The 57,671-nt window shown below is 41.2% G+C and carries 60 protein-coding genes (2 of these 60 cut by a window edge); 36 read left to right on the forward strand and 24 right to left on the reverse strand.

Features of this window, described 5'->3' with window-relative positions:
* The 3 genes in view from DS2_RS06295 to DS2_RS06305 are tightly spaced (each overlapping or abutting the next) and all read right to left on the reverse strand, a layout consistent with a single transcriptional unit that may run on beyond the window.
* Positions 1-1,309, reverse strand: partial view of a sensor histidine kinase gene (locus tag DS2_RS06295; protein WP_035013827.1) — the 5' portion only. Its footprint begins 179 nt before the window's first position; 1,309 of the gene's 1,488 nt are visible here — the first part of the coding sequence; the start codon lies at positions 1,307-1,309; its stop codon lies off the left edge, out of view.
* The gene (locus DS2_RS06300; protein ID WP_035013828.1) at positions 1,306-1,542 is read right to left on the reverse strand and encodes a hypothetical protein; all 237 of its coding nucleotides are present in this window, start codon (positions 1,540-1,542) and stop codon (positions 1,306-1,308) included. Before DS2_RS06300 ends, DS2_RS06295 begins: the two co-directional genes overlap by 4 nt.
* Positions 1,526-2,863 carry a sigma-54-dependent transcriptional regulator gene (locus DS2_RS06305; protein ID WP_035013829.1) on the reverse strand — a complete coding sequence of 446 codons (1,338 nt, stop codon included), beginning with the start codon at positions 2,861-2,863 and terminating at the stop codon, positions 1,526-1,528. The genes DS2_RS06300 and DS2_RS06305 overlap by 17 nt, the downstream gene beginning before the upstream one ends.
* Before the next feature lie 307 nt (positions 2,864-3,170).
* On the opposite strand from DS2_RS06305, the gene DS2_RS06310 reads away from it, so the two are divergent.
* The 17 genes from DS2_RS06310 to DS2_RS06390 all read left to right on the forward strand — a co-directional run bounded on the left by DS2_RS06310 (position 3,171) and on the right by DS2_RS06390 (position 19,177).
* On the forward strand, positions 3,171-4,112 hold the full coding sequence (locus tag DS2_RS06310; RefSeq protein ID WP_035013830.1) for a porin: 942 nt from the start codon (positions 3,171-3,173) through the stop codon (positions 4,110-4,112).
* A 30-nt stretch (positions 4,113-4,142) separates the two neighbouring features.
* Positions 4,143-5,426, forward strand: coding sequence for an urea ABC transporter substrate-binding protein (gene urtA / locus DS2_RS06315; RefSeq protein ID WP_035013831.1), 1,284 nt, complete (start codon positions 4,143-4,145; stop codon positions 5,424-5,426).
* A gap of 305 nt (positions 5,427-5,731) precedes the next feature.
* Complete coding sequence (urtB, locus tag DS2_RS06320) at positions 5,732-7,351, forward strand: urea ABC transporter permease subunit UrtB (protein ID WP_035013832.1); 1,620 nt, start codon at positions 5,732-5,734, stop codon at positions 7,349-7,351.
* A complete protein-coding gene (gene urtC, locus DS2_RS06325) occupies positions 7,351-8,463 on the forward strand; it encodes an urea ABC transporter permease subunit UrtC (RefSeq protein WP_051479669.1) in 1,113 nt (370 codons plus the stop codon). Before urtB ends, urtC begins: the two co-directional genes overlap by 1 nt.
* Positions 8,460-9,269 carry an urea ABC transporter ATP-binding protein UrtD gene (urtD, locus tag DS2_RS06330; RefSeq protein WP_016956964.1) on the forward strand — a complete coding sequence of 270 codons (810 nt, stop codon included), beginning with the start codon at positions 8,460-8,462 and terminating at the stop codon, positions 9,267-9,269. The genes urtC and urtD overlap by 4 nt, the downstream gene beginning before the upstream one ends.
* On the forward strand, positions 9,266-9,961 hold the full coding sequence (gene urtE, locus DS2_RS06335; protein ID WP_035013834.1) for an urea ABC transporter ATP-binding subunit UrtE: 696 nt from the start codon (positions 9,266-9,268) through the stop codon (positions 9,959-9,961). Before urtD ends, urtE begins: the two co-directional genes overlap by 4 nt.
* Positions 9,962-11,074: 1,113 nt before the next feature.
* Complete coding sequence (locus DS2_RS06345; RefSeq protein ID WP_235188551.1) at positions 11,075-11,968, forward strand: urease accessory protein UreD; 894 nt, start codon at positions 11,075-11,077, stop codon at positions 11,966-11,968.
* Positions 11,969-11,992: 24 nt separating this feature from the next.
* Positions 11,993-12,295, forward strand: a complete 303-nt coding sequence (locus DS2_RS06350; protein WP_016956967.1) for an urease subunit gamma — start codon at positions 11,993-11,995, stop codon at positions 12,293-12,295.
* A 9-nt stretch (positions 12,296-12,304) separates the two neighbouring features.
* On the forward strand, positions 12,305-12,613 hold the full coding sequence (locus DS2_RS06355) for an urease subunit beta (protein WP_035013836.1): 309 nt from the start codon (positions 12,305-12,307) through the stop codon (positions 12,611-12,613).
* A complete protein-coding gene (gene ureC, locus DS2_RS06360) occupies positions 12,613-14,316 on the forward strand; it encodes an urease subunit alpha (protein ID WP_035013837.1) in 1,704 nt (567 codons plus the stop codon). Before DS2_RS06355 ends, ureC begins: the two co-directional genes overlap by 1 nt.
* A 987-nt stretch (positions 14,317-15,303) precedes the next feature.
* Positions 15,304-15,753 (forward strand): urease accessory protein UreE, encoded by a 450-nt coding sequence (locus DS2_RS06365; protein ID WP_035013838.1) that lies wholly within the window; start codon positions 15,304-15,306, stop codon positions 15,751-15,753.
* Positions 15,719-16,453, forward strand: a complete 735-nt coding sequence (locus DS2_RS06370; RefSeq protein ID WP_235188552.1) for an urease accessory protein UreF — start codon at positions 15,719-15,721, stop codon at positions 16,451-16,453. The genes DS2_RS06365 and DS2_RS06370 overlap by 35 nt, the downstream gene beginning before the upstream one ends.
* A 34-nt stretch (positions 16,454-16,487) precedes the next feature.
* Complete coding sequence (ureG, locus tag DS2_RS06375; protein WP_035013839.1) at positions 16,488-17,111, forward strand: urease accessory protein UreG; 624 nt, start codon at positions 16,488-16,490, stop codon at positions 17,109-17,111.
* A 536-nt stretch (positions 17,112-17,647) separates the two neighbouring features.
* Positions 17,648-17,845, forward strand: a complete 198-nt coding sequence (locus DS2_RS06380) for a hypothetical protein (protein WP_035013840.1) — start codon at positions 17,648-17,650, stop codon at positions 17,843-17,845.
* Positions 17,829-17,990, forward strand: coding sequence for a hypothetical protein (locus tag DS2_RS20535; protein WP_160168542.1), 162 nt, complete (start codon positions 17,829-17,831; stop codon positions 17,988-17,990). Before DS2_RS06380 ends, DS2_RS20535 begins: the two co-directional genes overlap by 17 nt.
* 5 nt (positions 17,991-17,995) lie before the next feature.
* A complete protein-coding gene (locus tag DS2_RS06385; RefSeq protein WP_152537553.1) occupies positions 17,996-18,367 on the forward strand; it encodes a Fis family transcriptional regulator in 372 nt (123 codons plus the stop codon).
* 27 nt (positions 18,368-18,394) lie between these two features.
* Complete coding sequence (locus tag DS2_RS06390; protein WP_051479673.1) at positions 18,395-19,177, forward strand: EAL domain-containing protein; 783 nt, start codon at positions 18,395-18,397, stop codon at positions 19,175-19,177.
* Between the two features lie 62 nt (positions 19,178-19,239).
* Here DS2_RS06390 and DS2_RS06395 read toward each other — a convergent pair whose 3' ends face one another.
* Entirely contained in the window at positions 19,240-20,292 is a 1,053-nt protein-coding gene (locus DS2_RS06395) for a DUF4097 family beta strand repeat-containing protein (RefSeq protein WP_035013841.1), read from the reverse strand.
* A gap of 274 nt (positions 20,293-20,566) precedes the next feature.
* Here DS2_RS06395 and DS2_RS06400 point away from each other — a divergent pair, with 274 nt between their 5' ends.
* Genes DS2_RS06400 through DS2_RS06410 form a run of 3 tightly spaced genes read left to right on the forward strand, consistent with a single transcriptional unit; the run spans position 20,567 to position 22,878 of the window.
* Positions 20,567-21,478, forward strand: coding sequence for a class I SAM-dependent methyltransferase (locus DS2_RS06400; protein ID WP_035013842.1), 912 nt, complete (start codon positions 20,567-20,569; stop codon positions 21,476-21,478).
* The gene (locus tag DS2_RS06405) at positions 21,468-22,418 is read left to right on the forward strand and encodes a tRNA-dihydrouridine synthase (RefSeq protein WP_200870121.1); all 951 of its coding nucleotides are present in this window, start codon (positions 21,468-21,470) and stop codon (positions 22,416-22,418) included. The genes DS2_RS06400 and DS2_RS06405 overlap by 11 nt, the downstream gene beginning before the upstream one ends.
* Positions 22,419-22,443: 25 nt before the next feature.
* Positions 22,444-22,878, forward strand: coding sequence for a DUF2214 family protein (locus DS2_RS06410; protein ID WP_035013843.1), 435 nt, complete (start codon positions 22,444-22,446; stop codon positions 22,876-22,878).
* 61 nt (positions 22,879-22,939) lie between these two features.
* On the opposite strand, the gene DS2_RS06415 is transcribed toward DS2_RS06410, so the two are convergent.
* Both DS2_RS06415 and DS2_RS06420 read right to left on the reverse strand, forming a co-directional pair.
* Positions 22,940-23,731, reverse strand: a complete 792-nt coding sequence (locus DS2_RS06415) for an ion transporter (RefSeq protein WP_035013844.1) — start codon at positions 23,729-23,731, stop codon at positions 22,940-22,942.
* A 17-nt stretch (positions 23,732-23,748) separates the two neighbouring features.
* On the reverse strand, positions 23,749-24,345 hold the full coding sequence (locus DS2_RS06420) for a hypothetical protein (protein WP_035013845.1): 597 nt from the start codon (positions 24,343-24,345) through the stop codon (positions 23,749-23,751).
* A 141-nt stretch (positions 24,346-24,486) separates the two neighbouring features.
* On the opposite strand from DS2_RS06420, the gene DS2_RS06425 reads away from it, so the two are divergent.
* The 4 genes from DS2_RS06425 (at position 24,487) to ahpF (ending at position 28,701) form a co-directional block, all read left to right on the forward strand.
* The gene (locus tag DS2_RS06425; protein ID WP_051479674.1) at positions 24,487-25,383 is read left to right on the forward strand and encodes an FAD:protein FMN transferase; all 897 of its coding nucleotides are present in this window, start codon (positions 24,487-24,489) and stop codon (positions 25,381-25,383) included.
* 78 nt (positions 25,384-25,461) lie between these two features.
* Positions 25,462-26,328: a hypothetical protein gene (locus DS2_RS06430; RefSeq protein WP_035013846.1), complete on the forward strand. Its 867-nt coding sequence runs from the start codon at positions 25,462-25,464 to the stop codon at positions 26,326-26,328.
* A gap of 140 nt (positions 26,329-26,468) precedes the next feature.
* Positions 26,469-27,038 carry an alkyl hydroperoxide reductase subunit C gene (gene ahpC / locus DS2_RS06435; RefSeq protein WP_035013847.1) on the forward strand — a complete coding sequence of 190 codons (570 nt, stop codon included), beginning with the start codon at positions 26,469-26,471 and terminating at the stop codon, positions 27,036-27,038.
* Positions 27,039-27,126: 88 nt separating this feature from the next.
* A complete protein-coding gene (gene ahpF, locus DS2_RS06440; protein WP_035013848.1) occupies positions 27,127-28,701 on the forward strand; it encodes an alkyl hydroperoxide reductase subunit F in 1,575 nt (524 codons plus the stop codon).
* Positions 28,702-28,811: 110 nt separating this feature from the next.
* Here ahpF and DS2_RS06445 read toward each other — a convergent pair whose 3' ends face one another.
* Both DS2_RS06445 and DS2_RS06450 read right to left on the reverse strand, forming a co-directional pair.
* Positions 28,812-29,066 (reverse strand): Txe/YoeB family addiction module toxin, encoded by a 255-nt coding sequence (locus DS2_RS06445; protein WP_035013849.1) that lies wholly within the window; start codon positions 29,064-29,066, stop codon positions 28,812-28,814.
* A complete protein-coding gene (locus tag DS2_RS06450; RefSeq protein WP_035013850.1) occupies positions 29,063-29,314 on the reverse strand; it encodes a type II toxin-antitoxin system Phd/YefM family antitoxin in 252 nt (83 codons plus the stop codon). The genes DS2_RS06445 and DS2_RS06450 overlap by 4 nt, the downstream gene beginning before the upstream one ends.
* Positions 29,315-30,085: 771 nt before the next feature.
* Between DS2_RS06450 and DS2_RS06460 the strand changes: the two genes are divergently transcribed.
* Positions 30,086-30,619 carry a DinB family protein gene (locus tag DS2_RS06460; RefSeq protein ID WP_035013852.1) on the forward strand — a complete coding sequence of 178 codons (534 nt, stop codon included), beginning with the start codon at positions 30,086-30,088 and terminating at the stop codon, positions 30,617-30,619.
* Between the two features lie 14 nt (positions 30,620-30,633).
* Here the strand turns inward: DS2_RS06460 and DS2_RS06465 are convergent, their stop codons facing one another.
* The 4 genes from DS2_RS06465 to DS2_RS19705 all read right to left on the reverse strand — a co-directional run bounded on the left by DS2_RS06465 (position 30,634) and on the right by DS2_RS19705 (position 34,095).
* Positions 30,634-30,939, reverse strand: a complete 306-nt coding sequence (locus tag DS2_RS06465) for a type II toxin-antitoxin system RelE/ParE family toxin (protein ID WP_035013853.1) — start codon at positions 30,937-30,939, stop codon at positions 30,634-30,636.
* On the reverse strand, positions 30,936-31,178 hold the full coding sequence (locus DS2_RS06470; protein WP_035013854.1) for a type II toxin-antitoxin system ParD family antitoxin: 243 nt from the start codon (positions 31,176-31,178) through the stop codon (positions 30,936-30,938). Before DS2_RS06470 ends, DS2_RS06465 begins: the two co-directional genes overlap by 4 nt.
* Positions 31,179-31,348: 170 nt before the next feature.
* Positions 31,349-32,950, reverse strand: a complete 1,602-nt coding sequence (locus tag DS2_RS20795; RefSeq protein WP_051479675.1) for a discoidin domain-containing protein — start codon at positions 32,948-32,950, stop codon at positions 31,349-31,351.
* Positions 32,951-33,246: 296 nt separating this feature from the next.
* A complete protein-coding gene (locus DS2_RS19705; RefSeq protein ID WP_051479676.1) occupies positions 33,247-34,095 on the reverse strand; it encodes a substrate-binding periplasmic protein in 849 nt (282 codons plus the stop codon).
* 100 nt (positions 34,096-34,195) lie between these two features.
* Between DS2_RS19705 and DS2_RS06485 the strand changes: the two genes are divergently transcribed.
* A complete protein-coding gene (locus tag DS2_RS06485) occupies positions 34,196-34,618 on the forward strand; it encodes a hypothetical protein (RefSeq protein WP_051479677.1) in 423 nt (140 codons plus the stop codon).
* Between the two features lie 72 nt (positions 34,619-34,690).
* A complete protein-coding gene (gene dsbD, locus DS2_RS06490; protein ID WP_035013855.1) occupies positions 34,691-36,433 on the forward strand; it encodes a protein-disulfide reductase DsbD in 1,743 nt (580 codons plus the stop codon).
* A gap of 15 nt (positions 36,434-36,448) precedes the next feature.
* Here dsbD and DS2_RS06495 read toward each other — a convergent pair whose 3' ends face one another.
* Both DS2_RS06495 and DS2_RS06500 read right to left on the reverse strand, forming a co-directional pair.
* Positions 36,449-36,691, reverse strand: coding sequence for an ASCH domain-containing protein (locus DS2_RS06495; protein ID WP_051479678.1), 243 nt, complete (start codon positions 36,689-36,691; stop codon positions 36,449-36,451).
* A 165-nt stretch (positions 36,692-36,856) separates the two neighbouring features.
* Entirely contained in the window at positions 36,857-37,366 is a 510-nt protein-coding gene (locus DS2_RS06500) for a DUF3087 domain-containing protein (protein ID WP_035013856.1), read from the reverse strand.
* Between the two features lie 282 nt (positions 37,367-37,648).
* Between DS2_RS06500 and ubiE the strand changes: the two genes are divergently transcribed.
* The 4 genes from ubiE (at position 37,649) to DS2_RS06520 (ending at position 41,664) form a co-directional block, all read left to right on the forward strand.
* Complete coding sequence (gene ubiE / locus DS2_RS06505) at positions 37,649-38,413, forward strand: bifunctional demethylmenaquinone methyltransferase/2-methoxy-6-polyprenyl-1,4-benzoquinol methylase UbiE (RefSeq protein WP_035013906.1); 765 nt, start codon at positions 37,649-37,651, stop codon at positions 38,411-38,413.
* Positions 38,413-39,048 carry a ubiquinone biosynthesis accessory factor UbiJ gene (locus DS2_RS06510; protein ID WP_035013857.1) on the forward strand — a complete coding sequence of 212 codons (636 nt, stop codon included), beginning with the start codon at positions 38,413-38,415 and terminating at the stop codon, positions 39,046-39,048. Before ubiE ends, DS2_RS06510 begins: the two co-directional genes overlap by 1 nt.
* Positions 39,045-40,673, forward strand: coding sequence for a ubiquinone biosynthesis regulatory protein kinase UbiB (gene ubiB, locus DS2_RS06515; protein WP_035013858.1), 1,629 nt, complete (start codon positions 39,045-39,047; stop codon positions 40,671-40,673). The genes DS2_RS06510 and ubiB overlap by 4 nt, the downstream gene beginning before the upstream one ends.
* Before the next feature lie 136 nt (positions 40,674-40,809).
* Positions 40,810-41,664, forward strand: coding sequence for a hypothetical protein (locus DS2_RS06520; protein WP_152537554.1), 855 nt, complete (start codon positions 40,810-40,812; stop codon positions 41,662-41,664).
* Here DS2_RS06520 and DS2_RS06525 read toward each other — a convergent pair.
* Positions 41,647-42,234 (reverse strand): DUF416 family protein, encoded by a 588-nt coding sequence (locus DS2_RS06525; RefSeq protein WP_035013859.1) that lies wholly within the window; start codon positions 42,232-42,234, stop codon positions 41,647-41,649. The two genes, DS2_RS06520 and DS2_RS06525, sit on opposite strands and share 18 nt — an antisense overlap.
* A gap of 141 nt (positions 42,235-42,375) precedes the next feature.
* Between DS2_RS06525 and DS2_RS06530 the strand changes: the two genes are divergently transcribed.
* Entirely contained in the window at positions 42,376-42,684 is a 309-nt protein-coding gene (locus DS2_RS06530) for a c-type cytochrome (protein WP_035013860.1), read from the forward strand.
* A 49-nt stretch (positions 42,685-42,733) separates the two neighbouring features.
* Here the strand turns inward: DS2_RS06530 and DS2_RS06535 are convergent, their stop codons facing one another.
* The 4 genes from DS2_RS06535 to DS2_RS06550 all read right to left on the reverse strand — a co-directional run bounded on the left by DS2_RS06535 (position 42,734) and on the right by DS2_RS06550 (position 46,752).
* Complete coding sequence (locus DS2_RS06535) at positions 42,734-44,353, reverse strand: hypothetical protein (RefSeq protein ID WP_035013861.1); 1,620 nt, start codon at positions 44,351-44,353, stop codon at positions 42,734-42,736.
* A 120-nt stretch (positions 44,354-44,473) separates the two neighbouring features.
* A complete protein-coding gene (locus DS2_RS06540) occupies positions 44,474-44,941 on the reverse strand; it encodes a DUF2489 domain-containing protein (RefSeq protein ID WP_035013862.1) in 468 nt (155 codons plus the stop codon).
* A gap of 3 nt (positions 44,942-44,944) precedes the next feature.
* Positions 44,945-45,472, reverse strand: coding sequence for a Der GTPase-activating protein YihI (gene yihI / locus DS2_RS06545; RefSeq protein WP_035013863.1), 528 nt, complete (start codon positions 45,470-45,472; stop codon positions 44,945-44,947).
* Between the two features lie 659 nt (positions 45,473-46,131).
* The gene (locus DS2_RS06550; protein WP_035013908.1) at positions 46,132-46,752 is read right to left on the reverse strand and encodes a c-type cytochrome; all 621 of its coding nucleotides are present in this window, start codon (positions 46,750-46,752) and stop codon (positions 46,132-46,134) included.
* Between the two features lie 233 nt (positions 46,753-46,985).
* Here DS2_RS06550 and DS2_RS19710 point away from each other — a divergent pair, with 233 nt between their 5' ends.
* Positions 46,986-49,775 (forward strand): ATP-binding protein, encoded by a 2,790-nt coding sequence (locus tag DS2_RS19710; protein WP_051479680.1) that lies wholly within the window; start codon positions 46,986-46,988, stop codon positions 49,773-49,775.
* On the opposite strand, the gene DS2_RS06560 is transcribed toward DS2_RS19710, so the two are convergent.
* Positions 49,761-50,171, reverse strand: a complete 411-nt coding sequence (locus DS2_RS06560; protein WP_035013864.1) for a diacylglycerol kinase — start codon at positions 50,169-50,171, stop codon at positions 49,761-49,763. The two genes, DS2_RS19710 and DS2_RS06560, sit on opposite strands and share 15 nt — an antisense overlap.
* 118 nt (positions 50,172-50,289) lie before the next feature.
* Between DS2_RS06560 and DS2_RS06565 the strand changes: the two genes are divergently transcribed.
* Positions 50,290-50,895, forward strand: a complete 606-nt coding sequence (locus DS2_RS06565; RefSeq protein ID WP_035013865.1) for a YigZ family protein — start codon at positions 50,290-50,292, stop codon at positions 50,893-50,895.
* A gap of 13 nt (positions 50,896-50,908) precedes the next feature.
* A complete protein-coding gene (locus tag DS2_RS06570; RefSeq protein ID WP_035013866.1) occupies positions 50,909-52,360 on the forward strand; it encodes a TrkH family potassium uptake protein in 1,452 nt (483 codons plus the stop codon).
* Positions 52,361-52,368: 8 nt separating this feature from the next.
* Here the strand turns inward: DS2_RS06570 and trkA are convergent, their stop codons facing one another.
* The 4 genes from trkA to def are packed head-to-tail and all read right to left on the reverse strand — an operon-like array spanning position 52,369 to position 56,535.
* The gene (trkA, locus tag DS2_RS06575) at positions 52,369-53,754 is read right to left on the reverse strand and encodes a Trk system potassium transporter TrkA (RefSeq protein ID WP_035013867.1); all 1,386 of its coding nucleotides are present in this window, start codon (positions 53,752-53,754) and stop codon (positions 52,369-52,371) included.
* 25 nt (positions 53,755-53,779) lie between these two features.
* Entirely contained in the window at positions 53,780-55,072 is a 1,293-nt protein-coding gene (gene rsmB / locus DS2_RS06580) for a 16S rRNA (cytosine(967)-C(5))-methyltransferase RsmB (protein ID WP_035013868.1), read from the reverse strand.
* Positions 55,066-56,007: a methionyl-tRNA formyltransferase gene (gene fmt, locus DS2_RS06585; protein WP_035013869.1), complete on the reverse strand. Its 942-nt coding sequence runs from the start codon at positions 56,005-56,007 to the stop codon at positions 55,066-55,068. Before fmt ends, rsmB begins: the two co-directional genes overlap by 7 nt.
* Before the next feature lie 9 nt (positions 56,008-56,016).
* The gene (gene def, locus DS2_RS06590) at positions 56,017-56,535 is read right to left on the reverse strand and encodes a peptide deformylase (protein WP_035013870.1); all 519 of its coding nucleotides are present in this window, start codon (positions 56,533-56,535) and stop codon (positions 56,017-56,019) included.
* 126 nt (positions 56,536-56,661) lie between these two features.
* Here def and DS2_RS06595 point away from each other — a divergent pair, with 126 nt between their 5' ends.
* Positions 56,662-57,671: the 5' portion of a LysM peptidoglycan-binding domain-containing protein gene (locus DS2_RS06595; protein WP_035013871.1), read on the forward strand. It continues 100 nt past the right edge of the window; 1,010 of the gene's 1,110 nt are visible here — the first part of the coding sequence; the start codon lies at positions 56,662-56,664; its stop codon lies beyond the right edge, outside the window.

Here is a 57,671-nt window from a genome sequence, read left to right on the forward strand (position 1 = left end):
TTTTGGCGTGTAATCGCTGAAAAGGGGTAAATATTTTATCGGCAAACTCCTGCGCAAAGCCAATGCCGTTATCGGTAATGGTTACAATATGTATTTTGCCATCGCTGGATTGGCTTTCACTATACTGGATGTTTACGACAGGTGGTTTATCTTGTTTTCGAAACTTCAATGCATTAGATATCAGGTTTTGAAATAGCTGACCCATTTGGCTCTCATCAGCTTCGATAACTGGCAGTTGTGCAAAATTGATTGTGGCGTTGGTTTCTTCAATAGGGATTTCTAAATCGTCTAATACTGCTGTGATAACTTGCTCAAGTTCGACCTGTTTGAATGGTTTACCACGTGATGATACGCGAGAGTACTCTAAAAGATCTGTGATTAAATTAGACATTCTGGTGGCGGCTTTTTGCATACGCTGAATAAAGTCGGCACCTCGCTCATCTAACTTATCTGCGTAGTTTGTTGCTAGCCGATCACCAAACGCTCTTATTTTACGCAAGGGTTCTTGTAGATCGTGTGATGCGACAAAAGCAAAACTTTCTAGCTCTCGGTTACTTTGTTCTAACTCATCTGCATAGGCTGCTAGCTCTTTGGTTTTTTCTTCAACATTTAACTTTAACGCTTCATTTTGGCTGCGCAAAATCTCTTGGGTTTTGCGTTCTTGAGATATTAGTGAGTAAGCTAAGCGCATAATGCCAATTAACAATAATAAGCTGGTGGCTGCCGATACAGAAAAAATCATGGTGGCACTTTTTTCAATATTGAGCAGCTGCAAAAATAATTGGTCTCGGTAGGTAACTTCCATCGACAGCAGCGCGTCAAAATGCTCTTTGATTTCGTTGTATAAATTGCGCCCTCTGCCTGACATCACCATCTTTAATGCGGTGCGTTCTTTATTTTTTTTCGCAAGCTCCACTGTGGTAATTAATTCTTCAATTTTGTCGCCAATAAGCGTGAGCAAAGCATCAATTTTCTCAGGTTGCTGAGGTATTTCTGATTCTAATGTTCGTATATTTTCTATTTGCTGCTGCAAATTGGCTAAGGCTTGCTGGTAAGGTGCTAAATATTGTTCATTTTCTGTTAGTAAATAGCCTCTTTGGCCAGTTTCGGCCGATAGCACCAATAGGTGTAGCTTATCCAACTGGCTAATAATTTCCCCTGTGTTGTACAAGGAAACTTGGGTTTTCGACAGCTTATTGGTGATGTTAAATGCTAAGGTAAGGTTGAGCACTATGGTAAACAGCACCACGCTAAAAATCAGCCACCAGTTGGCACTTTTGCTGGCAAAAATTGGCTTGAGGTTTTTCATTTACGCGCCTGCTCAGAAATCTTCGATAATTCCTCACTACACTTTTGGCAATTTTGGATTATCTTTGCTGCAGTTTGCTGAATTTTATCTAGCGGCGCGTTTTGCTCAACCATCATTTTGATCAACTCTGCTTGCATAGATATTTGATTGAGTGGTGCGCGTGCATCGTGGACTAATTTTGTGATGCTTTGTTGCTGTTGCACAATAAGCTCCTTATTAATTTTCGTATGCATTTAAACGGTTATACAAGGTTTTAGTGCTGATACCGAGCATTTCCGCTGCTAGCGTTTTATTACCATCTACTTCTTCGAGCGTGACTTTGATCAATTCTTTTTCAACATCTTCAATTGTTTGCCCTGCGGTTAAGCCATGGCTGAGCGTGGTATTTTTCTGTGTAGAAAAAGGAGAATGCAATCTCTCAGGTAAAACAATCTCCTGACTATCTGTATCCGCCATAATAAAAGCTCGGTGAATAACATGCCTGAGTTCACGCACATTACCTGGCCAATCATAAGATTGTAGTTTGTCTAACTGTTGCTGATTAATCGAGATATTTTGTTGCGATTCTTGGTTCATCTGCATCAAAAAGTAATTGACCAACAAAGGTATATCGTCTTTACGTTGGCGTAGCTGTGGTATTTCAATTGGAAAAACGGCGAGGCGAAAATAGATGTCTTCACGTAAAATATTGTTACTGGCGATATCTTCAATGCTGCGGTTGGTCGCTGAGATCACTCGACAATTTACTTTAACTTGTTTGGTGCTACCCAAAGGTACGACTGTTTTATTTTCAAGTACACGCAGCAAATTAGGCTGCATGTCTATGGGCATTTCGGTAACTTCGTCCAAAAACAGCGTGCTGTCATTTGCTTGCTCAAACACACCTTTTTTACTAGCAACGGCGCCGGTAAATGCGCCTTTTTCATGGCCAAATAATTCGCTGCCAATTAGGTCTTTGCTTAATGCGCCACAGTTGGTTGCAACAAGTGGTTTATCTAAATTACTGGCATTATGAATCGCTTGGGCAACCACTTCTTTACCTACACCACTTTCGCCCATTAACATCACATTGGCGTTGGTTTTTGCAACTTGTTCAATCATTTTATACAAGGACTGCATGGCTGGTGATTCGCCAATTAGGCAGTCGAAATGTTGGCTAAACTCTTGTTGCTTGGTTTTGGTAACAGTGGTTTTTTTGGCTGATTTGTTTTGTGAGAGCACGGCTTCGAAATCAGCCCGTTCAACGGGTTTGGTGATGTAACCAATATCTGGAATTGATAAGTCAGCGATAATTGACTTTATTAGCGGGTGACCTGTTATTAGCGTAATGCGGGGCTTTTTATCAAGTTGATTAGCATGTTCAATAACATGTAAACCACTGCCATCGGGCAACATAAAGTCGAGGAAAATATGGTCAAAAGTTTCCACCGACAACCATTGTTTTGCATCAGCAACACTATTTGCAATATAGGTGTCATGCCCAATAAATTCGAGAATCTGGCTACTGATATCTGCAAATTCGCTGTCATCATCCACTATCAGAACTTTCAACATTTGGTTCCCTCTGAGTTATAGAACTGCGCTTTTAATGTGGGGCCGCAAAAGCATAATTCAAGTTGTAATGAACTTTTTTGGTGCAAATTGCTGGCCAAGATACAGGTAGAGTTATTTTATACGTCATTTGACGTATATCTCTGCGCAGTTTGACGAATACCCCCTCTAGCGCTTTCGCGTAATACTAACCACAGTCGTAAATAAGGCAGCACTCATAAGCCAATTTCCCATTTGTGATGGCTGTTTTGTTTACGACCCCAAACACTGCAAATTACAAGGTTAAGCAAATTACATCAGGGGTAACACAATGCGAAAATTCAAACGTACAGCTTTAAGTATCGCAGCAGCGCTAGCAACAGTAACGGCATCACCAGCGGTTAACGCTAGCGATTTTAGTTTAACAGACAGCTTATCAGTAACTGGTTTTATTGATATGTCTTATGTATACACAGATGCAGATGGCGCAAGCTCAACCTCTACTTCTGGTTTAGACCAATTTGAGATTGATTTGTTATATAGCTTTGATGACAAATTAAATGCGCAAGTTGACTTAGAGTACAAAGATAGCAAAGGGGCAGTTGCACTTGAGCAAGCCTTTTTCACTTACGCGGTTACCGACGAATTCACCTTTAAAGCTGGTCGCTTTTTAAGCTACTCAGGTTGGGAAACTGAAGAACCAACCGGTTTATTCCAATACTCAGGTACTGGCTATGCTAAACACTTTTATGGCTACTACCAACAAGGTATCTCAGGTTTATATAGCACTGATGGTTTTGCTGCTGCACTTTCAATAATCAACAGCCCATACAGCCCAACAGACACTAACTCAGAAAAGCCTGGTTACGAAGCTATGGTGGCTGTAATGCCAACAGACGCTATTACAGTGAAAGCTTTCTACTTAGCAGACGGTGATACAAATACAACCAACGTTTGGGGTTCTTACTCTGCTGGCGACTTAACTTTAGCTGCTGAATATAACCTTGGTGATTACGAAGATGGCAGCGATGGTTCTGGTTATTTATTTATGGCGAACTATGCCATGGGCTCTGCTGGTATCACAGTTCGTTACCACGATTATGAAGTTGAAAATGCTGATGGTTCAACTAAAGACGACGGCAGCGCAATTACTATCTCTCCTAGCTACGCAGTAAGCGATAACTTACTTATGGTATTCGAATACCGTATGGATGAAAGTGATGTGAACGGCGACAGCGATACCATCGCACTTGAAGCTCTAGTCTCTTTCTAAGCACTACACATAACTTGAGGAATTAATATTATGAAACTTAAAAAACTGATAGCAGCCAGTTCTATTATTGCAAGTAGTCTAGTAAGCCAAATGGCTATGGCAGCAGACACAATTAAAGTTGGTGTTTTGCACTCATTATCCGGCACTATGGCAATCTCTGAAACAACGTTAAAAGACACTGTTTTAATGATGATTGAAGAGCAAAATAAAGCCGGTGGTTTATTAGGTAAAAAGTTAGAGCCAGTGGTAGTTGACCCTGCATCTAACTGGCCTTTATTCGCGGAAAAAACTCGTGAATTGTTAGCTAAAGAAAAAGTAGACGTAATCTTTGGTTGTTGGACTTCAGTATCACGTAAATCTGTGTTGCCAGTCATCGAAGAATTAAACGGCTTAATGTTCTACCCGGTACAGTATGAAGGTGAAGAATCATCGAAAAATGTATTCTACACAGGTGCTGCGCCAAATCAGCAAGCGATTCCAGCAGTTGATTATTTAATGAATGATATCGGTGCAGAGCGCTGGGTATTATTAGGTACTGACTATGTTTATCCACGTACCACCAATAAAATCTTAGAAGCTTACTTGAAAGCACAAGGTGTTGCGGATAAAGACATTATGATCAACTACACACCTTTCGGTCACTCTGACTGGCAGAGCATTGTAGCTGAAGTTAAAAAGTTCGGTTCTAAAGGTAAGAAAACCGCGGTTGTTTCAACCATTAATGGTGATGCAAATGTACCTTTCTACAAAGAGTTAGGTAACCAAGGTATCTCAGCAGAAGATATCCCTGTTGTTGCATTCTCTGTAGGTGAAGAAGAGTTATCTGGCTTTGACACTAGCCCATTAGTTGGTCACTTGGCGGCTTGGAACTACTTCCAAAGTGTTGAAAGTGATGAAAACACTCAATTCATCAAAGCATGGAAAAAATACATTGGTGATAGCAAGCGTGTAACCAATGATCCAATGGAAGCTACATACATTGGTTTCAAAATGTGGGCAAAAGCGGTTGAGAAAGCCGGTACGACAGAGGTTGATGCTGTTGAGCAAGCTATGATTGGTATTACTGTGCCTAACTTAACTGGCGGTATTGCAGTTATGAATGCAAACCATCATTTATCTAAGCCTGTGTTAATTGGTGAAATTCAAGAAAATGGTCAATTCGAAGTTGTTTGGGAAACACCAGACACAGTAATTGGTGACGCTTGGTCTGACTTCTTACCTAGCTCGAAAAACTTAATTGCTGATTGGACAGCACCAGTTAAATGCGGCAACTTCGACATTAAATCTGGTAAGTGTTCAGGCCAAAACTTCTAATAATAACAAGACATTAAATGTGCTGTGTGTTTGTTGTGCTAGCAAACACACAAGGGCAAAGCTTAAAGTGAGTTGAGCAACAAACAGAGGGGGAAGGTAAGTTAATCACAAAGTCTCATTCGCATGGATGCGAATGCGAAGCTTACAAGGACGTATTCACAGCGCCTTTGTGAGGAATTTACCTTCACCCCGTAAAAACTCGCGAAACACAAGCTTGCCCAAAAAACTCCCAAGGTGTTGCTGTTAGCTAGTTGCAGCGGCACCAACCCAACTAAGAAGTAACCCAAAACATGAAGGATGCCGCAATGCTGCGAATATTCTGTCTCACATTCTCCATACTGCTGGCGAGTTTTTCGGTGCAAGCCGATGAATTTTCCGGGCTGGTCAACCAACTCCCCAGCAAATCTCTGCGCAACATTACCCCTTTATTGGAAAAAATTGCGGCTCACCCAGATGAGCGAACCAAAACAGTTTTAACTGAAATTTTAAATGGCGATCTTTACTACAAAAAAAATAATAAACAAGTGGTAAGCATTCGCAAACATCCAGATGGCGATTACCAATTAACCGACGTGTTAACAGGCGACAGCTTAGGTGTCGCTAGTAAGTCATCGATGAAAAAAATTAGAACCAGCAATCGCATTCGTAGCACCATTCGTGGGTTAATCGCTCAGCTTGATTTAACCCATAAGGATGCACAGGTGCGCCTAGCTGCGGTTAAACAAATATTGGACGACCCAGATAAACAGTCGATAGCTTTGTTAAAAACATTAGCCTCACAGGAGCAAGACACTGATGTGGCTGAGTTAATGGAAACAGCCATTGGGGTAAACCAACTTAAGCGTGGCAATACCGACGAGCAGTTGGCTGCAGCTAAACAGTTGCGTGAAAGTTTAGAGCCAGCTGTTCGTAATGCCATGGTGAATCAATTGTCGTTATTAGATGAAATTGAGAAAACTGAGCTAACAGCCGCTGAAAAAAAACTTAAAGCTGAACTAACCAGTGCAATTGATAAAATTAAACAAAAACGTTCGATATACGAGTTTATCGAAAACATGTTTTTTGGTTTGAGCTTAGGCTCTGTATTGTTACTTGCCGCAATCGGCTTAGCCATTACTTTTGGGGTAATGGGCGTGATTAATATGGCGCATGGCGAAATGATTATGCTAGGTGCTTATACCACATATGTTATTCAGCTGATGTTCCCACAATGGATTGATTATTCGTTGTTTATTGCTATTCCAGCAGCATTTTTAGTCTCAGGTTTTGTTGGGGTGTTAATTGAACGAGGCGTGATCCGCTTCTTAAAAGGTCGCCCGTTAGAAACCTTGTTAGCCACTTTTGGTATCAGCCTGATTTTACAACAGTTGGTCCGTACTATTTTCTCGCCATTAAATCGCACAGTTGCAGCACCTGAATGGATGAGTGGCTCGTGGCAAATTAATCCAATTTTCTCAATTACCTTTAATCGTTTGTACATCATCATTTTTGCTTTAACGGTATTTTTTGCCTTGCTTGCGTTTATGAAGCGTTCATCTCTTGGTTTGCATGTACGTGCAGTTGCGCAAAACCGTGAAATGGCTCGTGCATTAAGCGTACGCAGCGACAGAGTAGATGCTATTACCTTTGGTTTAGGCTCGGGTATTGCTGGTATTGCCGGGGTTGTGCTTAGTCAATTAACGAACGTTGGGCCAAACTTAGGCCAGTCGTACATTATCGATTCATTCTTAGTGGTTGTATTTGGTGGGGTTGGTAACTTATGGGGTACCTTAGTTGCGGCTATGTCACTTGGTTCAATCAACAAATTCTTAGAACCACTAACAGGTTCAGTACTAGCCAATATCATAGTGCTAGTTGGTTTAGTGTTGTTTATTCAAAAACGACCTAAAGGTTTATTCCCACAAAAAGGGAGGTCTGCTGACTAATGGCTGATTTACTTAAAAAACTAGGCAGCTTGCCTGTAGTTGTAGGTTGTTTATTTATTACAACTTTATATGTGTCGGTATGTAACTTAGCTTTTCCTGAGGGCTCTGCACTGCACGTAAGCACTTATACCGTCACTTTATTTGGTAAATATTTGTGTTACGCATTATTGGCGTTAGCAGTTGATTTAGTTTGGGGTTACTGCGGTATTTTAAGCCTAGGTCACGGCGCGTTTTTTGCACTTGGTGGTTATGCCATGGGTATGTACTTGATGCGCCAAATTGGCGACCGCGGTGTATATGGTAACCCTGAATTACCTGACTTTATGGTGTTTCTAAACTGGGATGCTTTGCCTTGGTATTGGGCGGGATCCGACAGCTTTATCTGGATGATGATAATGGTGGTCGCAGCACCAGGTTTGTTAGCGTATATCTTCGGTTCTATGGCGTTTCGCTCACGTGTAAGCGGTGTGTACTTGTCTATTATGACTCAAGCTGTAACTTACGCGTTTATGCTGGCTTTCTTCCGTAACGAAATGGGTTTTGGTGGCAACAACGGCTTAACCGACTTTAAAGATATTTTAGGTTTTTCATTGCAATCAAATACAACACGTATCGCTCTGTTTGCTGCAACCGCGACCTTTTTAGCCATAGGTTTCGCGATTTGTCACTTTATTGTTAACTCTAAAATGGGTCGAGTTGTGACTGCCATTCGCGATTCTGAAAACCGCGTACGTTTTATTGGTTATAAACCTGAAAACTACAAAGTTTGGATCTTCGTTGTTTCCGCTATGTTGGCGGGTATTGCTGGCGCATTATATGTACCACAAGTGGGTATCATCAATCCTGGTGAATTCTCACCCTTAAATTCAATTGAAATGGTTGTGTGGGTGGCTATTGGTGGTCGTGGTTCGTTATATGGTGCAATTATCGGCGCAATCGTTGTGAGCTACGCCAAAACACGTTTCACCGCAATTATGCCAGAAGCTTGGTTATATGCGTTGGGTGGCTTGTTTGTATTGGTAACCTTGTTATTACCAAAAGGCATCGCCGGATTCTTCCCTACAATTGCAGCGCGTTTTAATCAGAAAAAATTAGCCGAGGTGAAGTCATGAGCCGCGAAGCAGGTAGCCCGTTATTAGAAGAAGAAAACATCAAACCAGACACGCGCCACGGGGTTATTTTATATGTCGAGGATGTCAGTGTTAGTTTTGATGGTTTTAAAGCGTTAAACGACTTAAGCCTATACATTAATGATGGTGAATTACGTTGTTTAATTGGCGCAAATGGTGCCGGTAAAACTACTTTGATGGATGTAATTACCGGTAAAACTCGCCCTGATGTTGGTAAAGTGAGTTTTGGTCAGCAAGTTAATTTGTTGGAAATGGATGAAGCACAAATAGCTCGTGCTGGTATTGGCCGAAAATTCCAAAAGCCAACTGTGTTTGAAAATTTAACTGTGTTTGAAAACCTCGAACTCAGTTTGCACGGTGATAAAGGTATTTGGGCGAATTTGTTCCATAAATTATCTGGTGAGCAGAGCGATGAAATTGCGCAGATTCTTCACACTATAGGTTTAGTCGGTGAATGTAATATGCAAGCGGGTGCGTTATCTCATGGGCAAAAGCAGTGGTTAGAAATTGGTATGTTATTAGCGGCTAAACCAAGATTATTGCTGGTGGATGAACCTGTTGCTGGTATGACTGCACAAGAAACCGAGCGTACCGCTGAGTTGTTAACCTCGCTTGCGGGTGATCATTCTGTAGTGGTGGTTGAACATGACATGGCGTTTGTTCGTTCAATTGCGCGTAAAGTAACTGTATTGCATCAAGGTAGTGTTTTGGCTGAAGGCAGTATGTCGGAGATTCAATCTAACCCAGAAGTTGTGCGTGTGTATTTAGGTGAGGAGACTGGCGAATGATTGAGCTTAAAGATGTAAATCAAAAATACGGCGGCACACAAATTTTGTGGAACCTAAATATGAAAATAGAAAAAGGTTCGCGCACTTGTATTATGGGTCGTAACGGTGTGGGTAAAACCACTTTGTTAAAGTGTATTATGGGCATGTTGCCAGTTAGCACTGGCTCTGTAACCATTAACGATTTGGATATGACTAAGAAGTCGGTTGAGCAGCGTCCTGAAATAGGTGTGGGTTATGTTCCACAAGGCCGACATATTTTTGGTCAGTTAACGGTTGAAGAAAACTTGAAGGTGAGTTTAAGTTGTAAACGACAGCCGAGCAAAACGATTCCTGAGTCTGTTTTTGAGTTATTTCCGGTTCTTAAAGAGATGTTGCATCGTCGTGGTGGTGATTTATCCGGCGGTCAACAGCAGCAGTTAGCAATTGCGCGTGCATTGGTGTTGAATCCTGATATTCTAATTTTAGATGAGCCAAACGAAGGCATTCAGCCAAATATTGTTCAGTTGATTCGTGATGTGTTGTTGAAGCTGAATAAAGAGCAGGGCATGACTATTGTTTTGGTTGAGCAGAAGTTGCCGTTTGCTCGTGCTGTTGGTGAGCAGTTTCATTTGATGGAGAAAGGTGAGGTTGTTGCATCAGGGCCAATGGCTGACTTGGATGATGAGTTAGTTGGTAAGTATTTAGCTGTATAAGCATTGGTGTTGCGGTTGGTGGTAAGTTGCTGCTAGCTCGCTGGCAGGGAAGGTAAAGTTGCATGGGGTATTATTTGCAAAAACGCTGCAAGGCCATCCATGGCCCGCTCACAAACGGTATCCCTACCGATTGAAGTTTTGCAAACAACACTCCCATCCACCTTTTGGGCACTGGTATTACGATTGGGGATTAGCCGCTGCTAATTGGGTGGCAGGGAAGGTAAAGTTGCATGGGGTATTATTTGCAAAAACGCTGCAAGGCCATCCATGGCCCGCTCACAAACGGTATCCCTACCGATTGAAGTTTTGCAAACAACACTCCCATCCACCTTTTGGGCACTGGTATTACGATTGGGGATTAGCCGCTGCTAATTGGGTGGCAGGGAAGGTAAAGTTGCATGGGGTATTATTTGCAAAAACGCTGCAAGGCCATCCATGGCCCGCTCACAAACGGCATCCATGCCGATTGAAGTTTTGCAAATAACACGCCCATCCACCTTTTGGACTCTGGCATTGCGATGAGTTTATTAGCAGCAATAAAAGAGTTGTAAAAAGCGGGTTTGAATGCTGATTTTTTAAAACTTCTTTATCAGGGATGATAAAGCAGAGCCTATAGGGATATATTCACGGCGATTTTAAAAAATTATGCTTCAAACTTGCTTCGTAGCAGGGAGTTAAAAGCGCTGCTAGCTATGGGGTCTGGGAACGTGAAGGCGAATGGGGAGTTGTTCGAAAAAAACGCGGTGAATACATCCATGTACGCTTCGCTTTTTCATCCCTGAAAAAGAGATTTTTCGATCAACACGCCCATTCACCTTTTGTGCATCCGTGTTGCGGTGAGTTTATTGGCAGCGATAAAAGAGTTGAGGAAAGCGGGTTTGAATGCTGATTTCTAAAACCTCCCTGTCATGGATGACAGGGCGGAGCCTATAGGGACATATTCACGGCGTTTTTAGAAATTATGCTTCAAACTTGCGTCATGGTACTGGTGACCAGCGAATCTGCGTATTAACCGCGATTCCAGACTGATTGGGGATCCTCGATGTTGCCGCGAGTGTACTGGCAGCGATAAAAATGTTTAGAAAGCAAGGTAGTACAACAAAAGAAGGTATTATGACAATAACAGCAAGCGCCCAACCACAACAAAGACAATGGTTAGCGCAGCTAGATTTAACATTCAGCCAAACAGCACATGGCAGCCGACTAAGCCATATAAAACGAAATGGTCCATTGTCGGTGCAAAAAGCCTTCTACCCAGAAGGACCGGACTGCGCACATGTGTACTTATTGCACCCACCTGCGGGTATAGTCTCGGGTGACGAGTTATACATAACCGCCAAAACCGAACAAAACAGCCAAGCCTTATTAACCACGCCAGGTGCGAATCGTTTTTATCGCGCGCGTGAAAATGAACAAATTGGCCATGCACTGCAGTTGCAAGATACAGCCTACACAGTCGCAGCTAATTCAAGGCTTGAGCACTTACCACAAGAAACCTTAATTTATCCAAATGCCAATGCTAAAAATAATCTAACCGTGAATGTAGATAAACAAGGTGTTTATTTGGGGTGGGATGTTATATCGCTCGGGCTACCGGCAATAGGCAAAGAATTTGAACAAGGCAAGTTTGAGCAGTTAACGCAAATTTATATCGACAACAAACTCGCTATTCACGACAGGTTAGTGATTACACCTGAAAATAAATTATTACTCGCACGTGCAGGTTTGGCTAACAAACCTATTATCGGCACTTTTTATATTACAGCACCGAGCAAACTAACCGACAAACTCGCGCAGCAAGATTTGCTTGATGCGCTACGCTTACAAGTTGAAGATGCTGAGCTGAACAAACACGTTAGCATAAGCTTAATTGAAGACGTTTTTGTTATTCGTTATTTGGGGCAGCGTAGCGCTGAGTGTAAAAAAATATTTATCGCCCTTTGGCAAACAACTCGCCAAGCTTTGTATCAAAGCCAAGTGGCGCAACCAAGAATCTGGTTAACTTAGAACAACTAGCAAAGAGAACTGATTATGGATTTATTACCAAGAGAAAAAGACAAGCTGCTGATTTTTACCGCAGCTTTGTTAGCGGAGCGACGTTTAAATCGTGGTTTAAAACTCAATTATCCAGAAGCCATGGCCTATATCTCCATGGAAATTATTGAAGGTGCGCGCGATGGCAAAACCGTTGCTGAGTTAATGGATTATGGGCGTACTTTGTTAACCCGTGATCAGGTTATGGAAGGCATAGCAGAGCTAATTCCAGAAGTACAAGTTGAAGCAACCTTCCCTGATGGCACTAAGCTAGTAACAGTGCACAACCCAATTGTATAGGAGCGCAGCATGATACCAGGTGAAATTAAAACACCCGCGGGCGAACGAGAACTTAATGTGGGCCGAGCAAAAATTACTTTAGAAGTGGTTAACAGCGGTGATCGTCCTGTACAAGTGGGTTCACACTACCATTTTTATGAAGCAAACCCTGCACTGAAATTCGATCGTGAAAAAGCATACGGTTTTCGTTTAGATATAACCGCTGGCACAGCAGTGCGTTTTGAACCAGGCCAAGAGCGCGAAGTGACCTTAGTTGCCTACGCAGGTAAACGCAAAGTTTATGGTTTTAGAGGTGAAGTGATGGGAGGGCTGAAGTAATGGCGAGTATAGATAAACACGCATATGCACATATGTTCGGCCCAACGGTTGGTGATAAGGTGCGCTTGGGTGACACTGAGTTGTGGATAGAAGTTGAAAAAGATTTCACCACCTACGGCGAAGAAGTTAAATTTGGTGGTGGTAAAGTGATTCGCGACGGTATGGGGCAAAGCCAAGCATCGTGCCATAAAACCGTTGATTTGGTCATCACCAATGCGCTGATTTTAGATCACTGGGGCATAGTTAAAGCCGATATCGGTGTTAAAGATGGCCGTATCGCCATTATTGGTAAAGCTGGTAATCCTGACGTTCAAGACAATATTGATATTGAAGTTGGCCCAGGTACAGAGGTTATTGCTGGTGAAGGGCAAATAATCACTGCGGGTGGTATTGATGCGCATATTCATTTTATTTGCCCTCAGCAAGTTGAAGAAGCTTTGATGTCTGGTGTAACCACTATGATTGGCGGCGGCACTGGCCCTGCCACAGGTTCGAATGCGACAACTTGTACACCTGGTCCTTGGAATATTTTCAAAATGTTGCAAGCGACTAACGATATGCCAATGAATTTTGGGTTTTTGGGTAAAGGCAATGCAAGTTTGCCGTTGGCGTTAGAAGAACAAATTGAAGCCGGTGTTTGTGGTTTAAAACTGCACGAAGACTGGGGGACAACACCACAGGCTATTGATACCTGTTTAGGTGTAGCGGAAAAGTACGATGTGCAAATAGCTATTCATACCGACACCTTAAATGAGTCAGGTTTTGTTGAAGATACTATTGGTGCGTTTAAAGGTCGTACCATCCATACTTACCACACCGAAGGTGCGGGTGGTGGCCATTCACCGGATATTATTCGCGCATGTGGTGAAGAAAATGTATTGCCGTCTTCAACCAATCCAACTCGTCCGTATACAATCAATACTATTGATGAACATTTGGATATGTTGATGGTTTGCCATCATTTAGATCCAAATATCCCTGAAGATATCGCTTTTGCTGACTCGCGTATTCGTAAAGAAAGTATCGCGGCGGAAGATATTATGCATGATATCGGCGCAATCAGTATGATCGCCTCAGACTCACAAGCTATGGGCCGTGTGGGTGAGATGGTTTGCCGTACTTGGCAAACCGCTCACAAGATGAAAGTGCAACGAGGGCCATTAGCACCTGATACTGAAGAAAACGATAACTTCCGCGCTAAACGTTATATTGCTAAATACACAATTAACCCAGCAATTAGCCATGGTGTTAGCCATGAAATTGGTTCGGTTGAGGTGGGTAAGTTAGCTGATTTAGTGTTATGGAAACCAGCATTTTTTGGCATTAAACCTTCATTAATTTTGAAGAGTGGTTTTATTGCTGCAGCCCCTATGGGCGATGCAAATGCGTCTATCCCAACGCCTCAACCTGTGTATTATCGCCCTATGTTTGGTGCGCATGGGCAAGCTGCGGCTAAAACTTCGATGACGTTTTTATCGCAAGCTGCGGTTGAGAAAAAAGTACCTGAGCAGTTGGGGTTAACCCGCATGATTGGTGTGTGCAAAAACACTCGTAATATCGGTAAAAAGGATATGATCCATAACTCGTTAACGCCTAAAGTTGAGGTTGATCCACAAACCTATGAGGTGACGGCGGATGGTGTGTTGTTAACTTGTGAGCCTGCGACTGAATTACCGTTGGCGCAGCGATATTGTTTATTTTAGGTTTTCGCGGTTGTGGATTAGTTGCTGCTAGTTGGGTGGCAGGGAAGGTAAAGGCGAATGGGGTATTGCTCGAAAAAACGCGGTGAATACATCCATGTACGCTTCGCTTTTTCATCCCTGAAAAAGAGATTTTTCGACCAACACGCCCATCCACCTTTTTGGCACTGGTGTTGCGATTGGTGGTAAGTTGCTGCTAGCTCGGTGGCAGGGAAGGTCAAGGTGAATGGGGAATTGCTCGAAAAAACGCGGTGAATACATCCATGTACGCTTCGCTTTTTCATCCTTGAAAAAGAGATTTTTCGATCAACACGCCCATCCACCTTTTTGGCACTGGTGTTGCGGTGAATTTATTGGCAGCGACAAAATAGTTGAAGGAAGGGATTGGGATTAATAAAGCAGACCGTACAAATCATGGATGATTTGTCTCGAGCTCCCACGGATGGGTTTACAGCGAGTCTGCGTATTAATCGCGATTCCTGACTGATTGGGGATTTGGGTTTACCAGCGCTGCTAATTGGGTGGCAGGGAAGATAAAGGCGAATGGGGAATTGTTCGAAAAAACGCGGTGAATACATCCATGTACGCTTCGCTTTTTCATCCCTGAAAAAGAGATTTTTCGACCAACACGCCCATTCACCTTTTGGGCATAGGCATTGCGGTGAGTAAATTGGCCGCAATAAAAATGTTTCGTAAAGCGGGTTTGAATGCTGATTTCTAAAACCTCCCTGTCATGGATGACAGGGCGGAGCCTATAGGGACATATTTACGGCGTTTTTAGAAATTACGCTTCAAACTTGCTTCGTTGCACGGACTGCCAGCGAGTCAGCGTATTAATCGCGATTCCTGACAGATTGGGCGTTTTTGATGTTGCAGCGGGAGTGTTAGCCGTAATAAAAATTATGCTGCAAACGTGCTTCGTGGCACGAAGTCAAAAGCACTACCTAGTTTGTAAGATCTAGAGCAACAAAAAGATTTAAGAAGGTATATATGTTACAAGTATTTGAAAGATTGAGTCACACACATCAAGCAATAAACGACTCAATAACATTAGATAGAGAAACAAGGCAAAAAGCCCGTATCAAAGGCAAAACAGACCAAGGGCAAGATATAGGTATCTTCGTCGACCGTGGTAATCCATTGCGAGTGGGTGAAGTATTAAAAACCGAATGTGGATTATTAATCGAAATCAAAGGTGCCAAAGAGCCAGTAATTACAGCAAGCACAGAAGACTGGCACACATTCAGCAAAGTTTGTTATCACTTAGGTAACCGCCATACCGTATTGCAAGTGGGCGAGCGTTGGTTACGTTTTAAACCCGATCACGTACTAAAAGAATTGTGTGAAATGTACGGGTTAACAACATCGGATGCTCCTGAAATATTTGAACCAGAAAACGGTGCGTATGGCAGTCATTCAGGACATTCGCATGCACACTAATGTGGTTAATTCACTTAAACTAACTCGTTTATTGCAGCTGTGCAGCCCTGGTTTACCCGTTGGCGGTTTTTCGTTTTCTCAAGGGCTTGAGTTTGCGGTGGAAGAGGGATGGGTGAGTAATGTAGAGGAATGTGCAGCTTGGATAACCACTAACTTACAAGCTTCAATCGGGTCGACTGATTTGGTGATTATTCGGCTAGCACTTGATTGCTTAAATCAAACAAACGATGAGGCGCAGCTGCAACAATTAAACGAGCTTGCTATTGCCAGTCGTGAAAGCCAAGAGTTACGATTGGCTGATGTAGCTATGGGACGTGCGTTATTACGCGTGTTAACTCAACAAACTACCGAGTTCACCGCCGCGCAAATAAAACTGTTAGAGCAGATGCAAGATTGGCAGGATATTAGTTTTGCCAGCGCATTTGCTGTCGCTTGTTATTGTTGGCAGCTAGACCAACAGCTTGCTTTAACTGGCTTTTGTTGGATGTTTATCGAAAACCAAGTTGCTGCGGCAACTAAGCTGGTGCCATTGGGGCAAACGCAAGCGCAAAATTTAATGTTTAGCTTAAGCGAGTTAGTTGATGAAGTGATTGCTGATGCAAATTCTCGTCAGCGTTCACAAATTGGCAATAGTTTACCGAGTGTTGCTATGGCTAGTGCTTGGCACGAAACACAATATTCAAGATTATTTAGGTCTTAACCGCACAAGTTAAGCGCAAGATCAGGAGAACAAAATGAAAAAACAAACGTTACGAATTGGTGTAGGTGGACCGGTTGGTTCGGGTAAAACAGCGTTATTGCGCGAATTATGTTTAGCACTGCGTGAAAAATACAATATGGCTGTGGTAACCAATGATATTTATACCCACGAAGACGCAGCATTTTTAACTCGACACGGTGCGTTAGAGCCTGATCGTATTATGGGTGTAGAAACTGGCGGTTGTCCACACACAGCTATTCGTGAAGATGCATCGATGAATTTGGCGGCTATCGATGAGTTGCAAAAACGCCATGGTGAGTTAGATTTTGTTTTAGTTGAGAGTGGCGGTGATAATTTATCTGCAACTTTTAGCCCTGAGTTATCTGATTTAACTATTTATGTGATTGATGTATCTGCTGGTGATAAAATACCACGTAAAGGTGGGCCTGGTATTACTAAGTCGGATTTGTTAATTATCAATAAAATTGATATCGCTGAGTATGTTGGCGCTTCGTTAGAGGTGATGGAGCGTGATTCGAAGAAAATGCGTGGTGACAAACCATTTATTTTTAGTAATCTAAAAGCCAAGCAAGGTTTAGATGATATTATTCGTTTTATCGAAACCGAAGGTATGTTGGATATAGCGCGCACAGCTTAGTTTGTTGATTGGCACTTGCCGCGCTGCTAGGTGGGCGGCAGGGAAGGTAAAGGCGAATGGGGCATTATTTGCAAAAACGCTGCAAGGCCATCCATGGCCCGCTCGCAAACGGCATCCATGCCGATTGAAGTTTTGCAAACAACACGCCCATCCACCTTTTGGGCGTTGATGTTGCGGTGCGTGTGCTGGCAGGAATTAAAAGCGCTGCTAGGTGGGCGGCAGGGAAGGTAAAGGCGAATGGGGTATTATTTTCAAAAACGCTGCAAGGCCATCCATGGCCCGCTCACAAACGGCTTCCATGCCGATTGAAGTTTTGCAAATAACACACCCATCCACCTTTTGGGCACTGATGTTGCGGTGAGTTTTTGCAGCAATAAAAATGTTTAGTAAAGCTGGTTTGAATGCTAATTTTTAAAACCTCCCTGTCATGGATGACAGGGCAGAGCGTACATGGAAGTATTCACAGCGTTTTTAAAAATTATGCTTCAAACTTGCGTCGTGGCAGAGACAGAATTTAAATTTACGAGGACAAAAACATGTTAAAAAGCATATTACTGATTATCACTACATTTTTTACAACCCAAGCAATGGCGCATCCAGATCACAGCTTAGATCAAACAGCGCACGCTTTTTATCATGCAATATTCTGGATAGCCTTTGCAGCAGTGGTTGTAAAAGGCATAAGCTGGTGGAAAAGCCGCCAGCAACAAATTAAAGATGACAGACAAAAGTAACAAGCCATCCGGCGCATTGCATAAAATATACAAGCGCCAACAACCGAAAATGCACCAATCAAAACGAGTTGGTGTATTACTAAAAACATTCGCCGAAGACGACTATCGGCGAATTGCTTTAGTTATCAAAAAGTGGCTCAAATAAAACCTATGCCCAAGCAAAATCAAAAGCTAACTCAAAAACAAATTAAACAACTCGACAAACAAATTGTCCGCCAGCTCACGCAAGTATGTCATTTAGCGCAAAATGAAATTGATGGGTTTGAGTGGCTAACTCACGTGGTTGATTACGCAAATTTGGCCAAAAGCTTAAAAGTGATATTGGTTTTTGCTACATCTGAACAGCGGGTCAATGCGCAGCGTGAACATGCTAATAAAATCAAAGCTTGGGTTGTTGAATATTTGCAGCCGTTGGATATTACATTCAGTAATATAGACAAACAAATTCAGTTTGATAGTGAGCAGGCCTGCAACAACCAACACAATGGAAACTGGCAATACAGGCTGACTTGTCTACACTAAATTGAAAATAGCAATCAAATGTAGACTATGCAGATAAGCAACGTAAACAATGACACACCAGTAGATTATAAAGCTCTGACTTGCCACGAATGCCGCAATGGCGTTGGATTGGGCTTTGAGATTAGCATGGCTTTCCAACCAATAGTCGATACCGAAAGTCGCTCAATTTTTGCATACGAAGCTTTAGTGCGTGGTGCTAATAATCAACCAGCGAGTTGGGTTTTTCAGCATGTTAACAAACAAAACCTCTATCGGTTTGATCAAACATGCCGAATAAAAGCAATTAAATTGGCGGCAGAACTTAATTTAGATAAATTTTTATGCATTAATTTTATGCCCAATGCTGTGTATCAACCAAGTTTGTGTATTAAAGCGACCTTGTCTGCTGCACAAACTTACAACTTCCCGACTGACAAACTCATTTTTGAGTTTACCGAACAAGAACAGCTACTCGACCAAAAACATATATTAAATATAGTCGAGCATTATCAACAACTCGGATTTTCAATTGCGATTGATGATTTTGGTGCTGGCTATTCAGGTTTAGCCCTATTGGCTGATGTCGAATGTGACCTAGTTAAATTAGATATGGCGCTGATTCGAAATATTGACACAGATCCGCGTCGTCAAGCGATTGTTGAAAGTGCGGTTTCACTGTGTAAGCAGCTTAATACCAAGTTAATGGCGGAAGGGATAGAAACTCAGGCAGAGTTGCAAACTTTGCAAAAACTAGGGATTAAGTTATTTCAAGGTTTCTATCTCGCCAAACCTGAATTTGAGTGTTTGCCAAAGGTTGTGCGGTTTAGTTAATGAAAAAGCCCCATATGCAAACATCGCAAAATGGGGCTTTGGCAGGGGATTTTTGAATTCAGTTAAATATGAATGATTTGGCTGTGGCCATGTTTAACCGACAAATCAATTTTGTTTTTGCTGTCAGCTTTACCATTGCTATAACTGCTATCGCCCGATAGCTTCCCTTGATATTGAGTACCTTCAGGTAAATACAGGTTTATATTGCCATGTCGCGATTGGCTAGAGATTTCGAATCCGTCTTGTTGCAGTTGTTTAATATAGGTGCTGCCATGGCTGTTATCTGTTTTAAGTTTTTTACTTGAACCGACAAAATGAATTTCACCATGCTTGTTTTCGATTTCAGCTCTGTCTAATTGTTTAGCTGCCAACTTAACTTTGCCATGGGCGCTGTCAGCTTTGAATGATGAGCCGATAAACTCATCTATCATTATGCTGGCGTGGGCGCTTTCAATATTGGTTTTACCGATTTCACTGCGCTTAACAGCGAACGAGCCGTGGTTCACTTCTGCTTCTAATAGCTTAGCGGTTATGCTCAATATATCCGTTGAACCATGAGAGCCATCAAAATAAATGCTATCTGCGACAATGTTGTCAATCTTGATCGCAGCATGGTGTTTATCAATCTCCAACGTGCTAGCAGTCATTTCGCTAACCGTGAATTGACTATGATGACTGTCGATTTCAATACTGCTGTAGTTTAATTGGTCGACATTTATCCCACCATGATGATGGCTTATATATACTTTATTAAAATCATTTTTGCCTAAACGAATGGTTATTTTACGCTCTACCGAACACGAGCTGAAAAAGTTATTATTTTGCTTTTGTAAGCTAATTTCGGCTGTTCCCCAACTTTTGTCAATTTCCCAGCTATACAAACAATCTTCAGAGCTGCCATCTAATAAAGTTTGTTGCATGTGGAAGTGGCTATCGGTGTCGCTAGTGTGAGATACCACAACGTTTGAATGAAAGGTTTTAAGTTTTAAGGTCTTAAAATCAGATAGTTGCAATGATTGCTCATTGATATGTGGTTGGCTGCTATTGGCATTTACGCCGCTTACAAGGGTTGCAATAATGGCGGTTGCGCTTAATGAGTAAGTGAGTTTGTTCATCAGTTAATCCTTTTAATCACAGGTCTAGTTTGTTATCGCAATAGCTTTAAACGTGCCAAAGTATTTAAATTTTTGTTTTAAAAGGCTTTTTATAAAGGTGTTTTTTAAAATGGTAAAAAACAATTAATGCTTGTTGGTTATTTTTGCTAATTATTGGTCACTTGTGTGGTCAATATTGTTATTTTTTTAATTGTGAATCTCTTAGGTATCGCAAGTTTAGGTTAGGTATAATGCTCGCCAGTTGTAACCAGCCTATTAACGACAGAAGCTTAAAATGAATACTCTTATTAAAAATATCCAACTACCAACAGGTGATGATTGTCAAAGATTGTTTCATGGTAGAGGCCATTGTTTTGCCGGCTTAGAACATGTTTGTATAGATTGGTTAAAGCCTGTAGTGTATGTGACTGCTTACAAACCTGTTGATTCTGAGCTAAAAGAAGCGATCCAATCTTGGGTGAAAACAAATTTACCTGAATGCCAAAGTCTAATTCTGCAGCATAGATATGCTATCAGCGGTTCATACGACCAAGGTCAATGTGAAGTTTTATTTGGTGATATGGTTAATGAGCTGGTCGTTACAGAGCTTGGTTTGCAGTATCAATTAACCTTAGGAAAGAAACAAAATCACGGATTGTTTTTAGATATGAAAAATGGTCGGGATTGGGTCAAGCAACATGCTAGTGGCAAACGAGTATTAAACTTGTTTGCTTATACTTGTGCTTTTTCAGTTGCTGCGATTGCGGGTGGAGCGGAGTCAGTGGTCAATTTAGATATGAGCAAAGCTGCGCTGGCGCAAGGCCGCACAAATCATCAACTGAATAAACAAGATAAAACCAAGGTGAAATACGAAGCGGTCGACTTGTTTAAATCCTTTGGTCGAGTGCGCAAGCATGCCCCCTACGATATGCTTATTTGTGATCCACCTGCCTTTCAAAAAGGTTCAGTTAATATTGAACGGGACTATGCAAAAATCATTCGTCGCATGACTGAATTTTTAGCCAAAGACGCAGATATTTTATTGTGTTTAAATGCCCCTGATTTGTCTGCGACTTTTTTACAGCGACAGGTGGACGAATTTGCCCCGAACTGGCGGTACCAGCAAAGTTTAAGTGCACCGCAAGTGTTTAAAGAAAAGTACCCCGAAAAAGGCCTAAAAGTCTTTTGGTACAAAAATGTTGTCTAAGATTAAAAGCCTGACACTCGCCCCCATGGAAGGTGTGGTCGACTTTGCTGTGCGTGACTTGCTCACGCGTTTTTCAGGCTTTGATTTATGCGTGACTGAGTTTTTGCGTGTAAGCCAAACCTTATTACCCGAGCGCAGCTTCTATCGGTTATGCCCTGAATTGCAAACTAATCAGGGCAAGACACCATCAGGCGTACCTGTACGTGTTCAGTTATTGGGTAACAATCCTGACTATTTGGCAGAGAATGCTGTCCGAGCAATTGAGCTTGGATCTCATGGCGTGGATTTAAACTTCGGCTGCCCAGCCAAAACGGTTAATAACTCCAAAGGTGGTGCGGTATTGTTGCAGGAGCCTGAGGTGTTATACGAAATCGTAAAAGCTGTACGCAATGCGGTGCCACAGCCACATGTTGTTAGTGCAAAAATTCGTTTAGGTTTTGACGATGCTCGTTTATTCCATGCGAATGTTGATGCGGTTAATCAAGCGGGTGCGAGCAGTTTGGCGGTACATGCACGAACAAAAGCTCATGGTTATAAGCCGCCTGCTTATTGGTTCGAGATTAGTCGGATTATTGATAAAGTGGATATGCCAGTGATTGCAAACGGTGAGGTATGGTCAGTGGCTGATGCTGAAAACTGTCTAAGCCAAAGTGGCTGTCAGCATTTAATGGTAGGACGTGGTGCTTTAGCTATGCCCAATATAGCCAGCGTACTGCGGCACAACGCTGTGCAACTAACTTGGCTGGAGGCTATAGAAGTTTTAATTGCTTACGCTGATTTAGAAATAGACCATGATAAAGGTTTATATTATGGTAACCGCGTGAAGCAATGGTTGCGCTACCTGAAAATACACTTTCCACAAGCAAGCGATTTGTTATTATCAATCCGCAAGTTGCATGATAAAAATCAAGTTTTACAACATTTAACAAGCTTACACTAAGCTCACATTGAGAAAGGGGAAAACAATGGATGAAATTCTAGTTCGTTATATGCATTTTATCGGCATAATACTTTTGTCGTCGGGCTTAGTTGCTACGCATATCTTAACTGGCTGGCAGCTTAACAAGCAGCAATTTAAGAGCTTGCGTATTGCTGATGCTGTTTATGGATTGGGGGCTGTGCTAGTTTTAGTTGCAGGTGTGTTATTAATTGTCAGTGTCGGCAAGCCTGCTGAATTTTATAGTAAGAATCCGATTTTCCATGTCAAGATGACCTTGTTTGTAGTCATGGCATTGTTATCTATTTATCCAACCATTTACTTTATTAAGAATCGTAGCTTTGTTGGCGAGACAATTCAGATACCGAAAAAAATCGTTATGATTATTCGTGCTGAATTAACTTTGTTGTTAATTATGCCGTTATTAGCTGCGTTAATGGCAAGAGGCGTAGGCTTAGCCTAAGTACTTAAAATATCGCATTAAGCAATATCTCTTAATGCGATAAGTTTTATTTTTCAGCATGTTACTGTTGACTCTGCTGTTGCTTCTTTAACTCGGTGATTTCTGCTTCCAAGCTCGAAACTTTGTTTAACAGTTGTTGGTGTTGGGTATTGTGCTCTTGCATCATTTTTTCAGCCCAAATTGGTGTGTGTTCAGTATCCTCGGGCGCCTTGGAAAAGCTAGACGCGATATAACCTGAAATTACACCAAATAGACTGACGCCACTAATGATCAACAAGCTACTAATCACTCGACCCCAAGTTGTAACTGGATAAAAGTCACCGTAACCAACTGTAGAAATAGTAATCAGCCCCCACCACAAAGCATCTTCAGCGGTGGTAATGTTAGCGTTAGGCGCATTGCTCTCGATGATAAAAATGGCAACTGCACTGCCGGCAACAATAATCACCATAAAAACCAGCAGTCCAGCCATAGTTGTTTGGATCCGCTGTTTTAAAATAGGCAACAGTACACTGCGAGCGATGCGGATCATACGAATGACCCTGAAAATTTGTAAAAAACGTAAAAGCCTTAAAGGTTCAATCAGTGGAATGCTGGCAATAAACTCAAGCCAATGCTCTTTAATATAAACAATTTTGTTGTTTGATGAGACCAAGTTAAACACAAAGTGCAGAATAAACACGGTACAAATCATGGTATCAATTAAGGTTAATAACCTACGAGTTTCTGAATGCATTGGCACAACAAATATGCATAAAACTAGCACCATAGCCACGGCTGATAGCAGCATCATAGCGATATCAAAAGGGCTAGGGGCTTTAATGTCGCTGTGGGTTAATGTGTTTTGCGTCATGCAGTAACAACCTTAATTTATTCTTCTGAGGGAAAGTTATCTAACGTTTGTTGAATTTTATCTGCGTATTGGCTTATCAACTTTTGATTGTTTGTCTGTTTTGCTTGTTGTGGTTGCAACTGTTGGAACATACTCAACATTTGCTCTTTCATTTGATCTTTTTGTGCTTGAGTCAAAAACTCCGAGGCATCTAATTCAGCAAGTGAGTCTTTCAATTCTTGTTGAATTTCAGGTGATATCGAATAAGACTGCATAGCGACCTGCATGTAGCCCTGGATAATTTCAGATTGGACAATAAAAAACTCTTCTACCGAAGCAAAACCTTGTGACTGAACTTTATTTTGGAATTGGTTGTACAGTTTAACTTGTTTGAGCGCCGCCGATGCTTGAGCTGCAACTTCGCTTGGCGCTGAATTGGTAAAATCAATTTCGCCCGTTGTGTCCAATAGCTTGTGGTTTTGGTTAAACCAAGATGCAATTTTCGGTGCAGATTTTAACCATTGTTCGATTTGATCTGCGGTAATATTTTGCGCGTACGCTTGACTGACCAAGGTAAAACTACAAGCTGCGATAAGTGACAAAAGTACAAGTTTTAAATGACTAAATGTTTTCATATTGCGTCCTTGAACGAACTTTAAGGTAATTAACGGTATTTTCTCTTATAGATTAGCCCAACACTACTGTTTTATTGCACATCACTACGGTATATTCTAAATATAAAGATAGCCTATCCGAGTGGAATTAAGACTAACAAGATGCGACCTGATTATAAAATACATTTTTACCAGCAACATGCTTGTATTCGATTTGAAGCTATGGCGAACATATGTGAAGTGCTCGTCGATAAGCTTGAACCAGCATTGTTAGAACAGGTTGCGGCTTTGGCATATCATCAGGCAATGCGGGTAGACCATAAATTTAGTCGTTATCGCAACGACAATATTTGTTATGAAATCAATAATGCACGTGGTGAAGTCGTCAATATTGATGAAGAAGTTTTTCGCTTACTCAGTTTTGCCGATCAGTGTTATCAAAAATCGGATGGTCTGTTCGATATCTCATCGGGGATCTTGCGTCGAGCATGGCCGTTAGATAACCAACAAACAAAGGTCCCGTCAAAACAGCAAATCGCAGCATTATTGCAGCTGGTCGGCTGGGATAAAGTAAAATTTGACAATAAAACCATTCAGATTCCAGCTGGAATGGAAATTGATTTGGGGGCCATTGCCAAAGAATATGCGGTCGGGTTAGTTGCGCATGCATGCAGCATGCTGGCGCCAAACGCCTCTGTGCTGGTCAACTTTGGTGGCGATATGCAAGTTAGTCAACCGCGCAAGGACGGCCAAGCTTGGCAAGTCAGTATAGAAAACCCACATGCGTTGTCCCCACAGGTTGAACTGGTGGAAATAACTCAAGGGGCTTTAGCAACCAGTGGCGAAATTCATCGCTCAATTGAAATAGACGGCAAAAGATATGGGCACATTTTAAACCCCAAGACGGGCTGGCCGATTGAAGGCGCTCCAGTTTCTATTTCTGTCTATAGTAAAACCTGCATTCATGCTGGAAGCTTGGCGACCATTGCTCTGCTGCAAGGAGACAACGCCGAGAACTTTTTGCAACAACAAGGTTTGCAATACAAATTGATCGGTTAATTTTACCGCTAGAGGTTGGAAAATATCCGCCACCGCAACTAAGCTAAAATAAACCTACTAAATAATTGTTTGAAAATTATGCAGCGTATATGTGCTTTCGGATTAGTGCTGGTCGCTTATTTATCTCTAGCTACGGCTGTTGCTCAGACTATTGTTTACCCCCCGCCACTAGGTGAATGGGACAAACAACATAATTATCCAATAAAACTGTTGGAAAAAGCGTTAAGTAAAACCCCGTCTACATACAAACTCGAGCTTTACGAAAAAATCATTGATCAAGAGCAAGCATTAAACTTGTTATATCGTAAGCAGGTGGATGTGGTTTGGACTATGACCAACAAGCAACGCGAAGCTTTGTACTTACCTATTCGAATTCCGTTAACTAAGGGGCTCAGTGGTTGGCGATTGTTTTTAATTAAACCTAAGCATCAAAGCTTATTTGCTAATGTTAAAAATCGCGACCAATTATCTTTATATACCGCAGTGCAAGGGCAAGATTGGCCAGACTGTGAAATTCTTCAACGCAACCAACTTAAGCTAGTGACCAAAGCAAACTATATTGATTTAATTGATGTATTGAGCGCCGGCAAAGCACAATACTTTCCACGTGGTGTATTTGAAATATGGTCGGAGAGCGAGCAATTTAAAGCGCAAGGGCATCAAGTGGCGGTTGAAAGGCATCTTGCGTTATATTATCCAACTGCTCTGTACTTTTTTGTAAATCGAACCAATAAAACTTTAGCCGCAAAAATTGAACAAGGCCTGCACAAAATGCTCGCCAACGGAGAATTTGAGCAAATGTTTAAACAAACATTTGCCGAAGCGATAAAAAAGACCAACTTTGCCCAAAGGCGAGTTTTGCATTTAAACAATCCTACCTTGCCTAAACAGACCCCAATCGCCAATAAACAACTTTGGTATATCCCCAAATCAGCAGGCGACTAAATTGAGTAAAAACTCAAGCCATCGGAAAAATCGAATGTGATAATCGAAACAGTCTGTTATACAGATTAAGCCTGTTTTCCTAATATAGTTCCCGAAGCAAACAACAACTTAGTTAACCAGAACTTTATTAGGAGACAGTTATGACTCAATCAATTATCAACACTAAAATTAAAGAATTTAACGCAACTGCTTTTCACAAAGGCGATTTCATTGAAGTATCAGACAAAGACCTAAACGGTAAGTGGTCGGTTGTATTCTTCTACCCAGCTGACTTTACCTTTGTATGTCCAACAGAATTAGGTGATTTGGCTGACCACTACGCACAGTTGCAACAAATGGGTGTTGAAGTTTATTCAGTATCAACAGATACACACTTTACCCACAAAGCATGGCACGACACGTCAGACACTATTGGTAAAATTGATTTTCCAATGATTGGTGACCCAACTGGCCGTATTTCTCGCAACTTCGGTGTAATGATTGAAGAGGATGGTTTAGCACTTCGCGGTACTTTTGTTATCAACCCTGAAGGTGAAATCAAAGTAGCTGAAATCCATGATTTAGGTATTGGCCGCAGTGCAAAAGAATTGGTTCGTAAAATTCAAGCAGCACAATATGTTGCAGAGCACGACGGTGAAGTTTGCCCAGCTGCATGGCAACCAGGTGAAGAAACATTAGCACCTTCATTAGACTTAGTTGGCAAAATCTAACCGTTAGATAGCCAAATTAAATGAGGGGGATATTCCCCTCATTTACCACAACCGTTAATTTTTTCAGTTATTTTTCCTTGGAGTTGTTATGTTAGACAGCAAAATTAAACAACAATTAACCAGTCATTTTTCCGCTATAACCCAGCCGGTTGAGTTGCTTCTGTCGCTTGATGACAGCGTCAAGGCAAAAGAGCTGCAGCAACTTGCAGACGACTTGGCGAGCATTAATCAACAAATATCCGTGCAACAAGCGGATGGCACAAGTACACGCACACCATCCATGGCGGTGAAAAATGTAGCGCGTGGAACACAGGTTGGTTTTGCAGGAGTCCCTATGGGACACGAATTTACTTCACTTATTTTAGCTGTGTTGCAAGCAGGTGGGCATCCAAGCAAACAAACAGCTGAAGTAATTGAACAGATCCGTCAATTACCAGGGCCATTAAAGTTTGAAACCTATATTTCGCTTAGCTGCCAAAACTGTCCTGAGGTTGTCCAAGCGCTTAATTTAATTGCATTGGAAAACCCGAATGTTGAACACGTGATGATAGACGGCGCAGTATTTGCCGATGAGGTATCACAGCGCAATATTATGGCGGTACCAAGTGTTTACCTAAATGGTGAAGTATTTGCACAAGGTCGTATTTCGTTAAAAGAAATCTTGAATAAAGTAGATACTGGCGCGGCAAAGCGTGAAGCGGAAAAAATTAACCAAAAAGACCCATACGATGTACTGGTTGTGGGCGGTGGCCCAGCGGGTGCAGCTGCTGCAATATATGCTGCGCGTAAAGGTCTGCGTACAGGCATAGTCGCCGAGCGTTTTGGTGGACAAGTGATGGACACAGTTGCTATAGAAAACTTTATTTCAGTTAAAGCTACTGAAGGGCCTAAGTTAGTTGCAGGGTTAGAAGAACACGTTAAAGATTACAACGTAGATATTATTGACCAACAAAGAGCCAGCTCAATAAGTCGAAATGACATGATTGATATTGGTTTGCAAAGTGGCGCTACAGTGTCGAGCAAATCGGTTGTGTTAGCCACAGGTGCGCGCTGGCGTGAAATGAATGTGCCGGGTGAAAAAGAATACCGCGGCAAAGGTGTTGCTTATTGCCCACACTGTGACGGCCCATTATTTAAAGGCAAAAAAGTTGCAGTAATAGGCGGCGGTAATTCAGGCATTGAAGCTGCGATTGATTTAGCCGGTATAGTTGAGCAAGTAACTGTGTTGGAATTTGATAAAACACTTAGAGCCGACGAAGTATTGCAATCCAAAGCGCGCTCTATGCCCAACATTCAAATTATCAAACAAGCTCAAACCACAGAAGTGGTGGGTGACGGACAAAAAGTGACTGGCTTAAACTATATAGACAGAGCAACAGGCGAGCAGCAACATATTGAACTGGCCGGTATCTTTGTACAAATTGGTTTAGTGCCAAACAGCGAATGGTTAGATGGTGATGTTGATTTAACCCAACGCGGCGAAATAATTGTTAACGAACGTGGCGAAACATCCATTCCTGGCGTATTTGCTGCAGGTGATGTAACCACCAGCCCGTACAAACAAATTATTATTGCCATGGGCTCAGGCGCAACCGCATCACTCAGCGCGTTTGATTATTTAATCCGCTTAGCACCGGAAGATAGTGAGCAAAAAGCAGCATAAAAAATGCTTGGCTGTTTAGCCAAACCACAGTGATGAAAAAAGCAGGTTTAGTACCGGTGGGTGCTAAGCGTGCTTTTGTTTTGTGGTGGGGGACTTAATTAGTGCCATGCTTAATAGTGGTAACGCAGTTGTGCTATCAAAATTGTTTGATCTTGATATTTATACACAATTCTGTGTTCATCATTAATTCTGCGCGACCAATAACCTGACAAGCCATGTTTTAGCGGCTCGGGTTTGCCTATGCCGTCATAAGGTTCGTGCTGAATGTCTTTTATAAGCGTATTGATTCTTTTGAGTATCTTTTTATCTGTATTTTGCCAGTATAAATATTGTTCCCAGGCCGCAGATGAAAAAGTTAATTTCACTCTATTAATTCTCTTTCTGTACCTTTGCCAGCTTCTAATTCAGCAATAGATTCTAGCAGTGCTTTGGCATTCGCTGGTGATCGTAATAGGTAGGTTGTTTCCTGCATAGCTTGATAGTCTTCTAAAGACATCATAACGACTGGGCTTTCGCTTTTTCGGGTAATGATTACCGGTGCATGATCAGTGCAAACTTTTTCCATTGTTTTTGCTAAATTTGCTCGTGCTGTGGTGTAACTAATGGCGTCCATAAAAAAGTACCTGTACTTAATTCTGTACGACTAAGTTTAGTTAAACATAACCGACAAATCAATAACGGCTAAAAAGTTTGGCTCATCTTGTTCAGGCCGTTAATATAGCTATAACTGTTGGTTTATAGTTGCGTGTTATGCACATCACAGAATTCAGGATGAATAAATTTAGAATTGGCTTAAGGTATATATTTTTTATAGGCGTGTTGATTTGTCTGTTCTACGTTGGTTACTTTACAAGCATCACGCACACATACGTATCCACTGTTTTTGGCTCAGATCTGTGGATGTTACTAGCAAATCACACAATTGGACTCGACAATTACTATAGCTATACGTCAGCTGTAGAAAAAACATTTGGCTTTAATACATACTTTATTTTTCTGAATCTAAAAAATAGTGTTTTTTCTGGGATCTTTCTTGGGCTCTGCAGTGGCTTTCTAATCAAAAATGAATGGTTTTTAAGGCTGTTTGTTTTGTCTCTGGTGTGTCCAATCATCGGCATGTATGTGTATCTTGAGCCGACACAAGATGTAAACCTGCTTCCTGTATTCGAATTAGCTGAATTGCGTTTCAAAGAGATCTCTAGGCAAATTGCACATCTTGTTGTTTTGTTGCCATTTGTGTTAATGGGTCACAAGTTAAGGCAAATATATATGCTAAACAAAACTAAACAGAAGGACGAATAAAGTTTGGCTTGTTGCCACTAATACTAGCCAAGATTTTATGTGCCTTCGAAGAAAGCGTTTTACTTAAGGGTTAAGGAAATTTATGTCGCTAAAATCAAACTTTGAGTTGTTGGCGGATTACAATCAGTGGATGAATCAAAATATTTATCTGGCCGTATCAAATCTCAGTACTGATGAATTGGCGAAAGATCGTGGTGCGTTTTTTGGCTCTATTATTGGTACGTTAAACCATATTCTTGTTGGTGACATTATCTGGCTTAAGCGATTTTCCGAGCATCCATCAAATTTTAAATCACTTGATTATGTTCGGTCTTTGGAAAAGCCACAGTCGCTAAATACTATGTTGCACCATGAGATTATGCCGCTTGAACATACGCGCAGCAAAATAGATTCGGTAATTAAAGAGTTTGCAAGTGAGTTGTGTGAGCAAACTTTGTCGTCGAATTTAACCTATAAAAATTCGCAAGGTCAGGTGTTTAGTAAAAACTTTGGATATCTTCTGCAGCATTTGTTTAACCATCAAACCCATCATCGTGGGCAAGTTTCGACGCTTTTAAATCAATTAGGTATAGATCTTGGTGTAACAGATCTAGTTGTGAGAATTCCAGATGAGTAAAATGGCAACAAATTTTAGCCCTGCGCACCTAAAATTGGATTCACATCCATGCTGTTGTGCAAAATTCTAATTATCTGAATTTGTTGGTTTTCGAGCTGTTTGTAGAATATGACATGGCGACCTTGTGAGAACTTTCTATATCCTTGTCTTATTTGATCACAAGCTTTTCCTATGTTTGGGTTTTCAGCTAAAAGCCAGAATGCATCATCGAATTGTTTAATATAAATGTTACGTTGTTCTTTACCCCAACGGCGTTGAGTATAAACAGCGATTTCTTTTAAATCATTGCGAGCTTTGAGGGTTAGCTGAAACGATTTCATTTACTTGGCTGGTTATCTAATTCCTCTAAGAATGCGTCAAGTTCATAATCAGCTGTGCCACTTTCTTCACCTTCAACCAAAAGTTGGCGTAATGTATTTAATTTGGTTTCTTGTGTTTCGAGTAAGCGTAATGCTGAGCGAATCACTTCACTTGCAGAACCATAACGACCGCTTTGAATTTGTGTGGCGATAAAACCATCAAAATGGTCACCTAAAGTGATGCTTGTATTTTTAGCCATAATTCTACTCCAATACCAATATATACCTAATTATGGTATTTCTGTTCTTGTAGTCAAGGAGCTGGTTGGCCAATCGCTTTAGATATTTGCGGTAAAAAGTGTTGAGTAAGATTAGGCCAGCAATTCAGCTGGCCTAAAGATTGGGGGGGTACAGTAAAACTAAATTTTGTTTAGTGATTACTGCTATAGCTCACATTGGTCACAGTTGCTTTTGACGTGGTAATACCAAACTGTTCAAAACATTCTGCCCATGAGTCTGAATCACCACGCGTACCACATTCTTCTCGAGTATATGGGTCTTGCGACTGCATATAGTTACCAAACTTAAAGTAGCTTGCATCGTCGTCTTCAACTTGCATGCTTAGCGAGTTACCACATGCGCTGACTGTCATGGTGCCATAGTTGTTTTGGTAAGTCATGCTGAATGAATCGCCGCTTTCTATGGTACATAAAGACTTTTTAACTTCCTTTCCATCTGTACCACGTAAACGCACATAAACATCAAATACCCCGTTGTTGGCAACACTATCACCAAAGCCAGATTCGCTAGAGTCAGCCACAAAAACTTTCATCAAAGTAGAAATGGTTGAACCATGGGTTTGTGCCACTATGGTTTTAGCACCATTAGATAAGTCCATTTTGTAAGTTGCAGCAAACGACTCATTGGTATCGTAAATTGATTTACGTTCACTCTTTTTAATCTTGTACTCATGGCGCCAGCCGCCGCCACCAGAGGTGGTATATTTAGTTTCTAAAGGTACAAATTCTAAGGTTTTGCTATTAACCAGTGGGTGAGGGTTGTCGCCTTCTAAATCAAATAATGATCCATCGGTTATAATTGCGGGAATATCTGTTGTACCACCTGAGTCACCAGAACTGTTGCCGTATAACTTAACTTCGGTGATATTCATCCAGTTACTACCAGCGCTGTTAGACTGCGCTTTTACACGAACTTGACGCGCATTGATGTCGGTAACATCGTACATTTCTATGCCTGTGGTGTTGCCAGAGCTAACTGCGTCATGAATTTTTGTCCATGTGCCACTGGTGCCTGGGCGAGCATAAATTTCAAATGTATGGGTGCGAGAATCACCTTGGCCCCAAGCAATACCAACTTCTTTAACTTCTTTGGCTTCGTCTAATTGCAATGTCAAATTAACTGCATTGCCGCCAGCTTGTGCCGCCCAGCGTGAAGACCATGCTGTGCTGTTATCAATGGCTTTTGCTGGTGGGTAGCTGCTGTGGCTAGTGCCATCATCAAATACTGTGTTTACTTGCAATTCACCATCGGCAGAGTTGCCGCCTGTGCCATATAATTCAACTTCCTTGATATTGGTCCAGCTTGAGCCTGCACTGTTTTCAAAGGTTTTTATTCGCACTTGGCGCGCCTCGATATCATCAATATCGTAAACTTCTATGCTTGAAGTGGTACCTGAGCTAACACTGTCATACACTTTAGTCCAAGCGCCGCTGGTTGCTGCGCGAGCCCAAATTTCAAAGGTATGGGTTTGATCGCCACCTTTACCCCAAGAAACGCCCACTTCAGTGACAGTTTGCACTGAATCTAAATTAAGTTGTAAGTTAACTGGTGAGCCAGACGCGGCCCAGCGTGATGCCCAAGCTAAGCTTCCATCAATTACGTTAGATGCTGGGTAGCTTGCGTGGCTGCTGCCCCAATCTTCTGCGCTATCTATGTTTAAAGTATTTGCATGTGAGTATGTTGTTGCGGTTAATGCGAGTGCTGCCAAAGTTAGGCTTTTGGATATTTTCATGTGTGTGAGTTCCGAAAATGTTAATTGCTTACTACAACTACTACTGTTTCGAGTAGAGAGACCGATAGATCTCCATTTTCAAATTGTAAGACACTTTGCCTTGCAATTTGTAAGTCGAAAATTAACACTATAAAAACATTTGATCAATAATTGTTTGTCATTTTGTTTTGTTTGTATGTTTTTTGATTTTAATTTAACTTTATGTTGATTTTTTAAAGGCGCACTAGTTTGTAAGGGGCTGAGGTCACAACGATTATTTTTCTTTGTTGATTATTGTAAGACAATTTAGCTGCCTATCATTGGCATGTAATAGTTTGCCAATTTTTGGTTTTGTCTAGGTAAAAGCCGACAGCTTGGTAGGCTTGTTTGATTTTGCCGTTATGGTTTAGGATTGATAAACCTTTGTTAAGTGCTTCAGCTAGGTGCTTTCCTTGCGGATGTTGGCGTGAAACCAAAAAGTGTAGTGAATCATCAAACACCACTTTAAAATTTTTGATTGGTTTTAATTTTACGCCGTGGTGAGCTTGCGCTAGATCGGGATGCATTGAAAAGGTTGTTAATAAATAGTCGGCTCGACCTGCAGCTATCATACGAAACATTTGTGGAAAAGAAGTCGCAGTTATAATTGGGCTGCCTATACATTTATGTGCCTTAATGTCATTTAGCCAAGTTTGATTGGTAACCCCAATGAGTTGTTTAATGCTAGCCAATTGAGTTAAATCTTGCTGTGCTTTATTTGCCGCGATTACGTACAGTCCCTTTTCAAATTGACCTTTAGCAACGAGCGGTTGTGACTGGTAGCTAACTTCATTGTTATACTGGTGCGACCAAAAGGTTAATCCTGCGGAAACAATATTGCCTTTGTTAATTTCTAGGTGCAGCCTGTGTTGAATTGGGTAAGGTTTTATTTTAACTACTGGGCGAAAACCAGCAGCCACCAGGGCTTGGCAAAAGATTAAACTTTCCATCGCCACTTGATTATTATTTTGATAATAATCTTGGTTGTCTTCACAAGGTGTCGCAAATATTTTTTGCACAGCCGCAATATGCTCACCATAGTGGCCTAAAGTCAGCTCAATGGTTTTTGCGTTGGCGCTTATACAACAACTAAGCAAGAACAACAGTAAAATTAAAGGTTGCAACAAAACAAATAACTTGTACTGATAAGTCTACTAATTGATTAAGCATGTGCTATAAATGCAGTAAACTCAAGACTGTATTGAACTAAATAAAAAGGAACTAGCAATGTCGGATGCTCAAACTGCCCAACCAGATTTGAATAAACAAGCCAAACCGCTAATTGATAAATTACCTGACGAATTAAACTGGCAGCAAGACAATAGGTTTAACGCCTTGATGGCTGAAGTGCCTAAACCTTTATTTGAAATTATTTTGCCTTGGCTAGAAGCTGAATTTGAACATAAGTGGGACAGAGACAATATTAAAAAAGCGCCAGATTTAGTTAAGTTGGGCGCAGGTATGTTCGCCAAAATGGAAAAAGATCAGTTTTTATTTAGTGGTATAGATATAGACGAAAAACTTATGTTAGCTTGGTGGCCATGGGGGCCAGGTGCACCAGCCAGTTTACGTATTTTTATTGCGCAAGATCCTGAAGATATCAAACAGCCTGGCGTGTTTTCTAAAATCAAGTCTTTGATTTTTGGATAATTGAAATTATTTGGTTGTGTCTAAGGTCTTAGTGTACACATTAATAAATTAAAGCCAGTTGGGAGTTTATCTGTGCGTAGTATTCAGCTTGTATTATTGTGGTTATTGTTTTCTACATCTGCTTGGGCGTTTAATTTTTCTGAATTGCAGCAGGAAGACGAGTTTTTACCCGTTGAGCAAGCATTTCAATTTGATTTTAATCAGCAGGGCAACCAGCTATCGCTAACTTGGCAGATTGCAGATGGCTACTACCTTTACAAAGATAAAACTCGTGCAAAAGCGGACAAACAAGAAATAACCATAAGCTTTGTTCAACAAGGCAAAGAAAAACACGATGAATATTTTGGTTTAGTGACTGTATTTCGTGACCAACTCGAAGCCAAACTTGACTTATCCGGCGTGCAAACGGATACCCTGTTAGTGACATATCAAGGCTGTGCCGATGCGGGGTTATGTTATCCGCCGGTATTAAAAGAAATCCCCTTGTTGGCAATTGCCAGCGTGAGCGACGGTGGTGAACCAGCGCAAGACTCTGTGCAAACAATACAAACACCTTCAAAAAATTCTGCAAATGCTTCATCTGGATTGTTGGGGTATTTTGACCAAAGCAGTGTCTGGTTAACTTTATTAAGCTTTTTTGTTTTAGGTTTAGGTTTGTCACTCACACCTTGTGTGCTGCCTATGGTGCCAATTTTAAGCTCGATTATTAGCAGTCAAAAATCTACTCATGTAAAAAGTAGCTTAGTTTTGTCGTTATTTTATGTGTTGGGCATGGCGACTTTTTATACTTTAAGCGGTGTATTAGTTGGCTTTTTTGGTGCGCAGTTTAATGTGCAGCTATATTTGCAAGCGCCTGGGTTAGCCATATCTTTTGCGGTTATTTTTGTTTTGCTTGCTTTGTCTATGTTTGGTTTATACGAGCTACAGTTGCCTGCTTCTTGGCAAAGTAAATTGCAGCAAACAGGGCAAAATAAAAAAGGTTTAATTGCGACTTATATTGCAGGTGGGGTGTCGGCTTTGGCGCTATCACCTTGTGTGTCTGCACCGCTTGCTAGTGCATTAGTGTATATCTCAACCACGGGCGATGCGGTTTTAGGTGGTAGCGCTTTGTTGGTGATGAGTTTGGGCATGGGATTACCCTTATTATTGGTCGGCGCTGGTTTAGGTGGTTGGTTGCCACAAACGGGTGGTTGGATGATCCGCGTTAAACAATTGTTTGGTGTGATCATGCTCGGTATGGCTATTTGGGTGGTGGAGCGTTTATTACCATCTATTGTTAGTGCAGCTTTATACTCTTTATTGTTGGTGTGGGCAGCTGTGCATTTAGGTTTATTGCAAACAGACAAAACAGCAAAAGCAAAAAACACCCAGTTTTTCGCTTGGGTATTGTTGTTGGCTGGTGTCTTCTATTTTTACCACAACTATCAACAAACTTATGCGGTTAGCTCGGGGGCTGCACCGGCACAACATGCATCTGTATTTAAACGTGTGCAGTCGGTTGCAGAGCTGGAAGCTTTATTGGTTAATTCTGACGGTAAAAAATCTATCGTCGATTTATACGCAGATTGGTGCGTGAGTTGTTTAGTGATAGAAGATGAGGTATTCGCCAAATTAAACCCAGCAGATTATCCAGACTATCAATTTTTGCAGTTAGACCTAACTGAAATGACCCAAGCAAAGCAAAGCTTTTTAAGCCAACATAATTTATTTGGCCCACCAGCGTTGTTGGCTTTTGCGGCAGGTGAAAGTCAAACTGCTGAATTTGTTTATCAAGCTGAGTTTAATTTACAGCAGTTTGAGGGGTGGTTTAAATAATATTTAACTTCTGTGTTAATCACAACCCAAACGTGCACAATCCTCTTTGACCCAAGGCCTGCAATTAGTGATGTCAATTATAGCTACAACTTGGCCTGCTGGATCTTCTTGACCAGGCGTGTTTAACCAGATGTTATTTTGCACCAAAGCAACATTTAACATTGGCAATTTATCTGGACGCCAAGAGCGGATCTCCAGTTGTTTGGTTTGATCAACTATCTTGTTTCCCCAAGGACTGACAATGGATAATGCTAGCATGGTATTTCCTTTAATCTATTCTTGGATTTACTAATTTATCAAAAAACGATAGCGCGTACTGAGCGGCTTTAAAGCATATTCGAATTGCTAATTTTCTAGTATTTTATATAGCGTTTTTAGAAAATTATGCTTCGAATGTGCTGTTTGGCAGAGGATAAGCAGTAATCAATACCCAGCCAGTTCTTCCTTATCAAACGACTCTTTTTTAAGCTCTACACGTTTGTTGCGCGCTTGTGCTTCTAACTCGGTTTGCCATTTCGACAATTCTTCCATGGTAATGGTGTTGTCATCTAACAACCACAAGCGGCGACAGCCTTGGTAATAAAAATACATAATTTGCATGGCTTTTACATCACCATCTTCCACGGCTTTATTTAGTTTAGCGCGTTTGCGGGTTATATAATTAAGCTGTTGTTTTAACCGCCAAACATAATACACCTCATACATATAAGGGTGAGTTTTATATTTGTTTAAAGTTACACCAATCACAATACAGCCAACAATTACACCTAATAAGTTCCAGTGAAAATGGCTGCCATCGGCGTCAGGAAAAAGCTGAATTAAAACTTGCGCTATGCCCAAACTTAAAGCAGTTAAAGCAACTACACATGCAATAATAATGCGATTCAGGTGTTGGCGATAAATATCTTTGTCTATAGATTCAAAAGTAAACATGTGGCAAATACTACAAAATCAATTTGGCGCATAGTATACCTAATTAACCTGAACTCTGGATAACAACTTGCTTTCTAGAGGCTATTTATCCTTATCACTATCTCTCTAGAATGACTACCATAAACTCAGTTGTTAATAACAATCGGTTAGCTAACTTGTTATCCAAAGTTCAGGTTAAATTTCTTTGATATGGCGTAGTTGGAAGTAAAAACTAAATTCACCTTAAGCAGCAAAATCAGGTACACTAATGGCAATTTTTGCCAGCCAATTCAGTATAGATTTATGACAGACAAAATGGATCAATCAGACAACCAAACCCACTTTGGTTTTCAGACCGTCGACAAAGAACAAAAAGTACATAAAGTCGCCGAGGTATTTCACTCAGTTGCCGCTAAATACGACATTATGAACGACTTAATGTCGGGTGGTGTGCACAGGTTATGGAAGCGCCATACCATAGCTTGCAGTGGTGTTCGTACAGGTAACAAAGTATTAGATTTAGCTGGAGGTACCGGCGATCTAACCGCTAAGTTTTCTCGTATTGTTGGTGAAACTGGCCAAGTGATTTTGTCGGATATTAATGAGTCTATGCTCAATGTTGGTCGCGATAAATTGCGCGATATGGGCATAGTTGGCAATGTAGAATATGTGCAAGCGAATGCTGAATGTTTGCCTTTTGCTGACAATCAATTTGATGTGGTTACGATTGCTTTTGGTTTGCGCAATGTTACAGATAAAGACGCTGCACTGGCTTCTATCTTCCGTGTATTAAAGCCAGGTGGCCGTTTATTGGTTTTGGAGTTTTCTAAACCCGTGAATGAAACTTTTAGTAAAGTTTACGACTGGTATTCGTTTAATATTTTGCCAAGCATGGGTCAGATGATCACCAATGATGCAGAAAGCTATCGTTATTTGGCTGAATCTATTCGTATGCATCCAGACCAAGAAACGTTAAAAGGCATGATGGAGCAGGTCGGTTTTGAAGAAGTTACTTACCAAAATTTAACCGGCGGTATTGTTGCACTGCACAAAGGATACAAATTTTAATGCCAACTGCGAGTTTAATCAGTGGGTTAGTTGAACACAGCATCAACTATTGGTTGCGCCAAACTGGCGTGCAACAAAATGTGCCTAATCAATTATTGGGCAAACAATTTGTCATTAAAATTACTGACTTAAAACTCGAGCTACAAATGCATGTGCAACAGGGCGCTGACGGCTATCAAGGTTTAGTGAGTGTTTGGTCACCAGCAAATGACCAAGCCGATTGCACTATTATTTGTACGTTATCCGGTTTGTACCAGTTGCAGCAGCCCGCACAAATTACCAAGCTGATTAAACAAGGTGAATTAGATATCGACGGTGATGTGCAGCTGGCACAAACCTACGCAGATTGGTTGAAATCAAGTTTAGTTCATTGGCAAGATGTATTGGCGAGTGTTTCAAGCGGCCCTGTCGCGTATAAGATCTCAGCGGCAGGTGAACAGGCTATTGAGCTAGCGCAGCAGCAATTTTCAAATCAGCAACGCGCTTTTAAAAATATAGTTTGGGACGAAAAGAAGTTGGCACCACATCCACTTGAGGTGGCCGATTTTTCTGAGCAAGTTAAGCAACTTAGACAAGATACCGATCGCTTTGAAGCGCGTTTACAACAATTAATCCAAAAGGTAGAGCAACTGTGAGTTTGTGGCGTTTTTATATCATCCTAAAAACTTTATTAACTTATGGTTTAGACGATTTAATACCCGAGCGTTTTCAGCGCTGGTATTTTAAATTAGCCCGCCTGAGTGCTTTTTGGTTATACAATCGTCATGCTGATAAACCTGTTGAAGTACGTTTGCGCTTGGCTTTGCAATCGCTTGGGCCTGTGTTTGTTAAGTTCGGGCAAATGTTATCTACTCGGCGCGATTTATTGCCAGCTGAATTTGCTGATGAGCTTAAGCTTTTGCAAGATCAAGTCAGTCCATTTGATGGTGAACAAGCAAAAAAACTGATTGAAAAGGCATGGAAAATTGACTCGCTCGATGACTATTTAGCCCATTTTGAAATTGAACCTTTGGCTTCTGCTTCTATCGCACAAGTGCATGCCGCGCAGTTACATGAAGATAGCCCATTTGCCCATACCGACATAGTCATAAAAGTGATTCGCCCTGGTATTGCTGAAACTATGCGTGCCGATGTTGAGCTGATGAAAACTATGGCGAGCATATTGGCAAAAATATTGCCTGATGGTCGTCGTTTACGTCCAGTTGAAGTAGTTAAAGAATACGAAAAAACCTTATTTGACGAGCTCGATTTAATGCGCGAAGCCGCCAACAGTATTCAACTAAAACGCAATTTTGCTGACTCGAAACAACTTTACGTGCCTGCCGTTTATTCAGATTTATGCCGTAATAATGTGATGGTGATGGAGCGCATTTATGGCATTCCAGTCGGCGATATTGCAGCACTTAAAGCGCAAGGTACCAATATGCAGTTATTGGCTGAGCGTGGTGTTGAGATATTTTTTACCCAAGTGTTTCGCGATAGTTTTTTCCATGCGGATATGCATCCGGGTAATATTTTTGTTTCGAGAGAACACCCAGAAGATCCTATGTATATAGGGATAGACTGCGGTATTGTTGGTACGCTAAACAAAGATGATAAACGCTATTTAGCCGATAACTTTATTGCGTTTTTTAATCGTGATTATCGCAAAGTCGCTGAGTTGCACGTCGATTCTGGATGGGTGCCTCGTGATACCAATGTAGAAGATTTTGAATTTGCTATTCGCACTGTATGTGAGCCGATTTTTGAAAAGCCACTAGCGGAAATCTCTTTTGGTAATGTGTTATTAAACCTATTTAACACCGCACGGCGTTTCCAAATGGAAGTGCAACCTCAGCTGGTTTTATTGCAAAAAACTTTACTCTATATCGAAGGTTTAGGCCGCCAGTTATATCCGCAACTCGATTTGTGGAAAACCGCTAAACCATTCTTAGAAAACTGGGTAAAACAGCAAGTTGGGGTGGGGGCGATTATCCGTTCGGTGAAAGAAAACGCGCCTTATTGGGGTGAAAAGCTGCCCGAAATCCCAGACTTAGTGTACGACGCACTGCATAGCCATAGAGAGTTACAACATCAACAAAGTTTGTTGATAGAAGCACTGCAAGAGCGCAACCATAAACCCAGTGTCGTGCCGCAAATTGGCCATGTTGCAGCGATTTCTGCAGTGCTGGTGTATTGTTTTAAAGATGAGTTATGGTTGTCGGCTGCTTTATTGTTGGTGGCGATAGTGTGTTGGTTGGGCAGCCACAGTAAAAAATAACATCCAGCGACAAAGTTCTGTGCTTCTGAACTTTGTCGTACACTTTTGCATCTAACTCAATCCTAGCCTACAGTTTAATGAGTTATGTTCTCGGTTTAACTCACTCATGTATCACTATTTGTTGAAGATTATTTGTTTGGCTCTAAGTGTGGTTGTTTCCACCAGTTCAATGGCACAGGATGTCCATTCAATTAAAGTTCGCAAACCATCGGCGCATGACCAATATGGTGAGCGATTTTTAGTTGACGCAGTCAGTTTATTTGTTAGCAAAGTTAATCAGCAAGAAAAACGTTATAAAGTTGAGCAAATCGATATTACCGATAGGCAGTTGATGAACTTTGAAAGCTACCTAGAGCGCGGCTTTTTTGATGTGAATTATTTTGGCACTAGTGAGCGTTTAGAAAAAACGTTTTTGCCAGTGCGCATTCCACTATTTGCAGGCTTGCTTGGTTATCGGCTGTCGATTGTTAAAGGAAAAAACCTCGCCTTGTTTGCAAATGCTAGTCTTGAACGATTGAAATCTTTACCTGTTTGCCAAGGAAGCATTTGGGCTGATTCCGACATTCTCGAACACAATGGTTTTTCTGTGTTAAGGGTTAGCCACTACGAATTTATTATTAGAATGTTAGATGCAGAGCGTTGCCACTATTTTCCGAGAGGTATTTTTGAAGGAGCGTTTGAATTAGCAATATTACAAAAAAACTATCCGGACTTTCGTTTGGTGGATAACCTTGTGATTTATTATCCGTTTCCTGCTTATTTATTTGTTCGAAAAGACCAACAGCAGCTTGCGGGTGATTTAAAACGCGGCTTTGAAGCCGCGATAGCAGACGGTAGCTATCGGGCATTGTTGCAACAGCATCCATTGACGCGAAATGTCTTTCCGTTGGACAAGTGGCGTGACCGACGGTTTATACATTTAGATAATCCCAACTTACCTAAGGCAACTCCGATAGACAATGCAGACTATTGGTTAAAACTCGATCCCTAAGTTGGTCATCCTGTCTTGCAATGCCAATGCTTTTAACTGTTGGCAGGCACTTTTGTCGAGTTGCTTGATTCGCTCTAAGCTATCTAAAAATTCATTTTGTGTTTCAATTTCCCATTGCATATGAGGATGTTGAAGAGCCTCTTTGCTATTTTCAACTTCGGCACTGGTGATTAACATGCGCTCTATTGTACCTTGAGACAAGACCGAGGGTAGGGTAACTTCTTTATGCTTGAATTCGTTCTGTTTGTCTAACAATGACAAATTGGCGATTAATGCCATGCCTGCATCAATTGCGGCGTATAATCCTAAGCTTTCTGATTTCGCATCTGAAGGAATTTGTTCTTCGATCTTTTGTTGTTGCAACTGCACATCGACTTTAAATGATTTGCTATATAAACTCTGCCATATCAATTCACTGACCGTTTGTAATACAGAGTAATCACCTTGACTAGTTAATTCAGTATACAGCTGATAATTAGGAAGCATGCGTTCAATTAACATTTGGTTGAAGGCTATTTGTTGTTTTGGGCTGAGTGCTCGAATGCGGGCAAAAGTAGAAGGTTTTTGCATAGAGTTCTGATTTATTCCAAATTGTCAGCTAATATGGTTAATATTTGTGTTTTATCGCAAAAGTTTGAGCTAAAACAAAGTCCCAGTCAAACTTTTAACAGTATAAATTATTAGATTATTATCAATCTCGGAGACTATAAAATGAAAAAAATTGTGTTGGCTGTATTGCCGTTCCTTGCGCTCAGTTTTAATGCTTCTGCTGGCAATGTTGAAGCGGGTAAAGCGAAGGCTGCTATGTGTGTGGCTTGTCATGGCGCTGATGGTAAAGCTATGATCCCAACTTATCCAAATTTAGCTGGTCAAAATGCACCTTATTTAGAAGCGGCATTGCGAGCTTATAAAAACGGCGAGCGTAAAGGTGGTCAAGCTGCAATTATGGCGGGTATGGCTGCAGCTTTGAGCGATGACGATATTGCAAATCTAGCTGCTTATTATGCGTCGTTAAAATAGACAACAAGGCTCAGTTGACTGCTGCTTCACTGGCAGTCAGCTATTTGCATTATTCAGCTATGTCTGCGGTGTCTGATAGTTTGATTAATTGCTGCTGCGCATATTCAAACTTTAATTTGTATTCAGTGAGTTGCTCTTGACTGTCGTGCTGCAGTTGTTGGTAGCTGTGGTTCAGTTGTTGTAATTCATCCCTGAGCGACTTAATAATATCGCGAGCATGCAAATCATCTTTTTGGTATTTGTCTTGTTGCTGCCTTATTTTGGCTTTTAGCCCTGCTACTTCCTGTTGCTGATTATCATTTTCAAACTGTAATTGCTGGTTGTGCTTTTTCGCCGCATTGAGTTCCTTATCTGCTTGGCTAAGCATGGTTTTTAAATTCTTATATTCTTGCTGTGAGTCGAGCGATTGTTGATATTGTTGTTGCTGTTGTGTTTCTAACGCTTGTTTGAGTTCATCGACCTTTGCCTCGAGTTGCTTGTTGCGTTTATTCAACTCGTCAAGCTGGTAGTTCAACTCCTCTTGTTGACGGTGATGGTTCTGCTCAACTTGCTCGATTTGGCTGCGATATTGGCTATGCAATTGTTTATTTTGTTCTTCGTTGTCTAATAGTAAAGCGGTTTTGATGCTTAGCTCTTGCGCTTGTTCGGATATTCTTGCTTGTAATTCGTCTTGTTTTAGCTGAGCTTGCTGTTTAGTTAGGTCAAGTTGCTGCACCGAATCATGGTATTTTTGCTGCAGTCCTTCGTATTTTTCATTTAAGTTAATGTTAACTGCTTGCTGCGCCGTAAGTTCGTCTTGAAGTTGTTGTAGTGTTTGTGAATGACGGCGCTCAGTTTCACTTTGGTTTTTGTCTAACCGCGCATTGGTTTCTGTCGTTTGTTGCAATTGCTGCAATAATGATTGCTTTTCGCTTGTTAGATCTTTGAGCTGCTGAGTTAGATCTTGGCGCAGCTTAGTGATATTTTCATTCAGTTTTCGGTTTTCTTGTTGTGCTTCTCTAGTTTGTTGGTACTGATCGTTCAGGAGCTGGCTTTTTTGATTAAGTTGTTTTACTAGCTCTGCTTCTGTTTGTTTAAATTGGCGCTCGATTCCTTGATGGCTTGACTGTTGCTCTGAATGAGTTTCGGCTAATTGTACCTTTAGTTCATCTGTTTGGTTGATTTGTTCACTGAGTTTACGCCACAAAGTGCGATTTTCTTCTTCTTTTTGGTCTAATAAATGGCGGCTTTGTTCGGCTTGATTGAACAATAGATCGTAGTTTTGTTCCTTTTGTGCAAGCGTTTGTTTATAGTCATTTACCTGTTGTTTTAACTCGCGTAGCTGCTGGGTTAACTCTGCTTGCTGGGTGAAAGATTCACTCTTGTATTCGTTTAAGGCTAAATGCAGCGCCTCTAAGCGTGTTTCTGCGTGCCGTTGGGCTAACAATGTATGCTGCTCTATTTGCTGCACTATATCAGCAAAGGTGCTTTGCAGGTTCGCGGCTAACTTGCTATTGAGTTGGTTTTGCTGAGTTTGTGCTGGCTGAGAGATGAAGTCTTGCCAAATTTGGATGCACTCAGAAAGTTTGTCTGGGGTAGTAAGCTGAGCAAAAGATGCCCGCTCAACGAGTTTGCCTTCCATGCGTAGTTGTATCCCTAATTCTATAACTTGGTGTGCTAGAGTCGTCATCGAATATGTTCCTTGTGCTATCTATTGAGTGTAGTTCCTTTTGCCTGTTTGAACAGGCAAAATTGAGCACTGAGCTAAAGTTGTTTGTGTGTTTTTATGGTATTGTTATTGCTGCCACTGTCACTTTGATAACGAGAACGTTTTTAGTTCGATTGCTTCGGCAATCACTAAATCTTTAAATTCAGCTTCGGCTTTCATACGCTGGAAATCTTGGCGCATGCGCTCTTTTTTCGCCAGTTTTTTTCGTTCTTCTAGAATGGCAAAATGTTTTATCTTGTCGTTCAACGCATGAATTGCTGGATATTTTTTAACGTAATCTACCTGTTGTGCATCAGATAAATGGTCAAAAAGGACTGCGAGCCTGAGTGCACCTTCACTCACTTCGCATTGTTCTGATTCCATCGCGTGACTAATTGTTTGAATACTTTCAATCAGGTTGTTATCTCGAGCTTGCTTTTTTTGCTCTCTTTGTTGTTCGATTTGTTGCTTTTGCTGTTTAAGCTGCATCAGCAGTTCGCCAGCGTAAAAACTTAAACCAGCTAAAATCAATAATGCTACGGTAATGATAATAATGGCTAATATAGACATAGGTTACTCAAAGTTAATTTTACTATTTTCAAACTCGTCAAATAATGCGTCGTCATCTTCTTCAGCTTCAATGCCAAGTTTTTCCACTAAAAATTGATGTCGCGCCATTTTTTTATTGAAGTAAGCTTGTTCATGCGCAGGCAAAGTTTCTCCTTCGTCTAGTTGGGCTAACAAGTCTTGCAAACGGATATCTGACTCAATTTGTTCAAGCTCGGCAATCCAAGCTTCGGTTGGTTCAACAACTGGCTTTTTATTCGGTTGTTTGATAACAGGTTGGCTTTTTGACGCTTGTACTGCTGTTTTAGTTGGTGATGGTGCATCCAGCGGTACTGCCTTGGTACTGCCCATTCGTGGATCTTGGCTATTTTGCTGAGCTGCTAGACTCTTTTCACTTTGTTGTGAATGACGACTGCCGGATTTCTTTCCTTTTCGAACCTGTTTTTTCCGCTCTTTGGCTGAGGTGGTTTTTACATTGCCAGTTTTTATTTGGCCAATTGGTCCGGTTTTGCGAGATTTTTTTATGCGAGTCATGAAAGCAGCCCTAGCTAGAAGACTTAATACAAATTTAGAGGTAGGCGATTTTAGCATGTGCAGCAGGTGCACAAAAGTAGCAGAAAAAATAAAAGCGGCCTTAGCCGCTTAAATATTTTGTAGGTTATAAACCTAACACATCCCGAGCGCTCAGTCCTTCTGAACTACAGACCTTCCCAGTCTCACATGTTCCAATTGTTATTAATGACTTCCTTGGTTGTTGTTCTAGTGACTCATTCACATTTTTGGGCAATCCATTGAATTTTGCCACTTGTCCATCCTAACTTGAGGTTACCATCCATGTATGGCTATTCAGTCCACTTTGTTTTTAAGATTTCCCTAAAGAGTTTCCTTACCAAACGCTATCCTGTTTTAGCAAATTGACTGTTGACGCTATTTCCTATAGCTGGCCAATACTTTAAAGTTCTGTCGGTTATTTACAAGCCATTAACCATTAAAAAATGACCATTGTTTTTTGGCTTTATAGAAAATCTTTTATTTACAATGCGTTATTATTTTTCTTTGTCAAAAAAGACGTAAATTTCGTACAAGGTTTGTGAGAAATGTCTCACGAGACTGTGGGGATAATAAAGGTGTTTGGTTACGATTTGATATAAATAGTGTGACAGTTTTGTTACTGACACACTATTTTTTGTGGCTTAGTGCAAGCCACTAACGTAATGAGATAAAGCTTCGATTTCTTTATCTGATAACTTAGCTGCGATGTCTCGCATAATACCGTTTAGGTCGTTGGCCCTTTGTCCATCTCTAAACGCTTTCAACTGCAATGCTGTGTAGTCTGCATGTTGGCCTGATAATTTAGGAAAGCCAGCTAGAGGCATACCATCACCTTGAGGTCCATGGCATGCAGTACATGCTGTTAAGCCTTTTTCTGCATCGCCCGCTCGGTACAACATTTGACCTTTGGCAACTAACTCTTCAGGGGTTGAGCCTGCTTTTGTTTCTTGCTGTGAGAAATATACAGCCAAGTCTTTCATGTCTTGATCAGATAACGCAGCAACCATGCCAGCCATTACCGCATTGTTTCGACCGCTAGTTGAACCAGCTTTAAAATCTTTTAATTGTTTGTAAAGGTATTCAGCACTTTGCCCAGCAATTTTTGGATAAGTAGTGATCATGCTGTTACCGTCTGCACTGTGACAAGCAGCACATGTCGCCGATTTTGCTTTTCCTGCTTCAGCATCACCGGCAATAGTCGTTGCATATGAGGTGGAAGTTAATCCAACCATCATGGCGAATGCAATTGCACTTTTTTTCATGGCTTGATTCTCGTTTAATATTAAATAGACAAAATTTTTGCGTATTCTAACCCACAACGCAATTATTTCCGCTATTTTACACGAAAGATTGTAACTAAAAACCTTGTTATGCCATTCATTTGGGGATATGCCTAAAAATTTTTGCACAAAACAATCGATAAATGGGTAAATGTTGCAATATGAACTAAGCTATATATGTTCAGCTGATTACCAATCTGTATTTAGGCCTTGGTGTGACTCGAATAAACTCTCGTCAATTACAGCGTTATCACTACAGTAATAAATTTTTTATTGCTTTAGCGACATTATGTATAACTTTAATTATTGCTGCGTCTATTTGGCTGGCGCATTTTAATTTTAAAACGAGTTATAAGTCGTACCGCTCTGAATTAAGTGAATCTTTGTCATTTACCCGCGCAAACCTAGAAGCTTCACTAGCGAAAGACTTACTTGTGACTCGAAGTATTCGCAGTTATATCGCCACAAACCCAGAGCTTGATCAGGCTGAGTTTTCCTCTTTTGTGCAGCAATTAGTGGTTAGTGACAATCACGTTCGTAATGTTGGGGCTGCTAAAGATCTCGTTCTTAATTTAATTCATCCTTTGAAGGGCAATGAAGCGGCGTTAGGGTTAGACTTCCGTAAAAATCCGGCACAACGAGATGCCGCACTCAAAGCGGTTAAAGAAAAAAGCATTGTGATTGCTGGCCCATTAAATTTGGTTCAAGGCGGTGTTGCATTAGTTGCTCGTGAGCCAGTTTTTAGTGCTCAATCAGGCCAATTGTGGGGACTGGTTTCGGTAGTAATCGATATCGACCGTTTATTAGCCAATGCTGATATAAGCAATCACCCTAGTTTAGATATAGCATTGCGCACCAACGCCCCACTTACATCCAACGAGAAAGTATTTTTTGGTGACCCACAACTGTTTAATCAAGATGGTGTGCTGACCACTCAAGTGAACTTACCTTATGGAAGTTGGTTTATGGCTGCCTATCCTCAAGGTGGCTGGGCAATCGAACTGTTTCCCCTGGAACATATTTGGTTGACTGCGATTATCGTTTCATTGGTTATTTTATTATTTGTTTATTTGTATAAAAACCAGCAGCAGAAAGCTGTTTATCAGCGAGAGCGCTTGTTATCTGAGAAGCGTTTGCGTGCAATTTTTGAAGACAATCAAACCATTATGATGTTGTTTGATTGTGACTCAGGAGACATCGTTGAGTTTAACCCAGCTGCCTGTCAATACTATGGCTTTAGTCAAACTCAGTTGAGTGCTAAGTCAATTCAGGAGTTAGGCAATGCTGAGCTTAGCGAGTATTTAGCTTGTTTAGAAGAAGACAAAGGTTCAACTGCAATATTCACCCATACCTTGGCGCAGGGTCAATTGCGCCAAGTTGAAATTCAGCTTAGTCCGTTGGAACTAGATAATATACGTGTGGCCGTAGCTGTCATTAAAGATGTAACCGAGCAGCTTAGGTTTGCTGAAGCCTTGCAACAAGCAACTCGACAAGCAGAGCAAGCAAGCCAAGCTAAGTCGCAATTTCTGGCGAATATGTCGCATGAAATCCGTACACCTATGAATGGTATTTTAGGTTTAGCTGATTTATGTTTGGCGACAGAACTTAATAATACTCAGTTAGCCTATTTACGTAAGATAAAACTGTCTGCGGATAATTTGTTACATGTAATCAACGACATTCTGGATTATTCTAAAATTGAGGCTGGCAAGCTGAGCATAGTTGAAGAGGATTTTTGTTTAGATAGTGTTGTGCAAGGAGTTGCAGCATCTGTCGGTCACTTTAATCTTAAACCTGACGTTTTATGTTTGTTTGATTTAGGCTGTGAACCTTTACCTAAAGTTGTTGGTGATCCTAATCGATTGCACCAAGTACTAGTGAATTTGTTATCCAATGCGATTAAATTTACTGAGGCAGGCCATGTTATTTTACAGATTCGGTTGGTAGCGAACGAGTGCAATGATAAATTGCAGATAGAGTTTTCGGTTAATGATAGTGGTATTGGTATACCCGTTGAGCAGCAACAAGCTTTATTTGCGGCGTTTAGCCAAGCGGATGGGTCTACATCACGTAAATATGGTGGGACTGGCTTAGGCTTAGCGATTAGTCAAAATTTGGTGAAGTTGATGGGAGGGACAATTCAATTAACCAGCGAAGCCGGGTGTGGTAGTTCATTTTACTTCAAACTAGAGTTTGCAAAATCACACCGTCAAAATGCGTTATACATCAAGCGTTCTGAGCACGCTTTGGCAGTGATTGCCGATCCTCTTGAGCAGACTATATTTAGTCAATACGCAGTAAATGTTTTTCAATCTTGCCAGTTAGTTGAACTCGAAGATTTATTAAGCAGTTGTTATCAAGTGGAACCAGAGTTTGTTTTTCTCGACCTTGCGCTTGGCGAAACTCAAATAGCAGAGTTACTACGTCAGACTAATATACCAACAAATTGCTTTGTTTTATTGGTTGCGCGCTTAGATGGACAGTCGGCCGCAGCAATGAAAAGGCTCAACATTCATACCTATTTGTTAAAACCATATTCTTTGGGCAATCTAGTGAGTGTGCTAGAGCAAAGTTCAGAGCCAGTAGATGCGCATCAGCCGAGCACTAGTTTTCAATCAAAGCTACAAACACTGGAGGGACGTAAAAAAATTCTATTGGCCGAAGATAATGAAATTAATGCCGAAATAGCCATAGCACTGTTGACCCAACAAGGTTTTGAGGTTGTGCATGCGATTAATGGTAGTGAAGCGCTCGAGCTTATTGATCAAAGTTTTGCTTTGGTGTTGATGGACGTGCAGATGCCAGAAATGGATGGATTGACAGCAACTAAGCTTATTCGACAACAATATACGGCTGAGCAGCTGCCTATTGTTGCGATGACTGCACATGTGATGCCAGACGAGATCAGCAAATGTCAGCAAGCAGGGATGGATGCCCATATTGGTAAGCCGTTTGGCCGTCAGCAACTATTCGATACAATCGACCAGCTTTTATGCGTAGAATAAGGTCAAATATAGATGACCACCCCAAACAATTAGCGCGGTTAATAGACTTAAAGCAACCGCTGCAGATGCCATGTCTTTGGCGCGACCAGCTAGTTTATGGTGTTCCAAACCAATTCGGTCGACTGTTGCTTCAATTGCTGAGTTGAGTAATTCGACTATCAGGACCAAGATCAGTACCGACACTAATGCGACAAAACGGCTAAGTGATTGACTGGTAAAAAATGCCACCGGAATCAACAGAAAGACTAATACCAGTTCCTGTCTGAATGCTGCTTCATGTTTAAATGCCGCTTTTAACCCTTTAAATGAACAACTGGCTGCTTTTATTACGCGGCCAAAACCTGCACCATTAGGTTTGTGAGTGGTTGTGGATTGATTGTCAGACGTGCTATTCATGTTTGATCTGTGTGGTTTGATGCGTGATTAAGTGTAAAGAGTGTCGAATATTTATTGATAGGTTACAATAGGCAAATTATGAATTTGTTATTACAACAACCGCAATAGCCTGAATTTTATGTCCGTTTATCCAGTACCAGCACAATTTCATCAAGTTGAAGAAGTGATTAAAAACAGCCGTTTTATTACACAGATTTTTCCTGTGCAAGATAACAATCATGCTAAACAAATCATTCAACAGCAAAAAGCCGCTTATCCAGATGCCCGCCATCATTGTTCTGCTTTTGTTGCCGGTGCACCGAATGATTCAAATGAATATGGTTTTTCTGATGACGGAGAGCCATCTGGCACCGCAGGCAAACCCATGTTGGCGGTATTGCAAGGTTCTGGTTTGGGTGAAGTCCTGGCTATTTCTATTCGCTACTTTGGTGGGGTTAAACTCGGCACGGGTGGATTGGTGAAAGCCTATGCGGGTGGGGTTAAACTTGCGCTTGAAACTTTGCCAACCATTGAAAAAGTGATCCGGCAGGAATATCAATTAACCTGTGAATATCATCAGTTTGATCAAATTCAATATTGGTTAAAACAATACGATGGGCAAATTATACAAACAAACTATACAGATAATGTTCGATTGCTGCTTGCACTTGACGCAACGAACAGCGAGAATTTCGCTAACAAACTAAAGGATATGCAGCTTAAACTGCAAAAATTACAAAAGTGAACCTCTCCTAACCATGAAATATCGCGCGATAATAAGAATACTAGGCATTTTGGTCGGCATATTTAGTTTTACTATGTTGCCGCCAGCGTTAGTTTCACTGATCTATAAAGACGGCGGTGGTTTGGCTTTTGTTTTAGCTTTTGTCGCGAGCTTTTTAATTGGTTTAACCATGTGGTATCCAAACCGCCAACAAGTCAGTGAATTAAAAGCACGTGAAGGCTTTTTAATTGTTGTGTTGTTTTGGACTGTGCTGGGCCTTGCAGGTTCATTGCCGTTTGCTTTTATGAGTGCGCCGTCAATTAGTATGACGGATGCGATATTTGAAAGTTTTTCAGGTCTAACTACCACAGGGGCAACCGTTTTAACGGGCTTAGATTTTTACCCAAAAGCTGTGTTGTTTTACCGCCAACAACTGCAATGGTTAGGTGGTATGGGGATAATCGTGTTGGCTGTGGCTATTTTACCTATGTTAGGCGTGGGGGGGTTGCAGTTATATCGAGCGGAAACGCCAGGCCCTGTCAAAGACTCTAAAATGACTCCGCGTATTGCCGATACAGCCAAACACCTTTGGTATATTTATTTAACTTTAACCATTGCTTGTGCGGTTGCTTATTGGGCGGCAGGCATGACTTTTTTTGATGCCATCTGCCATTCTTTTTCAACTATCGCTATTGGTGGCTTTTCTACCCATGATGCCAGTTTGGGTTATTTTGATAGTCCAATTATAAACTGGATCTGTGTGGTGTTTTTGCTGATATCTGGGGTTAACTTTGCATTGCACTATGGAGTGGTTAAAACCCGTTCTATTTTTACCTATTTTAAAGATCCCGAGTTTAAAATATTTTTATTGATTCAGCTTGCACTTACATTGTTGTGCTTTTCTGTGTTGTGGCAGCATCAGGTATACGACACTGCTGAAACAGCGTTTAACCAAGCGGCATTTCAAGCTGTGTCTATTAGTACAACTGCTGGGTTTGCGACCGATTCATTTTCTGATTGGCCACTGTTTTTACCGATTCTATTGTTGTTTGCCAGTTTTATTGGTGGCTGTGCTGGTTCAACCGGTGGTGGTTTAAAAGTAGTGCGGGTAGTCTTGCTATATTTGCAAGGGGTGCGTGAACTGAATCGTTTAGTTCACCCAAAAGCCGTCTTCTCTATTAAGTTAGGTCGCCGAGCTTTACCAGATAAAGTAGTTGATGCGATTTGGGGGTTCTTCTCAGCTTATGCGTTAGTGTTTGTCGTTACTATGATAAGCCTAATGGCTACAGGCATGAATGATTTAACTGCGTTCTCTGCCACTGCTGCTTGTTTAAATAACCTTGGTCCAGGTTTAGGTGAAGTCGCTGCACACTTTGGCAATATTCCTGATACCGCCAAACAGATTTTAGTGGTTGCTATGTTATTTGGCCGACTAGAAATATTTACTTTATTGGTGTTATTTACCCCGACATTTTGGCGGTCTTAATTTTAATGCTAGAAAAACAGCGCAGTTGGCTGGAACAGTTTTTCAACTTCTGTGACGTATTTTTTCTCGACCAAAAATAAGATCACATGGTCATTTGACTCAATCACTGTGCTGTTATGCGCAATAATCACTTCGTCTTTTCGTACCACTGCACCTATAGTTGTGCCAGGTGGTAGTTTGATATCTTTAATTTGCCGGCCGACTACTTTTGAGGTTTCTTTATCACCATGGGCAATTGCTTCTATTGCTTCAGCAGCACCGCGGCGTAAGGAATAAACATTAACTATGTCGCCTTTGCGCACATAAGTTAATAACGCCGAAATAGTCGCTTGTTGCGGAGAAATGGCAATATCAATTTCACCACCTTGAACTAAATCAACATAAGCTGTGTGTTGGATCAGCACCATGGTTTTTTGCGCGCCTAAACGTTTGGCGAGCATGGCCGCCATAATATTTGCTTCGTCGTCATTGGTGACCGCAATAAATACATCAACTTGTTCTATATGTTCTTCATTGAGTAGTTCAGGATCGGCCGCATCACCACAAAAAACGATAGTGTTTTCTAAGTTTTCCGATAAATGCGCTGCTCGATCTGGGTTGCGCTCAATCAATTTTACTTTATGCGTGCTTTCTAACTGGCGGGCTAAACCTTCACCTATATTGCCACCACCGGCTATCATAATGCGTTTATACGATGCTTCGAGTTTCTGTAGTTCACTCATTACCGCACGAATATGTTTGGTTGCAGCAATAAAAAATACTTCGTCATCTGCTTCAATCACAGTTGTTCCGAGCGGACGAATAGGGCGGCCTTGGCGATAGATAGCCGCAACACGGGTATCTACGTTTGGCATGTGTTCACGTAACGCAGATAAAGCATGGCCTACTAACATACCACCATAATAAGCTTTTACCGCAACCAAACTGGCTTTTCCGCCTGCAAAAGCCATTACCTGCAATGCGCCTGGGTAGTCAATTAGCCGCTTAATATATTTAGTGACCAATTGTTCAGGCGAGATAATATTATCTACAGGCATATCATGATCGTGAAATAGTTGGGTGCGGTATTTTGTGTACTGTTCTGACCGTATGCGCGCGATTTTATTCGGCGTATGGAATAGGGTGTAGGCTACTTGGCAGGCAACTATATTGGTTTCGTCACTATTGGTTACCGCCACTAATAAATCAGCATCTTCAGCACCGGCTTTTTTCAAAACATCTGGGTGGCTTGCTTGGCCGACTATCACTTGAATGTCGAGCTTATCTTGCAATTCGCGCAAACGCATTGAGTCGGCGTCAACCAAAGTGATGTCGTTTTTACTTTTGTGTTCGCCAACTAAGTTTTCCGCTAGCGTGGCGCCAACTTGACCTGCCCCTAAGATAATTATTTTCATAACTGTGCTGATTTACCTGAGTTTTTTATGCTTGTTTTTTCAATACAGCGTAATAAAAGCCGTCCATATTTTGTTGGTTTGGCAATATTTGCCAACCAGGATCTGCCGCTGTATCCGAGGCAAAAATACTTTGCAGCTCTGCGTCCGATGTTTGTGCTAGAAATTGGCTGATCTGCTGTTTGTTTTCTTGCGGCAATACTGAACAAGTTGCATAGACTAACGTGCCACTCGGTTTGAGTATTTGCCACATTTGTTTAAGTATTTTTTGCTGCAGTTGTGCAAGTTGCTGAATATCATCTTCGCGGCGTAAATATAAAATATCTGGATGACGACGAATGACACCTGTTGCAGAACATGGTGCATCTAACAAGATGCGATCGTATAAAATACCATCCCACCATTGTTGTGGCTCGCTCGCATCGCCAGCAATTATATGTGCTTGTTGATTAAGTCTTTCTAGGTTTTGTTCAACCCGCTCAAGTCGCTCAACTTCAATATCTAGTGCATCTACTTGCGCTTTAGGTGCTAACTCCAAAATATGCGTGGTTTTGCCACCTGGAGCTGCACAAGCATCTAATATGCGTTCACCATCTTGTGGTTGTAATAAACGCGCAGCATTTTGCGCCGCTGCGTCTTGCACTGTGCAAGCACCATCAAAAAAGTTTGGTAGTTTATCAACGGCTGTTGGTGCTGCTAATTTAATACTGTGCGGATTTTTTTTATCGGCACTAAAGCTAATGTCAGCCTGCTGTAGCAGTGCATAATAATCTTGTGCATCTGCATACAGTTGTTGGTTTATACGCAGCCACATAGGCGCTTGCTGCAAATTGGCGGCGATTATTTTTTTAAAGCTTTTTGGATAAGCCTGTTTTAATTGTTTAACCAACCAGTTGGGGTGGGTAGCTTGCACATCTTGTGGGTTATCCAAAACTAAAGTTTCACGCTCACGCTGAAATTCTCGCAGTATCGCATTTATCATGTTAGTAAACGCATACAAACCTATTTGTTTACTGGCTTCTACGGTTTCGTCTATTGCTGCATGCTCTGCCGCTTTTTCATCAAGTAATTGATAGATACCAATCGCTAACAAATAACGTAATTGGTTAAGTTCTGGTTTTAACTTGGTATGGCACAGTTGATTAATCAACCGATTCAGTTTGGGAAATTGGCGCAAACAGCCATAACAAAAATCTTGGATTTGACCTTTTTGTGAAGCAGATAAATCTTTAGGCAATTGTGCGATACAGGCCGTAAGCGATTTTTGTTCATCTAGTACAGCATAGATAATTTGCGCACTGAGCGCGCGAGTATTTAACACAATTGTGTTCCTTGTTTAAACCAGTCTGCGCGGCCGTTTAATATATCGACAACTGCCAATGGTTTTTTACCTGGCAGTTGTAGTTCAAGTAAACGTAACACACCTTGCGATGTTTGCACGTCAATGCCCTGTTTGTTCGCTTGCACTATTGTGCCAGCTGGCAGCTGCTTATCAGAGCTTAATACTTGTGCTTTATGCACTTTTATTGCTTGGTTATTACAGTTAAAGAAGGCCATAGGCCAAGGATTAAATGCGCGAATATTACGTTCAAGTTGAGTTGCTGGTAGTTGCCAATCAATCAAAGCTTCTTCTTTGCTTAGTTTTTTTGCATAACTCGCTTGGCTGTCGTTTTGGGCTTCAGCAACGGCAGTGCCAGCTTCAATTTGTTGTATGCAATCAATTAAAGCTTGTGGACCTAACTCTGCGAGTTTGTTGTATAAGCTGGTTGAAGTATCCTGTGGATCAATTTTTATCTGTGCTTTTAGCAGCATATCTCCAGTGTCTAAACCAATATCCATTTGCATTATGGTTACACCAGCATATTCATCACCTGCCCAAATGGAGCGCTGAATTGGTGCTGCACCGCGCCATTTAGGTAACAGCGAACCATGAACATTTATACAGCCTAACTTTGGTGTGTCTAAAACAGCTTGTGGTAACAACAAGCCGTATGCAACCACAACCATTAAGTCTGCATTTAACTCGGTAAGTTGTTGTTGCGCTTGTGCATCTTTTAACGATTCAGGCTGAAATACGGGCAGGTTGTTCTCTAATGCCAGTTGTTTCACCGCGGATGCTTGCAGTTTTTTCCCTCGACCAGCTGGTCTATCAGGTTGAGTATAAACCGCTATGATTTCATGCTCAGACGACAACAATGCCGCTAGATGCTGTGCGGCAAAGTCAGGTGTGCCTGCAAAGATAATTTTTAACGCCAAATCAGTACCTTATTTTTTTGCTTGTTTTGCAGCAAGCTTAGCTTCTTTCTCTAATTTCTTTTTGATCATTTGCCTTTTCAGCGGTGACAAATAATCGACAAATAGCTTGCCGTTCAAATGATCCAATTCATGCTGAATGCAAATAGCCATTAAACCATCCGCTTTCAGGCTAAATTCTTCACCGTTTTTATCTAATGCTTTAACCGTGACTACATCAGCTCGTTCAACTTTGGCGTAGACACCAGGAAAAGACAAACAGCCTTCTTCATGAATACGATGACCATCTGCTTCAATGATTTCCGGATTGATAAATACTTTAGGATCGTTTTGCTCTTCGCTGCAATCAGCTACAAAAATTCGATGAATGACGTCTACTTGAGTAGAAGCCAAACCAACGCCTTGTGAGTCATACATGGTTGCAATCATGTCATCACAAATGGTTTTAATTTCGTCTGTTACTGTTTCAACCGGACGAGCGACTGTGCGCAATCGCTCATCGGGAAATTTTAATACTTGATAAATCGCCATAATATTGTGTAATTTTAACTACTTTTGTGTAAATTTTAAGTTATGCTGTAATGCTATACTTATTTAAAGACATTTTATAACTATTAGACGCAATATTCATAATAATTCGTCACACAAGGACGCTGTATGTATAAATATTTTAAATTTTGCCTTTTATGCATGTTAATGGTGGCAACTCACACCTTTGCTGATGTACTTAAAATTCGCGATGATGCCCCACAAGAATATGTAGTTAAAAAAGGCGACACGCTTTGGGATATTTCAGCTTTATTTTTAAACTCTCCGTGGAAGTGGCCAAAGCTCTGGGGAATGAACCCGCAAATTGAGAATCCGCATTTAATCTACCCTGGTGATGTTTTAGCCTTGATTTATGATGAAAATGGCCAGCCTAGGTTGGTTGTTAAAACGGCCAGTAACAACAATGTGGTTAAACTTTCACCGACTAAGCGCATTCAGTACAAACGATATGAAGCGATCGCAACCTTACCGTTGAATGTGATTACGCCTTATTTAAACTATGAAAGAACATTATTTGAAAATGAATATGATTCAGCTTCTATGGTGATTGGTGGCGACACCAATACCAAAAATAAAGTCAAAGGTGATTTAGTCTATGCCACTGGGGATTTGGTCCAAGGTAAGTTATATGGGGTTTATCGCAAAATACGTGAATACGATACGAGCTTTTTTTCTGGTAAAGCTCAAGAACTGAAGCTTACAGGTACTGCAAGAGTTTTGACGGGTGAAGATGAAGAGAAGGACCATCCTGCACGTTTACGTATTGTTAGCAGTAAAAGTGAAATTCGTTCAGGTGATAAGTTATTGTCTTTATTGACAGATCAGTCCTTGCCTGCAACCTTTACTTTATCTATTCCGAACGAACAAATTTCTGCTGAAATTCTGACTTCCTCAAGTGGTTTATCTGAATTTAGTAAATTGGAGGTCGTGGTCATTAATTCCGGGACCAAGCAGGGGTTGAAGCCTGGTCATGTTTTGGCGGTTTATCGTCAAAGCCCAGATATTATTATGGATGACGATAAGCCTGTTTATACTGAAGATGCAGGGCGATTCAGTCAGTTTTTTCATCGTTTTAATCCGTTTAGTCAATATGATATGCCTTTTGAAGCCATTGGTAA

Source organism: Catenovulum agarivorans DS-2 (assembly GCF_000568405.1).
In the GTDB taxonomy this organism is placed as follows: Bacteria; Pseudomonadota; Gammaproteobacteria; order Enterobacterales; family Alteromonadaceae; genus Catenovulum; species Catenovulum agarivorans_A.

Coding starts and splice junctions, on each gene's coding strand:
- ubiE (WP_035013906.1), top strand. CDS start 37,649: ATGACAGACAAAATGGATCAATCAGACAACCAAACCCACTTTGGTTTT.
- DS2_RS06450 (WP_035013850.1), bottom strand. CDS start 29,314: ATGGACGCCATTAGTTACACCACAGCACGAGCAAATTTAGCAAAAACA.
- DS2_RS06415 (WP_035013844.1), bottom strand. CDS start 23,731: ATGACGCAAAACACATTAACCCACAGCGACATTAAAGCCCCTAGCCCT.
- DS2_RS06410 (WP_035013843.1), top strand. CDS start 22,444: ATGGATGAAATTCTAGTTCGTTATATGCATTTTATCGGCATAATACTT.
- DS2_RS20535 (WP_160168542.1), top strand. CDS start 17,829: ATGACAGACAAAAGTAACAAGCCATCCGGCGCATTGCATAAAATATAC.
- DS2_RS06560 (WP_035013864.1), bottom strand. CDS start 50,171: ATGAATAGCACGTCTGACAATCAATCCACAACCACTCACAAACCTAAT.
- DS2_RS06355 (WP_035013836.1), top strand. CDS start 12,305: ATGATACCAGGTGAAATTAAAACACCCGCGGGCGAACGAGAACTTAAT.
- DS2_RS06395 (WP_035013841.1), bottom strand. CDS start 20,292: ATGAACAAACTCACTTACTCATTAAGCGCAACCGCCATTATTGCAACC.
- DS2_RS06310 (WP_035013830.1), top strand. CDS start 3,171: ATGCGAAAATTCAAACGTACAGCTTTAAGTATCGCAGCAGCGCTAGCA.
- DS2_RS06510 (WP_035013857.1), top strand. CDS start 38,413: ATGCCAACTGCGAGTTTAATCAGTGGGTTAGTTGAACACAGCATCAAC.
- DS2_RS06350 (WP_016956967.1), top strand. CDS start 11,993: ATGGATTTATTACCAAGAGAAAAAGACAAGCTGCTGATTTTTACCGCA.
- ahpF (WP_035013848.1), top strand. CDS start 27,127: ATGTTAGACAGCAAAATTAAACAACAATTAACCAGTCATTTTTCCGCT.
- yihI (WP_035013863.1), bottom strand. CDS start 45,472: ATGACTCGCATAAAAAAATCTCGCAAAACCGGACCAATTGGCCAAATA.
- ureG (WP_035013839.1), top strand. CDS start 16,488: ATGAAAAAACAAACGTTACGAATTGGTGTAGGTGGACCGGTTGGTTCG.
- DS2_RS06430 (WP_035013846.1), top strand. CDS start 25,462: ATGCAGCGTATATGTGCTTTCGGATTAGTGCTGGTCGCTTATTTATCT.
- urtD (WP_016956964.1), top strand. CDS start 8,460: ATGAGCCGCGAAGCAGGTAGCCCGTTATTAGAAGAAGAAAACATCAAA.
- DS2_RS06345 (WP_235188551.1), top strand. CDS start 11,075: ATGACAATAACAGCAAGCGCCCAACCACAACAAAGACAATGGTTAGCG.
- DS2_RS06385 (WP_152537553.1), top strand. CDS start 17,996: ATGCCCAAGCAAAATCAAAAGCTAACTCAAAAACAAATTAAACAACTC.
- DS2_RS06305 (WP_035013829.1), bottom strand. CDS start 2,863: ATGTTGAAAGTTCTGATAGTGGATGATGACAGCGAATTTGCAGATATC.
- DS2_RS20795 (WP_051479675.1), bottom strand. CDS start 32,950: ATGAAAATATCCAAAAGCCTAACTTTGGCAGCACTCGCATTAACCGCA.
- DS2_RS06525 (WP_035013859.1), bottom strand. CDS start 42,234: ATGCAAAAACCTTCTACTTTTGCCCGCATTCGAGCACTCAGCCCAAAA.
- DS2_RS06570 (WP_035013866.1), top strand. CDS start 50,909: ATGAAATATCGCGCGATAATAAGAATACTAGGCATTTTGGTCGGCATA.
- DS2_RS06535 (WP_035013861.1), bottom strand. CDS start 44,353: ATGACGACTCTAGCACACCAAGTTATAGAATTAGGGATACAACTACGC.
- urtA (WP_035013831.1), top strand. CDS start 4,143: ATGAAACTTAAAAAACTGATAGCAGCCAGTTCTATTATTGCAAGTAGT.
- DS2_RS06495 (WP_051479678.1), bottom strand. CDS start 36,691: ATGCTAGCATTATCCATTGTCAGTCCTTGGGGAAACAAGATAGTTGAT.
- DS2_RS06485 (WP_051479677.1), top strand. CDS start 34,196: ATGTCGGATGCTCAAACTGCCCAACCAGATTTGAATAAACAAGCCAAA.
- urtE (WP_035013834.1), top strand. CDS start 9,266: ATGATTGAGCTTAAAGATGTAAATCAAAAATACGGCGGCACACAAATT.
- DS2_RS06465 (WP_035013853.1), bottom strand. CDS start 30,939: ATGAAATCGTTTCAGCTAACCCTCAAAGCTCGCAATGATTTAAAAGAA.
- DS2_RS06470 (WP_035013854.1), bottom strand. CDS start 31,178: ATGGCTAAAAATACAAGCATCACTTTAGGTGACCATTTTGATGGTTTT.
- ahpC (WP_035013847.1), top strand. CDS start 26,469: ATGACTCAATCAATTATCAACACTAAAATTAAAGAATTTAACGCAACT.
- DS2_RS06400 (WP_035013842.1), top strand. CDS start 20,567: ATGAATACTCTTATTAAAAATATCCAACTACCAACAGGTGATGATTGT.
- ureC (WP_035013837.1), top strand. CDS start 12,613: ATGGCGAGTATAGATAAACACGCATATGCACATATGTTCGGCCCAACG.
- DS2_RS06530 (WP_035013860.1), top strand. CDS start 42,376: ATGAAAAAAATTGTGTTGGCTGTATTGCCGTTCCTTGCGCTCAGTTTT.
- DS2_RS06540 (WP_035013862.1), bottom strand. CDS start 44,941: ATGTCTATATTAGCCATTATTATCATTACCGTAGCATTATTGATTTTA.
- DS2_RS06500 (WP_035013856.1), bottom strand. CDS start 37,366: ATGTTTACTTTTGAATCTATAGACAAAGATATTTATCGCCAACACCTG.
- DS2_RS06420 (WP_035013845.1), bottom strand. CDS start 24,345: ATGAAAACATTTAGTCATTTAAAACTTGTACTTTTGTCACTTATCGCA.
- DS2_RS06390 (WP_051479673.1), top strand. CDS start 18,395: ATGCAGATAAGCAACGTAAACAATGACACACCAGTAGATTATAAAGCT.
- urtC (WP_051479669.1), top strand. CDS start 7,351: ATGGCTGATTTACTTAAAAAACTAGGCAGCTTGCCTGTAGTTGTAGGT.
- DS2_RS06550 (WP_035013908.1), bottom strand. CDS start 46,752: ATGAAAAAAAGTGCAATTGCATTCGCCATGATGGTTGGATTAACTTCC.
- DS2_RS06425 (WP_051479674.1), top strand. CDS start 24,487: ATGCGACCTGATTATAAAATACATTTTTACCAGCAACATGCTTGTATT.
- DS2_RS06365 (WP_035013838.1), top strand. CDS start 15,304: ATGTTACAAGTATTTGAAAGATTGAGTCACACACATCAAGCAATAAAC.
- DS2_RS06380 (WP_035013840.1), top strand. CDS start 17,648: ATGTTAAAAAGCATATTACTGATTATCACTACATTTTTTACAACCCAA.
- DS2_RS06460 (WP_035013852.1), top strand. CDS start 30,086: ATGTCGCTAAAATCAAACTTTGAGTTGTTGGCGGATTACAATCAGTGG.
- DS2_RS06405 (WP_200870121.1), top strand. CDS start 21,468: ATGTTGTCTAAGATTAAAAGCCTGACACTCGCCCCCATGGAAGGTGTG.
- DS2_RS06370 (WP_235188552.1), top strand. CDS start 15,719: ATGGCAGTCATTCAGGACATTCGCATGCACACTAATGTGGTTAATTCA.
- def (WP_035013870.1), bottom strand. CDS start 56,535: ATGGCGATTTATCAAGTATTAAAATTTCCCGATGAGCGATTGCGCACA.
- DS2_RS06300 (WP_035013828.1), bottom strand. CDS start 1,542: ATGCATACGAAAATTAATAAGGAGCTTATTGTGCAACAGCAACAAAGC.
- urtB (WP_035013832.1), top strand. CDS start 5,732: ATGCTGCGAATATTCTGTCTCACATTCTCCATACTGCTGGCGAGTTTT.
- trkA (WP_035013867.1), bottom strand. CDS start 53,754: ATGAAAATAATTATCTTAGGGGCAGGTCAAGTTGGCGCCACGCTAGCG.
- DS2_RS06565 (WP_035013865.1), top strand. CDS start 50,290: ATGTCCGTTTATCCAGTACCAGCACAATTTCATCAAGTTGAAGAAGTG.